The 57,671-nt window shown below is 70.6% G+C and carries 52 protein-coding genes and 3 tRNA genes (1 of these 55 running past the window's edge); 34 read left to right on the top strand and 21 right to left on the bottom strand.

The window, feature by feature from the left end; all coding sequences use genetic code 11:
* The coding region (locus AB1K56_RS09455; protein WP_371205445.1) for a hypothetical protein at positions 1-198 on the bottom strand (198 nt) is incomplete at its 3' end.
* 43 nt (positions 199-241) lie between these two features.
* On the opposite strand from AB1K56_RS09455, the gene AB1K56_RS09460 reads away from it, so the two are divergent.
* Together AB1K56_RS09460 and AB1K56_RS09465 are read left to right on the top strand one after the other, a co-directional pair.
* Positions 242-2,344 carry an acyl-CoA dehydrogenase gene (locus AB1K56_RS09460; protein WP_136586087.1) on the top strand — a complete coding sequence of 701 codons (2,103 nt, stop codon included), beginning with the start codon at positions 242-244 and terminating at the stop codon, positions 2,342-2,344.
* A gap of 144 nt (positions 2,345-2,488) precedes the next feature.
* Positions 2,489-3,061 carry a DNA-3-methyladenine glycosylase I gene (locus AB1K56_RS09465; RefSeq protein WP_371205446.1) on the top strand — a complete coding sequence of 191 codons (573 nt, stop codon included), beginning with the start codon at positions 2,489-2,491 and terminating at the stop codon, positions 3,059-3,061.
* A 19-nt stretch (positions 3,062-3,080) separates the two neighbouring features.
* On the opposite strand, the gene AB1K56_RS09470 is transcribed toward AB1K56_RS09465, so the two are convergent.
* The gene (locus AB1K56_RS09470) at positions 3,081-3,203 is read right to left on the bottom strand and encodes a hypothetical protein (protein WP_371205447.1); all 123 of its coding nucleotides are present in this window, start codon (positions 3,201-3,203) and stop codon (positions 3,081-3,083) included.
* Positions 3,204-3,446: 243 nt separating this feature from the next.
* On the opposite strand from AB1K56_RS09470, the gene AB1K56_RS09475 reads away from it, so the two are divergent.
* A complete protein-coding gene (locus tag AB1K56_RS09475) occupies positions 3,447-4,994 on the top strand; it encodes a DEAD/DEAH box helicase (protein ID WP_371205448.1) in 1,548 nt (515 codons plus the stop codon).
* 171 nt (positions 4,995-5,165) lie between these two features.
* On the opposite strand, the gene AB1K56_RS09480 is transcribed toward AB1K56_RS09475, so the two are convergent.
* The 8 genes from AB1K56_RS09480 to AB1K56_RS09515 form a co-directional block, all read right to left on the bottom strand.
* Positions 5,166-5,642, bottom strand: coding sequence for a dehydrogenase (locus AB1K56_RS09480; protein WP_371205449.1), 477 nt, complete (start codon positions 5,640-5,642; stop codon positions 5,166-5,168).
* A gap of 254 nt (positions 5,643-5,896) precedes the next feature.
* Positions 5,897-6,649, bottom strand: coding sequence for an SDR family NAD(P)-dependent oxidoreductase (locus AB1K56_RS09485; RefSeq protein ID WP_371205450.1), 753 nt, complete (start codon positions 6,647-6,649; stop codon positions 5,897-5,899).
* Between the two features lie 94 nt (positions 6,650-6,743).
* Complete coding sequence (locus AB1K56_RS09490) at positions 6,744-8,492, bottom strand: cation:proton antiporter (RefSeq protein ID WP_371205451.1); 1,749 nt, start codon at positions 8,490-8,492, stop codon at positions 6,744-6,746.
* Positions 8,493-8,538: 46 nt separating this feature from the next.
* A complete protein-coding gene (locus AB1K56_RS09495) occupies positions 8,539-9,792 on the bottom strand; it encodes a kynureninase (RefSeq protein ID WP_371205782.1) in 1,254 nt (417 codons plus the stop codon).
* Between the two features lie 22 nt (positions 9,793-9,814).
* Positions 9,815-10,747: a hypothetical protein gene (locus AB1K56_RS09500; protein ID WP_371205452.1), complete on the bottom strand. Its 933-nt coding sequence runs from the start codon at positions 10,745-10,747 to the stop codon at positions 9,815-9,817.
* Positions 10,748-10,752: 5 nt separating this feature from the next.
* Positions 10,753-11,010, bottom strand: a complete 258-nt coding sequence (locus tag AB1K56_RS09505) for a glutaredoxin domain-containing protein (protein ID WP_136586082.1) — start codon at positions 11,008-11,010, stop codon at positions 10,753-10,755.
* 56 nt (positions 11,011-11,066) lie between these two features.
* Positions 11,067-12,194 (bottom strand): glycosyltransferase, encoded by a 1,128-nt coding sequence (locus AB1K56_RS09510; RefSeq protein WP_371205453.1) that lies wholly within the window; start codon positions 12,192-12,194, stop codon positions 11,067-11,069.
* A gap of 158 nt (positions 12,195-12,352) precedes the next feature.
* The gene (locus AB1K56_RS09515; protein WP_371205454.1) at positions 12,353-13,513 is read right to left on the bottom strand and encodes a xylanase; all 1,161 of its coding nucleotides are present in this window, start codon (positions 13,511-13,513) and stop codon (positions 12,353-12,355) included.
* 110 nt (positions 13,514-13,623) lie between these two features.
* On the opposite strand from AB1K56_RS09515, the gene AB1K56_RS09520 reads away from it, so the two are divergent.
* From AB1K56_RS09520 to AB1K56_RS09530, 3 genes are all read left to right on the top strand, one after another.
* Positions 13,624-14,580, top strand: a complete 957-nt coding sequence (locus tag AB1K56_RS09520; RefSeq protein WP_371205455.1) for a Gfo/Idh/MocA family protein — start codon at positions 13,624-13,626, stop codon at positions 14,578-14,580.
* A gap of 54 nt (positions 14,581-14,634) precedes the next feature.
* Complete coding sequence (chrA, locus tag AB1K56_RS09525; protein ID WP_371205456.1) at positions 14,635-15,828, top strand: chromate efflux transporter; 1,194 nt, start codon at positions 14,635-14,637, stop codon at positions 15,826-15,828.
* A gap of 103 nt (positions 15,829-15,931) precedes the next feature.
* Positions 15,932-17,515: an AMP-binding protein gene (locus AB1K56_RS09530; RefSeq protein ID WP_371205457.1), complete on the top strand. Its 1,584-nt coding sequence runs from the start codon at positions 15,932-15,934 to the stop codon at positions 17,513-17,515.
* A gap of 248 nt (positions 17,516-17,763) precedes the next feature.
* On the opposite strand, the gene AB1K56_RS09535 is transcribed toward AB1K56_RS09530, so the two are convergent.
* From AB1K56_RS09535 to AB1K56_RS09550, 4 genes are all read right to left on the bottom strand, one after another.
* Positions 17,764-19,827, bottom strand: coding sequence for an MDR family MFS transporter (locus AB1K56_RS09535; RefSeq protein WP_371205458.1), 2,064 nt, complete (start codon positions 19,825-19,827; stop codon positions 17,764-17,766).
* Between the two features lie 460 nt (positions 19,828-20,287).
* Positions 20,288-20,360: transfer RNA gene (locus AB1K56_RS09540), tRNA-Phe, on the bottom strand.
* 64 nt (positions 20,361-20,424) lie between these two features.
* Positions 20,425-20,498, bottom strand: a tRNA-Asp gene (locus AB1K56_RS09545).
* 30 nt (positions 20,499-20,528) lie between these two features.
* Positions 20,529-20,601 (bottom strand) — tRNA-Glu (locus AB1K56_RS09550).
* Between the two features lie 213 nt (positions 20,602-20,814).
* On the opposite strand from AB1K56_RS09550, the gene AB1K56_RS09555 reads away from it, so the two are divergent.
* Positions 20,815-22,254 (top strand): M23 family metallopeptidase, encoded by a 1,440-nt coding sequence (locus tag AB1K56_RS09555; RefSeq protein WP_371205459.1) that lies wholly within the window; start codon positions 20,815-20,817, stop codon positions 22,252-22,254.
* A 73-nt stretch (positions 22,255-22,327) separates the two neighbouring features.
* On the opposite strand, the gene AB1K56_RS09560 is transcribed toward AB1K56_RS09555, so the two are convergent.
* Positions 22,328-22,861: an inorganic diphosphatase gene (locus tag AB1K56_RS09560; RefSeq protein ID WP_136586076.1), complete on the bottom strand. Its 534-nt coding sequence runs from the start codon at positions 22,859-22,861 to the stop codon at positions 22,328-22,330.
* Between the two features lie 236 nt (positions 22,862-23,097).
* Here AB1K56_RS09560 and tilS point away from each other — a divergent pair, with 236 nt between their 5' ends.
* The 16 genes from tilS to pepD all read left to right on the top strand — a co-directional run bounded on the left by tilS (position 23,098) and on the right by pepD (position 40,711).
* Positions 23,098-24,096, top strand: a complete 999-nt coding sequence (gene tilS, locus AB1K56_RS09565) for a tRNA lysidine(34) synthetase TilS (protein WP_371205460.1) — start codon at positions 23,098-23,100, stop codon at positions 24,094-24,096.
* A gap of 246 nt (positions 24,097-24,342) precedes the next feature.
* Positions 24,343-25,791: an iron-containing alcohol dehydrogenase gene (locus AB1K56_RS09570; RefSeq protein WP_371205461.1), complete on the top strand. Its 1,449-nt coding sequence runs from the start codon at positions 24,343-24,345 to the stop codon at positions 25,789-25,791.
* Positions 25,788-27,287, top strand: coding sequence for an FGGY-family carbohydrate kinase (locus AB1K56_RS09575; protein WP_371205462.1), 1,500 nt, complete (start codon positions 25,788-25,790; stop codon positions 27,285-27,287). Before AB1K56_RS09570 ends, AB1K56_RS09575 begins: the two co-directional genes overlap by 4 nt.
* Positions 27,280-28,119, top strand: coding sequence for an HAD-IIA family hydrolase (locus AB1K56_RS09580; RefSeq protein ID WP_371205463.1), 840 nt, complete (start codon positions 27,280-27,282; stop codon positions 28,117-28,119). Before AB1K56_RS09575 ends, AB1K56_RS09580 begins: the two co-directional genes overlap by 8 nt.
* Before the next feature lie 53 nt (positions 28,120-28,172).
* Complete coding sequence (locus tag AB1K56_RS09585) at positions 28,173-29,150, top strand: thiamine pyrophosphate-dependent dehydrogenase E1 component subunit alpha (RefSeq protein ID WP_371205464.1); 978 nt, start codon at positions 28,173-28,175, stop codon at positions 29,148-29,150.
* A 5-nt stretch (positions 29,151-29,155) separates the two neighbouring features.
* Entirely contained in the window at positions 29,156-30,178 is a 1,023-nt protein-coding gene (locus AB1K56_RS09590; protein WP_371205465.1) for an alpha-ketoacid dehydrogenase subunit beta, read from the top strand.
* 22 nt (positions 30,179-30,200) lie between these two features.
* Positions 30,201-30,443 carry a biotin/lipoyl-containing protein gene (locus AB1K56_RS09595; RefSeq protein ID WP_371205466.1) on the top strand — a complete coding sequence of 81 codons (243 nt, stop codon included), beginning with the start codon at positions 30,201-30,203 and terminating at the stop codon, positions 30,441-30,443.
* A gap of 49 nt (positions 30,444-30,492) precedes the next feature.
* Positions 30,493-31,371, top strand: coding sequence for a ketose-bisphosphate aldolase (locus tag AB1K56_RS09600; RefSeq protein WP_371205467.1), 879 nt, complete (start codon positions 30,493-30,495; stop codon positions 31,369-31,371).
* Positions 31,368-32,039 (top strand): 2-oxo acid dehydrogenase subunit E2, encoded by a 672-nt coding sequence (locus AB1K56_RS09605; protein WP_371205468.1) that lies wholly within the window; start codon positions 31,368-31,370, stop codon positions 32,037-32,039. Before AB1K56_RS09600 ends, AB1K56_RS09605 begins: the two co-directional genes overlap by 4 nt.
* Positions 32,036-32,950 (top strand): lipoate--protein ligase family protein, encoded by a 915-nt coding sequence (locus AB1K56_RS09610; protein WP_371205469.1) that lies wholly within the window; start codon positions 32,036-32,038, stop codon positions 32,948-32,950. Before AB1K56_RS09605 ends, AB1K56_RS09610 begins: the two co-directional genes overlap by 4 nt.
* Before the next feature lie 66 nt (positions 32,951-33,016).
* A complete protein-coding gene (locus AB1K56_RS09615; RefSeq protein ID WP_371205470.1) occupies positions 33,017-34,261 on the top strand; it encodes an epoxide hydrolase family protein in 1,245 nt (414 codons plus the stop codon).
* Positions 34,262-34,360: 99 nt separating this feature from the next.
* Positions 34,361-35,512, top strand: coding sequence for a sugar ABC transporter substrate-binding protein (locus AB1K56_RS09620; RefSeq protein WP_371205471.1), 1,152 nt, complete (start codon positions 34,361-34,363; stop codon positions 35,510-35,512).
* 69 nt (positions 35,513-35,581) lie between these two features.
* Positions 35,582-36,622, top strand: a complete 1,041-nt coding sequence (locus tag AB1K56_RS09625; protein WP_371205472.1) for an ABC transporter permease — start codon at positions 35,582-35,584, stop codon at positions 36,620-36,622.
* Positions 36,619-38,145: a sugar ABC transporter ATP-binding protein gene (locus tag AB1K56_RS09630; protein ID WP_371205473.1), complete on the top strand. Its 1,527-nt coding sequence runs from the start codon at positions 36,619-36,621 to the stop codon at positions 38,143-38,145. Before AB1K56_RS09625 ends, AB1K56_RS09630 begins: the two co-directional genes overlap by 4 nt.
* 2 nt (positions 38,146-38,147) lie before the next feature.
* Entirely contained in the window at positions 38,148-39,167 is a 1,020-nt protein-coding gene (locus AB1K56_RS09635; protein ID WP_371205474.1) for an ABC transporter permease, read from the top strand.
* Between the two features lie 50 nt (positions 39,168-39,217).
* The gene (gene pepD / locus AB1K56_RS09640) at positions 39,218-40,711 is read left to right on the top strand and encodes a beta-Ala-His dipeptidase (protein WP_371205475.1); all 1,494 of its coding nucleotides are present in this window, start codon (positions 39,218-39,220) and stop codon (positions 40,709-40,711) included.
* Between the two features lie 48 nt (positions 40,712-40,759).
* Here pepD and AB1K56_RS09645 read toward each other — a convergent pair whose 3' ends face one another.
* The 6 genes from AB1K56_RS09645 to AB1K56_RS09670 form a co-directional block, all read right to left on the bottom strand.
* Positions 40,760-42,064, bottom strand: coding sequence for an MFS transporter (locus AB1K56_RS09645; RefSeq protein WP_371205476.1), 1,305 nt, complete (start codon positions 42,062-42,064; stop codon positions 40,760-40,762).
* 52 nt (positions 42,065-42,116) lie between these two features.
* Complete coding sequence (locus AB1K56_RS09650; protein WP_371205477.1) at positions 42,117-43,100, bottom strand: sugar-binding transcriptional regulator; 984 nt, start codon at positions 43,098-43,100, stop codon at positions 42,117-42,119.
* 127 nt (positions 43,101-43,227) lie between these two features.
* On the bottom strand, positions 43,228-44,277 hold the full coding sequence (locus AB1K56_RS09655; RefSeq protein ID WP_371205478.1) for an ABC transporter permease: 1,050 nt from the start codon (positions 44,275-44,277) through the stop codon (positions 43,228-43,230).
* Positions 44,278-44,294: 17 nt separating this feature from the next.
* A complete protein-coding gene (locus tag AB1K56_RS09660) occupies positions 44,295-45,812 on the bottom strand; it encodes a sugar ABC transporter ATP-binding protein (protein WP_371205479.1) in 1,518 nt (505 codons plus the stop codon).
* 56 nt (positions 45,813-45,868) lie between these two features.
* Positions 45,869-46,861 carry a substrate-binding domain-containing protein gene (locus tag AB1K56_RS09665; protein WP_371205480.1) on the bottom strand — a complete coding sequence of 331 codons (993 nt, stop codon included), beginning with the start codon at positions 46,859-46,861 and terminating at the stop codon, positions 45,869-45,871.
* A gap of 67 nt (positions 46,862-46,928) precedes the next feature.
* Entirely contained in the window at positions 46,929-47,918 is a 990-nt protein-coding gene (locus AB1K56_RS09670) for a sugar-binding transcriptional regulator (protein ID WP_371205481.1), read from the bottom strand.
* A 208-nt stretch (positions 47,919-48,126) separates the two neighbouring features.
* Between AB1K56_RS09670 and AB1K56_RS09675 the strand changes: the two genes are divergently transcribed.
* From AB1K56_RS09675 to AB1K56_RS09725, 11 genes are all read left to right on the top strand, one after another.
* Entirely contained in the window at positions 48,127-49,770 is a 1,644-nt protein-coding gene (locus AB1K56_RS09675; RefSeq protein ID WP_371205482.1) for an FAD-dependent oxidoreductase, read from the top strand.
* 10 nt (positions 49,771-49,780) lie between these two features.
* A complete protein-coding gene (locus tag AB1K56_RS09680; protein WP_371205483.1) occupies positions 49,781-51,448 on the top strand; it encodes an FGGY family carbohydrate kinase in 1,668 nt (555 codons plus the stop codon).
* 9 nt (positions 51,449-51,457) lie between these two features.
* Positions 51,458-52,009: a hypoxanthine phosphoribosyltransferase gene (hpt, locus tag AB1K56_RS09685; RefSeq protein ID WP_136586073.1), complete on the top strand. Its 552-nt coding sequence runs from the start codon at positions 51,458-51,460 to the stop codon at positions 52,007-52,009.
* A gap of 123 nt (positions 52,010-52,132) precedes the next feature.
* Positions 52,133-54,136, top strand: a complete 2,004-nt coding sequence (gene ftsH / locus AB1K56_RS09690) for an ATP-dependent zinc metalloprotease FtsH (protein ID WP_136586072.1) — start codon at positions 52,133-52,135, stop codon at positions 54,134-54,136.
* Positions 54,137-54,142: 6 nt separating this feature from the next.
* On the top strand, positions 54,143-54,730 hold the full coding sequence (folE, locus tag AB1K56_RS09695; RefSeq protein WP_371205484.1) for a GTP cyclohydrolase I: 588 nt from the start codon (positions 54,143-54,145) through the stop codon (positions 54,728-54,730).
* Positions 54,727-55,518: a dihydropteroate synthase gene (gene folP, locus AB1K56_RS09700; protein ID WP_371205485.1), complete on the top strand. Its 792-nt coding sequence runs from the start codon at positions 54,727-54,729 to the stop codon at positions 55,516-55,518. Before folE ends, folP begins: the two co-directional genes overlap by 4 nt.
* Positions 55,518-55,886 (top strand): dihydroneopterin aldolase, encoded by a 369-nt coding sequence (gene folB, locus AB1K56_RS09705; RefSeq protein WP_371205486.1) that lies wholly within the window; start codon positions 55,518-55,520, stop codon positions 55,884-55,886. The genes folP and folB overlap by 1 nt, the downstream gene beginning before the upstream one ends.
* Positions 55,883-56,410, top strand: a complete 528-nt coding sequence (gene folK / locus AB1K56_RS09710) for a 2-amino-4-hydroxy-6-hydroxymethyldihydropteridine diphosphokinase (protein ID WP_371205487.1) — start codon at positions 55,883-55,885, stop codon at positions 56,408-56,410. The genes folB and folK overlap by 4 nt, the downstream gene beginning before the upstream one ends.
* Positions 56,407-56,892, top strand: a complete 486-nt coding sequence (locus AB1K56_RS09715) for a DUF3180 domain-containing protein (protein ID WP_136586067.1) — start codon at positions 56,407-56,409, stop codon at positions 56,890-56,892. Before folK ends, AB1K56_RS09715 begins: the two co-directional genes overlap by 4 nt.
* Before the next feature lie 148 nt (positions 56,893-57,040).
* Positions 57,041-57,541 carry a PH domain-containing protein gene (locus tag AB1K56_RS09720; protein ID WP_371205783.1) on the top strand — a complete coding sequence of 167 codons (501 nt, stop codon included), beginning with the start codon at positions 57,041-57,043 and terminating at the stop codon, positions 57,539-57,541.
* Positions 57,538-57,671, top strand: the 5' portion of a protein-coding gene (locus tag AB1K56_RS09725) for a PH domain-containing protein (protein ID WP_371205488.1). Its footprint extends 1,585 nt past the window's final position; the window shows 134 of its 1,719 coding nt (coding positions 1-134); its start codon is at positions 57,538-57,540; its stop codon lies off the right edge, out of view. The genes AB1K56_RS09720 and AB1K56_RS09725 overlap by 4 nt, the downstream gene beginning before the upstream one ends.

Raw genomic sequence — 57,671 nt, forward strand, 5'->3', positions numbered from 1 at the left:
CCGCGCCCGCCGCGCGCCCGCCCGCCGCACGCCCGGCGCCGCGCCCGCCGCGCGTCCGCCCCCCCGGGCGCGCCACCGCCACCGCCGCCCATTCAGCCCCCACTCGGGAATGTTGACCACCCACAACGAATCGGCCCGGGCGAGCGCGGGCCTGTTGTGCGCATCGCACAGGATGTTTGAGCGGTCGTTGTGGGACACCTACCGTGGAGGCATCCCTTTGCAACGTCGAAAGGTGCCGAGAATGACCGACGCCGCCGTCCGTCCCACCACGCCCGCCACGAGCACGCGCACGCCCGTGGGAGGCGCGCCCACCGCCGCCCACAGCGCGGCCGAGGCCGCCGAAGCCCGCATCGACACCGAGCGGGTCACCGACCTGCTGCTCGGTACGTGGGCCGAGACCCGCCGCGAGGCGCGCGAGATGATCAAGGACCCCGCGCTGTGGCGCGACGACAGCCTGGGCATGGATGCGCACCGCGAGCGCACCCTCAGCCAGCTCCACCTCCTCGTGCAGAACAAGGCGGTCCACCGGGCGTTCCCGAAGCGCCTCGGCGGCGAGGAGAACAACGGCGCCAACATCGCCGGGTTCGAAGAACTCGTCGCCGCCGACCCGAGCCTGCAGATCAAGTCGGGAGTGCAGTGGGGTCTGTTCGGTTCTGCCGTGCTGCAGCTGGGCACCCGCGAGCACCACGACAAGTGGCTCCCCGGCATCATGAGCCTCGAGATCCCGGGGGCGTTCGCGATGACCGAGACCGGGCACGGCTCCGACGTGTCGGCCATCGGCACCACCGCGACCTACGACCCCGATACCGAGGAGTTCGTCATCCACACCCCGTTCCGTGGGGCGTGGAAGGACTACCTCGGCAACGCCGCCCTGCACGGCAAGGCGGCGACGGTCTTCGCGCAGCTCATCACGAAGGGTGTCAACCACGGCGTGCACTGCTTCTACGTGCCGCTGCGCGACGACGCGGGGAACTTCCTCCCCGGCATCGGCGGCGAGGACGACGGCCTGAAGGGCGGTCTGAACGGCATCGACAACGGGCGCCTGCACTTCGACCAGGTGCGCGTCCCCCGCACGAACCTCCTCAACCGGTACGGCGACGTCGCCGCCGACGGCACCTACTCCAGCGACATCGCCAGCCCGGGCCGTCGCTTCTTCACGATGCTCGGAACCCTGGTCCAGGGGCGCGTCTCCCTCGACGGCGCCGCGGCGTGGGCATCGGCGATCGGCCTCACCATCGCGATCACCTACGGCAACCAGCGCCGCCAGTTCGACTCGGGCAGCGGGACCCCCGAGGTGACCCTGCTCGACTATGGAAAGCACCAGCGCCGTCTTCTGCCGCGCCTGGCCACGACGTACGCGGAGATCTTCGCGCACGACGAGTTCCTGCAGAAGTTCGACGGCGTCTTCAGCGGCGCGCTCGACACCGACGCCGATCGCGAAGACCTCGAGACCCTTGCCGCGGCCCTCAAGCCGCTGTCGACCTGGCACGCGCTCGACACGCTGCAGGAGTCGCGCGAGGCGTGCGGCGGGCAGGGCTTCCTGTTCGAGAACCGACTCGTGGGGCTGCGCGCCGACCTCGACATCTACGTCACCTTCGAGGGTGACAACAACATCCTCCTGCAGCTGGTCGGCAAGCGTCTGCTCGCCGACTACGCGAAGCAGTTCAAGGGCAAGGATGCCAAGCAGCTCGCCGCCTTCGCCGTCGGCCAGACGGCCGGCAAGCTCTTCCACGGTGCGGGGATGCGTCAGCTGGGCCAGGCGGTCAGCGACTTCGGTTCGACCGCCCGGTCGGTCGAGAAGGGCCTGCGCGCCGAGCAGCAGCACGAGCTGCTGGCCGGTCGGGTGCAGCAGATGATCGCCGACATCGCGGGGCGCCTGCGCCCGGCATCCAAGCTCTCCCGCGAGGAGGCGGCGGCGCTGTTCAACGAGAACCAGGCCGAGCTCATCGAGGCCGCTCGCGCGCACGGCGAACTGCTGCAGTGGGAGGCCTTCACCGACGCCATCAACCGCATCGGCGACCGCGACACCCTTCGGGTGCTCACCTGGCTGCGCGACCTGTTCGGCCTGCAGCTCATCGAGAAGCACCTGGCCTGGTACCTCATCAACGGCCGGCTCTCGACGCAGCGTGCCGCGGCGGTGTCGAGCTACATCGACCGCCTGTGCGCGCGTCTCCGTCCGCACGCGCAGGACCTCGTCGACGCCTTCGGCTACGGCCCGGAGCACATCCGCGCCTCGATCGCCTCGGGCGTCGAGGACGACCGCCAGAACGAGGCCGCGGCGTACTACGCCGAGCTGAAGGCCTCGGGCAACGCCCCGGTTCCGGAGAAGAAGCCCGCCCGGTGACGGCATCCGTCCCGGTCCTCGACGAGGACGGGGGATGACGCGAGAACAGGCCGATCCGTCGAGGGTCGGCCTGTTCTCGTGCCACCGGCCCGTCGCCGTGACGCGTCGCGGCGCGATGTCGGAGACCCCGCCTAGCCTGGACGCATGAGCGATCTCGTCACCGGGTCCGACGGCGTCGCCCGCTGCGCATGGGCGGGCACCGACGCCGAGTACCAGCGGTACCACGACGAAGAGTGGGGCACCGAGCTGCGCGGCGACCGTCCGCTGTTCGAGAAGATGAGCCTCGAGGGCTTCCAGGCGGGCCTCGCGTGGATCACGATCCTGCGCAAGCGTCCGCGCTTCCGCGAGGTGTTCGACGGTTTCGAGCCGTCGATCGTGGCGAGATTCGGCCCCGACGACGTCGAGCGTCTCCTCCAGGATGCCGGCATCATCCGCCACCGCGGAAAAATCGAGGCCGTGATCGGCAACGCCACGATCGTCGCGAAGATGACTCCGGGCGAGTTCGACGCCCTGATGTGGTCGTTCGCCCCCGCCGCGCACACACCCCCGGCGACCTTCGCCGAGGTGCCGGCCGTGACCCCCGAGTCGACCGCGATGAGCAAAGAACTGCGTCGTCGCGGATTCCGCTTCGTCGGACCGACCACGATGTACGCCCTCATGCAGTCCTCGGGCATGGTCGACGACCACGTGGCAGGGTGTTGGCGCGCCGCCGGGTGACTCTTCGCTGGTCGCGCGCTCAGTCCACGGCGGTGTCGTGAGCGTCGATTTCTCGCAATCGCCGCAGCTTCGCCCACGGCCAGAACCCGATCCAGGCGATCGACGCGATCGAGGCGCCCATGATCATCGAGGCGATATCCATGCCATCGACGGTACGAATGCTCGCGCCTCGGCGGATCCCCCGAGCGACGGAGATGACCGTCCCACCCGGTAGACTGATCACTGAAGCTTTCGCTTCACGCGTCGTCGAACGCACCGGCCCCCTCTTCTCGGGCCTTTGACCTTCACGGCGAACGGATGCGCCACCCGGCGCCTTCGCCCCTGCAGCCGCAGCATCGCGGCATCCCGAACCGCCGTGCGCGCGTGCGCCGCGGCAGGAGTATTCATGACGTCCCAGACTTTCGCCGACCTCGGCGTGCCCGCCCCCCTCATCGACGTTCTCGCCGCTCAGGGCAAGAACGAGCCGTTCCCGATCCAGGCCGACACCCTGCCCGACACCCTCGCCGGCCGCGACGTGCTCGGCCGCGGCAAGACCGGCTCGGGCAAGACCCTCGCCTTCTCGCTGCCGCTGGTCGCCCGCCTCGCCGCCAAGGCCGACCGCCGCCGCGGCCGCAAGCCCCGCGCGCTCGTGCTGGCTCCCACCCGCGAGCTGGCCAACCAGATCGACGAGGTCATCAAGCCCCTCGCCGCGGCCTACGACCTCGTGACCACGACGGTCTACGGCGGCGTGAACCAGAAGCGCCAGGTCGACGCGCTGAACGCCGGCGTCGACATCCTCGTCGCGTGCCCCGGTCGCCTCGAAGACCTGATCGGTCAGGGCTTCGCGAACCTCGGCGACGTCGAGATCACCGTTCTCGACGAGGCCGACCACATGGCCGACCTCGGCTTCCTGCCCGGTGTCACGCGCCTGCTCTCGCGCACCCCCGCCGACGGACAGCGCCTGCTCTTCTCGGCGACGCTGGACAACGGCGTGGACAAGCTCGTCAAGCGCTTCCTGCGCAACGAGGTGCTGCACTCGGTCGACGAGGCCCACTCGCACGTCGCCGCGATGACCCACCACGTCTTCGCCCCGGTCGACGCGGATGCCAAAAAGGACCTCGTCCAGACCCTCGCCTCCGGTACCGCCCGCCGCATCCTCTTCATGCGCACCAAGCACCAGGCGAAGAAGCTCGCGAAGCAGCTGACGGCCTCGGGCATCCCCGCCGTCGACCTGCACGGCAACCTCTCGCAGCCCGCCCGCGACCGCAACCTCGCCGCCTTCGGCGACGGTCGCGCCAAGGTGCTCGTGGCCACCGACGTCGCCGCGCGCGGTGTGCACGTCGATGGCGTGGAGCTGGTCGTGCACGTCGACCCGCCCGTCGAGCACAAGGCGTACCTGCACCGCTCCGGCCGCACCGCGCGCGCCGGCACCGCCGGTGACGTGGTGACGATCATGCTCCCCGAGCAGCGTCGCGACACCCTCGACATCCTGCGCAAGGCCAAGATCTCGGCCACCCCGCAGCAGGTCATCTCCACCTCTCCCGAGGTCGTCGCCCTGGTCGGCGAGGTGGCCCCCTACGTCAAGCCCGAGCCGGTCGTCGCGCAGCCCCAGGGCGGCGGACGTTCGCAGGGCGCCAACGCCCAGCGCAAGCGCGCGGCCCGCGGTGAGGGCCAGCAGTCCTCGGCCCGCGGCGGCGCACAGGGCGGCGGCGGTCGTCGTCGCGGCGCGGGCGCCCCGGCATCCGACGCTCCGGCCGGAGGTCGCGCTCCGCAGGGCGGTCGCGGCGGCCAGCGCTCCGGCGCGGGTCGCGGCCAGGGCGGAGCGGGTGCGCAGCGCACCGGCGCCCCCGCCGCCCGTTCGCAGGGCGCCGGGCGTTCGGCATCCGGAACCCCCACCACCGGCATGGTCGTCGGCGCCCGCAACCCGCGTATCAACCGTCGCGCCCAGGGCTGAGTCGCTTCTCCCGGTGCCCCCGCAGATCCGTCTGCGGGGGCACCTTCGTCTGCGGGCGGCTGCCGCCGTCTGATGACGCCGCGGCCGTCGTGCGGACTCGGGGGTACTCCGGATGCCGCGGGGCCGCGGTTCGGGGTCGGACTCCGCGGGACGGCTCCTGGGACGCCCCTGTCAGCTCCGGGACGGAAGCGAGGCGTCGTGCAGGTGCCGGTCGCCGTGCGAGAGCACCTTCACCATCACGCCGCGTCGGCGCAGGTCGGCGACCGCACGGTTGGCATCCTCTCGGGTCGCTCCGAGAGCGTGGATGCTCGCGACCACGAGCACGTCGCCGCTCGTCAGCGTGCCGAAGAACCGGTCGAGGCGGTTCGCCCACCCCTCGAGCGTCTCCGGGGCGGGGTGGCGGAAGCCCTCGATGGGCACGCCGAAGCGGGTGAGATCGTCGCGCTGCTGCACGACGGTGGGCATGTCGGGCCGCGACACCACCAGTCCGACGAGACGGGATCCGGCGGGACGAGCGCGCCACCAGTCGCGATCGCTCTGCAACTCGGTGAAGCACTTCGGGCACTCGGCCGCGGTGTGCATCACGTGGACCGGGCTGGTCCCGGCGGCATCCGCGGATGACGGCATCGTCGGGATCGGATCGCTCATGGAAACCTCCGCGACCATTGTGCCCCACGCCCCTGCGAAACCGCCCTCCGGGCCGGGGTCGGCGCCCCCTCGTCCCACCTATGGCGGTGCTCGTCCCGAAAAGTGCCGGTCGAGGGCGTCCGCACCGACCATGAGTGGGACATGGTCGCCCTTACGGGCGTGACCCTCGCCCCGGCACCGGACCCCCGGGGCGCCAACACCCCACACAAAGAAGACCCGCCGCACCTCACGCGCGGCGGGCCCGGGGCGGTGGCTCAGTGCGCGGAGTATCCGCCGTCGACGAGGTGGTAGCTGCCCGAGATGAAGGACGCGGCGTCACTCAGCAGGAAGAGCGTGAGCGCGGCGACCTCGGAGTCGGTGCCGAGACGACCGGTGGCGTGCTCGTTCTCGAGGTGCGTCAGCGCCTCGGGGCTCAGGCTCGAGCGGACGAGGGGCGTGTCGATGAAGCCGGGACCGACGGCGTTGGTGCGCACGCCCTTCGCGGTGTACTCCAGCGCCGCGACCTTCGTCAGGCCGACCAGCGCGTGCTTGCTGGCGACGTAGGCGGCGTTCTGCGCGATGCCGACCGATCCCAGCACGGATGCCATGTTGACGATCGCCCCGCCGCCGGAGGCGACGATGGCCGGCAGCTCGAACTTCAGGCCGTAGAAGACGCCGTCCAGGTCGACCGCGCGCACGCGGTCCCACGCCTCGACGTCGTAGTCGCCGATGTTCTGCGGCGGGGCGCCGATGCCGGCGTTGTTGACGGCGAGGTGGAGACCGCCGAAGGTGTCTTGCGCGAAGGCGACGGCCGCCTGAGAGTCCTGCCACTTCGCGGTGTTCTGCACGAAGCCCGCGGCGGTTCCGCCCGCGTCGGTGATCTGCTGCACGACGCGCTCGGCGGCATCCTGGTTGATGTCGGTGACGACGACCGACGCCCCTTCCGCGGCCAGCTCCCGCGCGATCGCGGCTCCGATTCCGCTACCGCCACCGGTGACGAGGGCGACCTTCTGGGCGAACCTGCTCATGGATGCACTTCTCTCCCGCCGTCGAGTCACCGCGGATCTCGTGGCGACCGCATGCGCCTGAATAAAAACAGGGATGCCGCCGACGGTATTCCCCTCAGTCGTCCTCGCCGTCGTCGATGCGCAGCTCGAGACTCAGCTGGTCGGCGTCGAGTTCGGCGAGGGCGTGGCGCAGGGCGGCGGTGCTGTAGCGCCCGTCGCGGCCGACGTCGTGCAGGCGATGACGCATCGCCTCGATGGAGGCGAGCCGCAGCTCCAGGAAGTCACGCACGCGCGTCGAGGCCTCCTCGTCGGGAGGCTGCACGAGGCGGGCGCCGGCCCGCTCGATCATCTCCGCGGGGAAGGCCTCGCCGTCACGCCGCACGAGCGTTCCCGACTGCACGGCCGCGATCGCGGCATCCCGCAGCTCCGCGTCGAGGGCGCGTTGCTCGTCGCGGGAGGGCCCCTCGCCCCCGTCGCCCGCGAGTCCGATCCGGCGGACGACGGTCGGGAGGGTCAGTCCCTGCAGCACCAGGCTGAAGAGGGCGACCAGGAACGCGACGAAGATCAGGAGGGGGCGTTGCGAGGTGTTCTCGGGGAGCGTCTGCGCGGCCGCGAGGGTCACGACGCCGCGCATCCCGGCCCAGACGATCACGCTCCCGTGACGCGCGTCGAGCGGGGTGTCGCGGTAGTAGTCGAGATCGGCCATCGTGCGGGCGATGCGCGTGCGCATCCAGCCGATGCGCCGCTCGGCGCGAGCGGGGTTTTCGAGACGCGCGCCGAACTGCTCGGGGGCGGTGCGGTAGGCCTCTTCGAAGCGGTCGAGGCGCCGCTGCGCGTCGTCGACCCTCTCGAGATGCCGGGGGGCGCGGTGGCTGCGTCGTCCCTGGATCCAGATGATCCACGACACGTACAGCGCACGCGCGGCGAGCGTGATGCCGAGCGCCGAGAGGGCCAGCCAGGTTCCGTGCCAGAGGCCCTCGTGTTCGCGCAGGTTCGCCGTGACGATGTCTTTCAGCTCCAGCCCGAACACGAGGAAGACCCCGCCCTCGAGGATCAGCTCGATCGTGCGCCAGTTGAGCCGGTCGCTGATGCGCTGCTCCGGCGTGAACCGCCGGGCGGCGCCCTGTCCGGTGACGATGCCGGCGACGACCGCCGCGACCAGGCCCGAGCCGCCCAGGTGCTCGGTCGGCAGGTAGGCGATGAAGGGCACGGTGAAGCTCAACGCGGTGTTCGCCGCGGAGTTCGACACGCGCTCCCGCACGCGCAGGTTGACCCACCCGACCACGGCGCCCAACGCCAGGGCGAGCACGACGGCCCACGCGAAGGATGCGACGGCGTCGCCGAAGGCGAATCCGGATGCCACCGCCGCGGTCGCCGTGCGCAGCAGCACCAGGGCCGTGGCGTCGTTGAGAAGGCTCTCCCCCTCGAGCATCGTCACCACGCGCGGCGAGATGCCCAGGCGCTTCGCGATCGAGGTGGCCACCGCGTCGGTGGGGCTGAGGATGGCCCCGAGCGCGATCGACAGGGCGAGTCCGAGGCCGGGGATGACCGCCCAGAAGAACAGTCCGAGCACGAGCGAGCTGAAGACGACCAGCAGCACCGACAGGCCGGCGATGGGGGCGAAGTCGCGGCGGAACTCGATCGCGGGCAGTTGCACCGCCGCGGAGTACAGCAAGGGCGGGAGCACCCCGATGAGGATGACCTCGGGGTTCACGGCGAACGCCGGCACGAAGGGCAGCAGGCTGACCCCCGCGCCCACCGCGAGCAGAACGAGGGGACCGGCGATGTTGAAGCGCGGCCCGATGACCGTGGCGAGGGCGACGACCACCACGCCGGCGACGACGATGATGAGCGGATCGATCACCTCTCGAGGCTAGCCCCCCGCCTCGTGCGGCCTCGACCGCGGCGTGTCAGGCTTCGGCGCGGAGCGCGTCGGCCACGGCCCGCATGCCCGCGAGCGTCTCGATGAAGCTCGTCGACAGGGGGGACAGTCCGATGCGCAGCCCGTGCGGATCGCGGTAGTCGGGGATGACGTCGCCGCGCCACAGCCGCGCGGTGACCGCGCGCATCGCGGGGTGCGACAGGGTGATGTGCCCTCCGCGCTCGGCGGAATCGCGCGGCGAGGCGAGGCTCACGCCGAGGGGACCCAGGATGCCGTCCGCCACCCGCACCGCGAAGTCGGTCAGGGCGATCGACTTTCGACGGATCGCGTCGATCCCGGCCTCGTCGAGGAGGTCGAGGGTGTCCTGCATCGCGAGCATGCCGAGCACCGGCGGCGTCCCCGACAGGAAACGGCGCATGCCGTCGGCGGGGCGGTACTGCGGGCCCATCGAGAACACGTCGGCCGCCCCCATCCACCCCTGCACCGGCTGCGTGAGGCGGTGCTGGTGCCGTGCGGCGACGTACGCGAAGGCGGGGGAGCCCGGGCCGCCGTTGAGGTACTTGTAGGTGCAGCCGACGGCGAGGTCCACGCCCCATGCGTCGAGGTCCATCGGCACGGATCCGGCGGAGTGGCACAGATCCCACAGCACGAGAGCGCCCGCTTCGTGGGCGATCCGGGTGAGGGCGGGCCCGTCGGCGAGGTACCCGGAGCGGTACGAGACGTGGCTGAGCAGCACCACCGCGGTGCGCGGACCGACCGCGGCGCGCAGCAGGTCGGCATCCACGCCGCGGGAGGTGTCGACCTCCACCCAGACGACGCGGGCGCCCCGCTCGGCGGCGATGCCCTCGACGAGGTAGCGATCGGTGGGGAAGTCGTCGCGGCCCACGACGATCTCGACCCGCTCGGGGTCCGTGGCGCTCTGGGCGTCGAGGGCGGCGCGCAGCAGCTTGTAGAGCAGCACGGTCGTGGAGTCGCCGATCACGGTCTGCCCGGATGCCGCGCCCAGGGCGAGGGCGCCGATCCGGTCGCCGATCGCGAAGGGCAGGTCCATCCACGCCTCGTCCCACCCGCGGATGAGCCGTCCGCCCCACTCGTCGGTGACGAAGCGCGCGAGGCGCTCGGCGGTGGCGCGGGGAGGGCGTCCGAGGGAGTTGCCGTCGAAGTAGATGAGCGACGTCTCCGCGCCGACGAAGGCGGCGCGGTGCGCCGCGAGCGGGTCGTCGGCGTCGAGGGCGGCCGCCTCGACCTCCAGCGAGGCGTGCGGCACCTCCAGGCGGTCCACGGATCCGAAGTCGGGGGAGGGGTCAGTCGACACGCGTCAGCTCCTCGGTCGGGACGACGGTGGCCCGGCTCAGCCAGGTGGGAACGTCGTCGGCGGGTGCGGCACCGGCGGGAGCGGGACCGGCGATGAAGGTCGAGACGCCGAGGGTCCGCTCCGCGCGGGGCCAGGGGTCCGTCAGCGCGGCGATGAGGGCGTCGTCGCGCACGCCGGCCTCGTGCAGGGCCAGCAGCTCCCGCCTGTTCACGCCGACGGGGAGGGGGCCGTTGCCGAGGTCGGTGCCGTAGAGCACCCGGCCGCCGCGCGCCGCGAACGCGCGCACGTTCGCGATCGCGACGTCGCGCACCGCTCCGCGGTGGATGTCGAGGGTGGAGATCCACGCCTGACCGGCGGCCACGGCCTTCGCGAGCAGCCGTCGCGAGACGGGGGCGTCGAAGGGGGCGTGGGCGAGGACCGACACCCCCGCCTCGATCGCACGTTCCACCTGTCCCGCGCCCTGCGCGTGCGCGACCACGGGCAGCCCGCGCTCGCGGGCCGCCGCGACGATCGCGGCGAGGGTGTCGTCGTCGGGAACCGGGCCCGCGTCGACGTTCAACGCCACTTTGACGATCGAGGCCCCGGCATCCGCCTGCGCGTCGACCGCCGTGCGCGCACCGCCGGAGACTCCCGGATGCCGCGAACTCGCGGTCACCACGCGCACGATGTCGGCGGGGGCCCAGGAACGACCGAGGGGATAGCCGCCGGGGACGGTCAGGAACGCCCCCGCGTAGGACACGCGGGGGAGGCCGTCGACGCGACGGGCGAGGGCGACGGGATCACCGCCGAGATCGACGACGGCGGCGATCCCGCGCCGCGGGAGTCCGGCTGCGTCGATGAGGTGCAGGTGCACGTGGTGATCGACGAAGGCCGGCAGCATCGTGCCGGCCTCGCCGGTCAGCGCCCGCCGGACCGGCTGCACGGTGCTCAGATGAGCGAGAGTTCGCGGAGCTTCGCCTCGACGTCGGCGTTGGAGGGCTCGACGTGGTGGCTGGAGTCGGGGTAGACGACGACGGGGATGCTCGTGCGGCCCGAGATCTCCTTGGCGACATCGGCTGCGGCGGGGTCGGCCACGAGGTCGATGTACTCGTAGTCGATGCCGAGCTCGTCGAGCTGCTTCTTGGTGCGGATGCAATCGCGGCACCAGTCGGCGCCGAACATACGGATGGATGCGTCGGAGGACATGTCTCCAGCGTACGCCGCCGCCGCTGTGCGGGCGCGGAGTCCCGCGGGACCGGGGCTCAGGCGGTCACTTCGTCTTCGAGCGGCTCGACGGCTCGCACGGCCTTGCCGACGCGGCTCTTCTTGGGCGCGTAGACCACGAGGGCGTGGAAGACGAAGCGCACCACGAACGCCGCGATGAGGGTGAGGGCGGCCGCGACGACGCTCTGGATGTGCGCCTGGCTCACGAGCACCCAGATGACCGGGATGCGCACGATGGCCTCGATGCCGTTGAACGTGAACGACTTCACGAAGCGGTGGCGCATGAGCCCGGATTCGGCGCGCATGTCGGCGAAGACGAGGTACTCGAGGGCGAGGAAGTTCGCGATGATCGTCACGATGCTCGCGATCACGGCGGCGACGATGTACTGCACGCCCACGGCCTGCAGGGCTCCCATGATGAGGAGGTTGGCGACGGCGCCGAGGCCGCCGACCAGCGCGAACGCCGACATGCGACCGAAGCGCAGCATCGTCAGCTGGGTCAGGAAGCGCATGCCCTGGCTGAACGAAGCCTTCGACTCTCCGGCGAAGCGGGGAGCGAACGAGAACGGCACCTCGGCGACGCGCATCTGCTTGCGCGCGAGGATCTCGAGGAGGATCTTGAAGCCCCGCGGCTGCAGGGTCTCGACCTCGAGTGAGCGACGGTCGACGAGGAAGAACCCGGTCATCGGGTCGGAGCAGTTGTGCAGCTTCTTCGGGAACATCGCCTTGGTCAGCAGCGTCGACGCGCGCGAGACGGTCGTGCGCACGGCGTTGGCGAGGCCGTCGGACGTGCCGCCCGCGATGTAGCGGGAGGCGACGACGACGTCGGCGTCTCCCTCTTCGGCCCGCGCGAGCAGCTCGGCGATGACCTCGGGCGGGTGCTGCAGGTCGCCGTCCATGACGACGCAGTAGTCGGATGCCGCGGCCTTGATGCCCTCGACCACGGCACCGCCCAGACCGCCGACGGGCTCGTCGCGGTGGATGAGGCGCACCGGGACCGTGGCGGTCGCGGCGACTGCCCGGATGATGTCGGGGGTGTCGTCGCGGGAGTCGTCGACGAAGATGATCTCCACGTCTCGACCGAGCAGGGCGTCCGTCGTGCGACGGACCAGCTCGGCGACGTTCGGACCCTCGTTGAAGGTCGGAACGATGACGGAAATATCCATGTGTGCTCGCGTTTTCTCGGTAAGCCAGAAGTACACAGCGTAGACCGGCCGACGCGTGCCCAAATTGGGATTGTGGAGGAGTTACCTGGGAGCTAGCGGGTGTTCACCCCAGCGTCCGGCCAGAAACAGCTCTCCATCGGCACGATCCTTCGTCGTGCTCAGCCGATCTTCGCCTTGAGGTCGTCGACGGTCATTCCGTAGTTGACCCTGACGACGGGCAGGGCCAGCTTATCGGTGCCGATGCGCACGTACCCGGGCTCGATGGTGCGGCCGAGGGCGAAACCGGCGCGACGCACGCCCTCTTTCGTCGTCTCGTCGTAATGCCCGAAGGGATAGGCGACCACTTCTTTGGCCCCGAGGATCCGGGCGGACTCCTCCAGGTCGGCGGCGATCGTGTCGGCGTCGTCGTTGACCATCCGCCCCTTGCCGTTGGGGCCGGCGCGGTGCATGTCGTGCGTGTGCGATCGCTGCAGCACGAACCTGTTCGGGGTCGGCTCGGTGCGGGACGAGGTGATGACGAACGACGTGGTCAGCAGGTTCTTGCCGTCGACGATCGGGGCGGCCAGCTCGAGCCAACTGGAGTCGGCGTCGTCGTCGGTGATGATCACGGAGTGCTTCGGCAGGAAGAGTCGGCCGTCGATGAAGGCGCTCAGCTCGTCCCAGGTCGGCAGGTAGAAGTCCGCGTCCTTGATGTAAGCCATCTGCGCGTCGAAGTCGCCGACGTAGGCGTAGTTGCCGCGGAGCCAGCCGTCCTCGCCCTCCGGCTTCCGCGTGAACTGGTGGTACATAAGGATCGGGATGCCGGCGTCTTCGGCCGTGTTCGCCGCGGGCGTGGTCCATCCGGCGTGCAGCACCCGCTCCCGGGCGGTGCAGGCGACCAGGTCGGCGCCGTTCACGCGAGCGGAGGCCGTCAGCGCCGCGGCATCGGCGGTGGTGGGATACCAGCCGGCGAACACGCGGCCCTCGGCCTGCGGGATGGGCAGGGCCTCGTAGCGGTAGCCCTGGGTCTGCACCTGAGGGTCGAGGGCGATGCCGTCGCCGACGAACGACACCGCGCAGGCGTTCGGGTCGGTGGTGGTCGACAGGAGCCGCTCGGCCGGGGTGAGGGGAGTCGGGGTCGGGGTGGGCGTCGGCGTGGGGGTGATCGAGGCGACCGTGGTGGCCGCGTCGGTCGTGTCGGGGGAGCCCCCTCCGCGCGTGACGGCGAAGACGGCGACGCCGCCCGCGATGGCCGCGACGGCGACGACGGAGACGAGGGCGCGCCGCGCGCGTACGCGGCGGCTGGCGCGCCGGCGGCGGGCGGCTCGGGTGATCGTCATGAACGGTGCCTCGGGATCGGGTGGGGCGGCTCGCCGCGATCCTAGCGGGACGATCCGCGCCGTCCGGGGGACCGGCGCGCCGCGATGCGCGGGCGCGAGAGGATGGGGAGATGATCCGCATCGGCATCGTCGGCACCAGCAGCATCTCGGAACGCTTCGTCGAGGCCGTCGACGCGGTCGACGGCGTCGTCGTGTCGCGCGTGGCCTCGCGCGACGCCGACCGGGCGCGTTCCTTCGCCGACGCCGTCGGCGCGCCGGGCACCGCGGTCGGTCTCGACCATCTGCTCGCCGCCGACGACGTCGACGCCGTCTACCTCGCCAGCCCCAACTCCGTGCACGCGGAGCAGATCGCCGCGGCGGTGGATGCCGGCATCCCGACGCTCGTCGAGAAGCCCGCGGTGCTGTCGGCCGACGACTGGAACGCCGCGGTGCGCGATGCCCGCGCGAGGGGCGTCGTGCTGCTCGAGGCCATGCGCTCCGCGTACGACCCCGGTCTCGCGGCGGTGCGCGAACTGCTGCCCCGACTCGGAACCGTGCGGCGGGTCTCGCTGCGCTACGAGAAGAGGTCGGCGCGCTACGACCACGTGCTGGCGGGCGAGCAGACGAACATCTTCGACCCGGCGCTGGGGGGAAGCTCCCTCCGGGACCTCGGCGTGTACCCCCTTCACGCGCTCGTTCGCCTCTTCGGTCGGCCCCGGGAGGTGCACGGCGTGCGGGTGGGCATCGCGTCCGGCACCGACGGCCTGGGCAGTGCGCTGGCCGTCTACGACGGCTTCGTCGCCGACGTCGCGTGGTCCAAGATTACCGACACCGCCCTGCCGAGCGAGATCCAGGGAGAGGAGGGCTCGCTCACGATCGACGCGATCGATGCGCCGCGCCGGCTCACCCTCACGCCGCGGGGGCGGACTCCCCAGGTCATCGAGGTCGACGCTCCGCCGTCGCCGATGGCGGGTGAGGTCGAGCGCTTCCGCGACGCGATCGAAGGAGCCGACGTCGCCGAGGATCAGGACCTCACGGCGCTGACCCTGCGCCTCGTCGACGGGGTGCTCGCGGTCCCGCTCTCCTAGCGGCGACCCCCGAGAGTTCACCTGCCGTTTCCCCCGCGGCGAGAGGATCCGGGGATGCGGAGGACCGGCACGGTGGGAGAGGTCTTCCTCGCCTTCCTGCGCCTCGGCGTCACCTCCTTCGGCGGGCCCGTCGCCCACCTCGGGTACTTCCGCGACGATCTCGTCGTGCGCCGCCGGTGGATGGACGACCGGGCGTATGCCGACCTCGTCGCCCTGTGCCAGTTCCTCCCCGGCCCCGCCTCCAGCCAGGTGGGGTTCGCGATCGGTCTGCAACGCGCGGGCCTGGGCGGTGCGCTGGCGGCCTTTGCCGCGTTCACCCTTCCCTCGGCGCTGCTGCTGGTCGCCTTCGCCGCCGGTGCCGCCGCGCTCGGCGGGCCCGTGGGAGGCGGGGTTCTCGGCGGTCTCAAGATCGTCGCCGTGGCGATCGTCGCCCACGCGGTGTGGGGAATGGCGCGCACCCTCACCCCCGACGCCCGCCGCGCGGCCATCGCCGTCGTGGCCCTCGCCCTCACCCTGCTGCTCCCAGCGGCGCCGGGGCAGCTCGGTGCGCTCGCCGTCGGCATCGCCGCGGGGCTCGTCCTGCTGCGCGGCGGAGACTCCCCGCCCGAGACCGAGCTCCCGCCGTTCGGCGTCCCCCGCGCGGTCGCCGTCGGGTGCCTTCTCGTCTTCGTGCTCGGGCTGGTCGTCCTGCCGCTGCTGACCGCGGCGACGGGCTCGGGAGCGGTGGCCCTCGCCGACGCGTTCTTCCGGTCGGGGGCCCTGGTCTTCGGCGGCGGTCACGTCGTGCTGCCCCTCCTGCAGTCCGGGGTCGTGCAGACGGGGTGGGTCTCGCCCGAGACGTTCCTCTCGGGCTACGCCGCGGCCCAGGCCGTCCCCGGCCCGCTCTTCACGTTCGCCGCCTTCCTCGGCGCCGTCTCCGACGTGGGACCGGGCGGTCTCTCGGGGGCGGGGATCGCGCTCGCCGCGATCTTCCTCCCCGGCTTCCTCGTGCTGCTGGGCGTGCTTCCGTTCTGGGACGCCGTGCGCCGTCGGCCGCGGGTGCGCGCGGCGATGGGCGGGGCGAACGCCGCGGTCGTCGGCATCCTGGGCGCGGCGCTGTACTCCCCGGTGTTCACCACGGCGATCACCGGACCGGGGCCCCTCGTGCTCGCGGCGATCGGGTTCGTGCTGCTGACGGCCTTCAAGGCGCCCGCCTGGGCGGTCGTGCTCGTGGGGGCCGCGGGCGGCGTCGTCCTCTCGTTCACCTGAGCGGCGGCCGAGAGCCGGTCCCGTGCGGGGTGACACCGCGTCCCACCGATGCCAGGATGAGCGCACGGCCCCGTCGCCGCGACTGCTTTCGAGGGAGAGAACCGTGTTCCAGAGCCCGTACCCGAGCATCGACGTCCCCGATCAGAGCATCTACGACTATCTGTTCGCCTCGCTCGCGGAGGACGATCTCGATCGCGTGGCCCTGGTCGACCCGTCCTCGGGAGCCGAAACCACCTATCGGGCTCTCCGCGCGCAGGTCGACGCGTTCGCCGGGGCGCTCGCGGCGCGCGGCGTCGACACCGAGACGGTCGTGGCGATGCTGTGCCCGAACGTTCCCGCGTTCGCGACGGTCTTCCACGGCATCCTGCGCGTGGGCGCCGCGATCACGACGATCAACTCGCTCTACACGGCGCGTGAGATCGAGTCCCAGCTGCGCGACGCCTCGGCGACGTGGCTCGTGACGGTGTCGCCCCTGCTGCTGCAGGCGGCCGCGGCGGCCGAGGCCGCGGGCATCGCCGACGACCACGTGATCGTGCTCGACGGCGCGGAGGGGCACCCCGACCTGCGGTCGCTGCTGAGCGAGGGCCGCACGCCGCTCGCGGTCTCGTTCGACCCCGCCACCCACGTCGCGGTGCTGCCCTACTCCTCGGGGACGACCGGCGTGCCGAAGGGCGTGATGCTCTCGCACCGCAACCTCGTCGCCAACGTGCACCAGTGCCGGCCGATCATCGAGATCACCCCCGACGACCGGGTGCTCGCGGTGCTGCCCTTCTTCCACATCTACGGGATGACGGTGCTGCTGAACCTCGCGCTGCGTCAGCGGGCGACGCTCGTGACCATGCCCCGCTTCGACCTCATGGAGTTCCTGCGGGTCGTTCAGGATCACCGCTGCACGTTCCTCTTCATCGCGCCGCCGATCGCGGTCGCCCTCGCGAAGCACCCCGCGGTCGACGACTTCGACCTCTCGAGCGTGCACAGCGTGTTCTCCGGAGCGGCCCCGCTCGACGGCGAGACGGCCGAGACGGCGGGGCGGCGCATCGGCGCCCGGTTCTTCCAGGGATACGGCATGAGCGAGCTGAGTCCCGTCTCGCACGCGATCCCCGCCGACGCCGACTTCCCGGTCAGCTCGGTGGGTGTGCTCATCCCCGGATGCGACGCCAAGCTCGTCGATCCCGAAACCGGGGCGGAGCTCGAGGAGCACGGCGACGACGGCCTGACCGCGGCGGGGGAGATCTGGGTGCGCGGTCCCAACGTCATGCTCGGGTACCTCAATCGCCCCGATGCCACGGCCGAGACCCTCGACGCCGACGGCTTCCTGCACACCGGCGACATCGGCGTGCACCACGTCGACGGCTACTTCACGATCGTCGACCGGCTCAAGGAACTGATCAAGTACCACGGGTACCAGATCGCCCCCGCCGAGCTGGAGGCCCTGCTGCTGTCGCATCCGGCGATCCAGGATGCCGCGGTCATCGGCGTGCGCGGAGACGACGGCGAGGAGATCCCCAAGGCGTTCGTGGTGACGGCCCCGGATGCCGGCCTGACGGCGGAGGACGTCATGGCGTTCGTCGCGAAGCACGTCGCGCCCCACAAGAAGGTGCGGCGCGTGGAGTTCATCGACGTCGTGCCGAAGTCGACGTCGGGCAAGATCCTGCGGAAGGACCTGAGGGCGCGCGAGGCCGTCTGACCCCGGCCCGCCCCGCCGTGGGGCGGCGTCGCGCGCCTCTCGCCGTCGGCATCCCCCTCGTCCCACTTATGGCGGTGCGTGTCCCACTTGCGGGGGGTGCGAGGCGCGCTGACGCACCATGAGTGGGACATGGATGCCGCGAGGCCGATCTCGCGCCGCGGCGCGAGCCCACGCGAGGGGCGGTGACCGCTGCCTCAGGTATGACGAAGGGCGGGGCGTCTCGCGACGGCCCCGCCCTTCCTGCGCGCTCAAGGGGTGAGCAGGGCGCCGGTCTGCGCGGCGGCCTCGTCGGCCCGCTTCTCCTCGTCGTCCTTGCCGCGGCGCTCGTCGGCGGCCTCCTGGAGGGCCGACTTGGCGCGCAGCGGCGGGGTGCGGAAGAACAGTGCGAGCACGAACGCGAGCAGCACCACGCCCATCGCCGTCCAGTACACCGTCGTGGCGGAGGAGTTGAAGCCCACCAGGAACGGCTTGGTCAGTCGCGCGTCGGCGCCCACCAGGAACGACGTGTCGTCGAGCGTGGACCCGCCGATCGAGGTGTTCTCGTCTCCCGAGGTGAAACGGTCCTCGAGGGTGGTGGCCACCTGGTCGACGAAGGCCGCGCGGTCCGCGTCGTTCGAGAAGTCCAGGCTCACCGATCCGTCGCTTCCGACGCGGGCGACCGGAACCTGCTGCTGGATCTGCGTCGCGGCGGCCGACGTCGCCTGGGCGATCGCGGCCTGCGTGGCCTGCGCCTGGGCGGCCGCCGGGATCTGCCCCGCGGCGACCTGGGCGGCGACCGCCTGGGTCGCGGCATCCTGTGCCTGCTGCACACCCTGCTGCACCTGCTGGGTCACGGCATCCGTCGTCTGAGTGACGATCGGACCGTAGATGCCCGACATGATCTTCTCGTTGGCCGGGGCCGAGGCCACCGTCGGGTCGAAGGCGGCGTCGAGGGCGTCGGTGAGCGTCTGGCGGTCGGAGAACGAGCCGATGATGTTCGACGGCATGAGCGTGAACAGCAGTGAGAGCAGCACCGCGGTGCCGAGCGTTCCGCCGATCTGACGGAAGAAGGTCGAGCCGCTGGTGGCCACGCCCATGTCGCGCAGGCCGACGGAGTTCTGGCTCGCGATCGTCAGGGTCTGCATGAGCTGACCGAGACCCAGGCCGATGACCAGCATCGCGATCGCGACGTGCCAGTAGGGGCTGTCGTACTTCAGGAACGTCAGCAGGAAGAAGCCGAGCGACATCAGCGCCGTGCCCAGGATCGGGAACATGCGGTAGCGACCGGTGCGCGCGATGATCTGGCCGCTCGCGATCGAGGCGATCATGAGGCCGAGGATCATCGGCAGCATCTCGAAGCCGCTCTCGGTGGGCGTCGAGCCGAGCACGAGCTGCAGGTACAGGGGCAGCGTCAGCATCGCGCCGAACATGCCGAAGCCGACGAGCACGCCGATGATCGTCGCCATCGAGAAGGTGGGGGAGCGGAAGAGCTTCAGCGGGATGAGCGCGTCGTCCTTCATCTTCGTCTCGGCGATGACGAACGCCAGGATGCCGAGAGCCCCGACCACGTAGCAGGCGAGGGCGATCGGCGAGCCCCAGCCCCACTCGCGTCCTTGCTCGGCGACGAGCAGCAGCGGCACGAGGGCGACGATCACGGTCGTGGCGCCCCACCAGTCGATGCGCACCGAGTGGCGCGGCTGCTTGGGGATGTGCAGGAACCGCCACACGATCGCGAGGGCCGCGATGCCGATCGGCACGTTGATGAGGAACACCCAGCGCCAGCCGGTGATGAAGAGGATCTGGTCGGCGCCGGCGAAGAGGCCGCCCACGAGCGGACCGATGACGCTGGAGATGCCGAAGACGGCGAGGAAGTAGCCCTGGTACTTGGCGCGCTCGCGCGGGGCGAGGATGTCGCCCATGATCGCGAGCGGCATCGACATCAGTCCGCCGGCGCCCAGGCCCTGGATCGCGCGGAAGGCGGCGAGCTCGGCCATCGAGGTCGAGAAGCTCGCGAGCACGGAGCCGACGATGAAGATGAGGATCGCCAGGAGGAACAGCGGACGGCGGCCGAAGATGTCGGAGAGCTTGCCGTAGATGGGCGTCGAGATCGTCGACACGATCAGGTAGGCCGTCGTGACCCAGGCCTGCAGGCTGAGGCCCTGGAGGTCGTCGCCGATCGTGCGGATGGAGGTTCCGACGATCGTCTGGTCGAGGGCGGACAGGAACATGCCGGCCATGAGGCCGAAGATCACGAACATGATCATGCGGTGGGTCATGACCGTGTCGGTGGCAGCCGTGTGGGCGCGGCTGCGTCGCGTGGTGATGTCTGACATCTGTCCTCATCGAGAAGGGGTGGCGGGCGGCTCGATCGGGAGGCCGGGCGCCAGGTGTTTGCTAAAAGTCAACAAATAGTAGCGCTGTCCGGCGGGGTCGCGGAACCGTCCGCGGGTACGCCCGGGTTCGGGCGCGGAGAAATACCCCCGTGGGGGGAGTCCGGCCTCGGGCCGGTGGTCGAGGCGCGGGTTGCGCCGGGCCCGCGTGGGAACCGGGCCCGCGTGGGAACAGGTGATCGTCCGAGGACAGGATGGAGCCGGCCGAGGCCGTCCTGTTTTCGAACGAACGCCTGTCCGCATGCGTGCTGGGGGGCGTTTCGTCACGCTGCGCCCGCTCGACGACCGAGGGGTCGGAGCCGGGCGCGTCGGAGACGACGTCGCACCTCGCCGGGGAAAGCAAAACCCCCGCCATGTAGAAGCTAGGCGAGGGTTTCTGGGACCGTTGTAATGACGATCCGTGTGGCTCCGACGGGCGTCGATCCCGTGACCTCACGATTTTCAGTCGTGCGCTCTACCAACTGAGCTACAGAGCCGAGCGGCATGTCTGCCGCTTCCTAGACGAAAGGCCTCCTCGAAAGAAGGCCCGTCGCTGTGGAGCGACCCTGACGGGACTTGAACCCGCGACCTCCGCCGTGACAGGGCGGCACGCTAACCAACTGCGCTACAGGGCCATGCGTTTTAAATTGTACTTCACCGGAAAGTGACCCCAACGGGATTCGAACCCGTGCTACCGCCGTGAAAGGGCGGCGTCCTAGGCCGCTAAACGATGGGGCCGGATGAGGCGGAAACCTTGCGATTTCCAACTCGCTTGCCGACGACCGAGCCTACTTCACATCCCGCGAGATTGCCAATTCGGGGCGTGGCGTACGCCGCTCGCGCGTGTCGCACGCGCAGGATGGGTGCTGACGACGGGAACTCGCCCTGTTGTGCGTGTGACTCGTGTTGCTACTGTGAGTCGAGTTGCGACCGGTGAGAAGAGGTATTCCCGTGACGCTCGAGCGCCCCGACGAATCAGACGATTGCGGCTGCGCGCCCACGGCGCAGGAGCAGCGGCGTCTCTGGCCGACCTTCGATCGCCGCAGCGCCCTCAAGTTCGGTGCCCTCGGCGCCGTCGCCGTCGGAGCGTTCGGCGCGGCGGCATCCGGATTCTCCTCTCCCGCGGTCGCCGCCGACTACCCCTCGTGGGCCGACGTCGAAGCGGCGCGGGCGAACGAGGCGGCGAAGGCCGGGGAGATCGCCCGCATCCAGGGGCTGATCCAGGGGCTGCAGTCCGAGGTCGCGCGCACCCAGGCCGAGGTCGTCGCCCGCTCCGACGAGTACTACACGGCCCAGCAGGCCTACCTCGACGCCGACTACCGCGCGCAGCAGATCCAGGCGCAGGCCGACGCCGAGGCGGCCAAGGCCACCGACGCCGCCGCGAAGGCCGGCAAGGTCGCCGCGCAGCTGTACCGCTCCGGTGGAGACGACACCTCGCTCGACCTGTTCTTCTCGGGCTCCGCGGCCAGCGCCGACGATCTGCTGGCCAAGCTCGGCACGATGGACAAGCTCATCGAGCGCAATCGTTCGGTGTACGCCGCGGCCGTCACTGCCCGCGACTCCGCGACCCAGCTGAGCAACCAGGCGAACGACGCGCGCACCGAGCGCGACCGTCTGCAGAAGATCGCCGAAGAGAAGATGGTCGCCGCGCAGCAGGCCGCGCAGGCCGCCCAGGAGGCGCTGGCCGCTCAGCAGGCGAACCAGGTGGTCCTCGAGGCCCAGCTGGCCGCGCTGCAGGACACCACGGCCAAGACCGTCGCCGACTACCAGGCCGGGGTCGAGGCCGAGCGCAAGGCGCGCGAAGAGCGCGAGCGCAAAGCCCGCGAAGAAGCCGAGGCGCGTGACCGCGCCCGTCGCGAGCAGGAAGAGCGAGACCGCCAGAACAACAACAACAACGGCGGCGGCGGTGGCGGCGGAAGCAGCAGCGGCGGTGGAGGCGGCGGCGGTGGAGGCGGCGGCGATGTCGCGGGCTCCGGCTGGGCGCGGCCCTCGTCGGCCGGTACGACCTCGGGCTACGGTCCGCGCTCGAGCCAGTGCAACGGCAGCTACTGCGCGAGCTCGTGGCACCTCGGTCTCGACTTCGGCGCCGGTTGCTACTCGCCGATCTACGCGGCGTCCGCCGGTCGGGTGACCTACGCCGGCTACAACGGCGGCTACGGCAACTACATCCGCATCCAGCACGACGACGGTTCGGCCACCGGCTACGCGCACATCGTCAACGGCGGCATCTACGTCTCCTACGGGCAGCGCGTCGGGGCGGGCGAGCAGATCGCCGCGACCGGCCAGACCGGCAACTCCTTCGGCTGCCACCTGCACTTCGAGGTCTACCCGCCGTGGGGCGGCACGACCGATCCGGCCCCCTGGCTGCGCGATCGCGGCGTCTGGGTCTGATCCCGACACGAGAAAACCCCCGGTCGATCGACCGGGGGTTTCTTCGTGCCGCGGCAGCGGAGCCGCCGCCGGCTCAGAGCGTGTTGGGAGCCTCGCCCGCACCCTGCGTCTTGGTCTGCGCGTCGTGCTCGTCGAAACGCGTGAACGCCTCGGCCACGAGACGCTCGGCCTCGGCCGCATTCGCCCACTCGTCGACCTTGACCCACTTGTTGGGCTCGAGGTCCTTGTAGTGCTCGAAGAAGTGCGAGATCTCCTTCTTGGTCCACTCGTCGATGTCGTCGACGTCCTGGATGTGATCCCAGCGCGGGTCCTTCGCCAGCACGGCGACGACCTTGTCGTCTCCGCCGGCCTCGTCGCTCATCTTCAGCACGCCGACGGGACGCACCTTGGCCAGGATGCCGGGGTGCAGATCGCGGTCGAGCAGCACGAGCACGTCGAGCGGGTCGCCGTCTTCGCCGAGGGTGTTCTCGAAGAAGCCGTAGTTGGCCGGGTAGCCGAACACCGTGTAGAGGATGCGGTCGAGGTAAACGCGGCCGGTGCCGTGGTCGACCTCGTACTTCACGCGGCTGCCGCGGGGGATCTCGATGACGGCGTCGAATGCGCCCATACTCGTGCTCCTTAGATCTGTGGATTTCCGCGGCCCAGCCTAGTCGGGCCGCGGTTCCGCGCGTGGTCTGCACGCGAGGGGTGGGCGGCGACGGCGGTCGCGGTGCGCCGAGCGGTCGGGCCACGACGCAGGATAACCCGCGGCGGGCGCGGTGCCACCCGGCCGGATGCCGCCCCGGCCGCGACCGCGAAGGGCGAAACTCCTGCGTTGCGTCAGCCGGCCAATACCGTAGGGGGATGGATCGCCGCCCTGGACTCTCCCCCGCCGTCGCCGAGGTGCGCAGGGCCGTGCGCACAGCGCTCGAGGGCCGCACCGGTGGCGTCGTGGTGGCGCTGTCGGGCGGGGCGGACTCGCTCGCGCTCGCGGCGGCGACGTCGTTCGAGGCCGAGCGCCTCGGCATCCGGGTCGAGGCCGTCGTGATCGACCACGGCCTGCAGGAGGGCTCGGACGCCGTCGCGGCGCGCGTGGCGCACGACGCGCGGGAGCGGGGCATCGCCGCGCGCGTGATCGCCGTCGAGGTGGTGCCGAAGGACGGCCCCGAGGCCGACGCCCGCGCCGCGCGCTACGCCGCCCTCGCGGGGGCGGCCGCTGAGGCGGGCGCCGAGGCCGTGCTGCTCGGGCACACCCTCGACGATCAGGCCGAGACGGTGCTGCTGGGCCTCGCCCGCGGCTCCGGCGCGGCGAGTCTGTCGGGCATGGCGGCGGAACGACGGGATGCCGCGGGCCCCACCTGGCTGCGCCCGTTGCTCGGCGTGCGCCGGCGGACGACCGTCGCCGCGTGCGCCGCGGAGGGCCTGGAGCCCTGGGCGGATCCGCAGAACGCCGACCCCGCGTTCCGGCGGGTGCGCGTGCGGGATCGGGTGCTGCCCGTGCTCGAGGACGAGCTCGGACCGGGGGTCGCCGAGGCGCTCGCGCGCACGGCCGAGCAGCTGCGGGAGGATGCCGCGGCCTTCCAGGACATGATCGACGAGACCATCGAAGACATCGTCGAGCACGCCGAGGCGGGCATCTCGATCTCGGTCGCCGCCCTCACGGCCAATCCCGCGGCGCTGCGCAACCGGATCGTCCGGTACGTGGTCGAGAGCGAGTTCGGCGTCTCGCTGACCCGCGCGCAGACGCTCGAGGTCGCCCGTCTCGCCGTCGACTGGCGGGGGCAGGGTCCGATCGATCTGCCGTCGTGCGTGGCGCGGCGCGTGGGCAACCGGATCGAGATCGTCGCACGCGCACGCGACTGACCCCGGGATTCGCGCGGGGCGCCGGGGGTGCCGACACGCGGGGAGGGCGCCCCGCCCTCACCGACGGTCGCCGTGCCTGTGCTGCGTCCGGGCTCGTGATCGCCTGAGCGGGCCCGGAGGGCTGTCCGCGACGGCGCGCGCGTGTCCTTGACGCTCGTCTGCGCCGCTCCTAGACTCCATGAATCGCAATATTCAAATAACGAATGAATATGCAGACCAGCCGATTCAGAGTCGAAGGCAGGACACATGGGCGCGTTCTCCGCCATCTCAGACCCCACCGATCTCGACGCCGTCCGTGCGGCGATCTCCGATGCCGAACGACCCGAGGCTCTCGTGGCCCTGGGGCTGCACACCCTCGTCATCGAGGCGGGTGCGGCGGCTCGCGCTCCCGAGCACGTCAAGGAGCTTGTGGGGGCGGAACCCGGCCGTGCGAGGGTCGCCCTGATCGTCGACCGCACCGAGATCCGCTCCGGTGACATCGACCTGAAGGTCGACGTGCACGCGCGTCTCGCTCACGACTTCGACGTCGTGGAGACGGTCCTCGGCGAGCCCGGGCACCTGCACGTCGACGATGAGGCCCTGGACGCCGCGACCGCGGCGGTGAGGGGCGTCGACGCGGTGGTGTCGGTGGGCTCGGGCACGATCTCCGACATCGCGAAGGTCGCCTCGGCCCGCGCGGGCGACGTGCCCCTCGTGATCGTGCAGACGGCGGCATCCGTCGACGGTTTCACCGACAACGTCTCCGTCGTCCTCCGCGCGGGCGCGAAGAGGACGATCGACTCCCGCTGGCCCGATGTGGTCCTGGCCGACACGACGGTGATCGCGACCGCCCCCACCGTGCTGAACGCCTCGGGATTCGGCGAACTGCAGTCGCTGTTCACCGCCCCCGCCGACTGGTGGCTGGCGTCGCGCGTCGGCACCGACGCCACCTTCCACACCACGCCGCGCGACCTGCTGCTCGAATTCGCCGGCGACCCCTCCGAGTGGGGCGTCGGCCTCGGGCGGGGCGAGGCCCGCCCCGTCGAGCAGCTCACGCGCGTGCTCGCGATCCGCGGCATCGGCACCGGGATCTCCGGCTCCACGGCCTGCCTCTCGGGCGTTGAGCACCTGGTCAGCCACATGCTCGACATGTACGCCGTCGCCCGGGGACACGAGGTCGGGCTGCACGGCGCGCAGGTGGGGGTGGCATCCGTCATCGCCGCCTCCGCGTGGGACCACCTCTTCGCGCAGGCTCGCAGCGGGCGGGCGATCGAGCCGTCGCACGGCGACGACGAGGCGCGCGTGCGTGATGCCTTCGCCGCGTGCGACCCCTCGGGGGCCCTGGGCGACGAATGCGGGCGCGACTACTCCGCCAAGCGCCGCGCGTGGGAGGCGAGCGGCGATCCCCTCGAGCTGCTGGCCGATCCCGACACCCTCGAAGCGGGCCTGGGCGCGATGCGCCCCGATGGCGGACGCATCGCCCGTGCGCTCGCCGTCGCCGGCGCCCCCCTCACCCGCGATGACCTCGGCTCCTGGATCACGGCCGATATCTGGCGCTGGGCCGTGGCCAACTGCCTGTTCATGCGCAACCGCGTCACCGTGATCGACCTTCTCCACGCCGCCGGATGGTGGACGGATGCCGACGTGGACGCGGTCCTGGACCGTGCCGACGCCGCGGTGAGCGCCGCGCGCGCGGCGGCGGGAGTCACGGCGTGAGCGCGCTGGTCCTCGGTATCGACTGCTCCACGACCGGTGCGAAGTGCATCGCGTGGGACCTCCAGGGCCGTGCCGTCGCACAGGGGCGGAGCGATGTCGCGCTGTCGATCCCGCAGCCCGGGTGGGGTGAACAAGACCCCGAGCACTGGTGGGCCGCGGTCGTACACGCGGTGCGGGACTGCCTGCGCACCGTCGACCCGTCGAGCGTCGCCGCGCTGTCGATCACTCACCAGCGCGAGAGCTTCGCTCTGCTCGACGCACACGACGTGCCCGTGCGCCCGGCGATGCTCTGGCTGGACTCGCGCGCGGGCGACCAGGTCGACCGCGTGGGGACCGCGCGCATCCACGAGCTCACCGGCAAGCCGCCGAACCCCACCCCCGCGCTGTACAAACTGCACTGGCTCGCCGAGCACGAGCCGGAGTCGCTCGCTCTCACCGCGCACATCGTCGACGTGCATGCCTACCTCGTGCATCGGATGACAGGGGAGTGGGCCACCTCGATCGCGAGCGCCGACCCCCTCGGCGTTCTGGATCTGGCGGCATCCGATTACTCCGACGAGATCCTCGCGGGCATCGGGCTCGACAGGTCGGTGCTGCCGCGACTCGTCGAGCCGGGCACGCCCATCGCATCGCTGAGCGCTGCGGCGGCGGAGGAGCTGACGCTCCCCGCCGCGGTGCTCGTGGTCGCCGGTGCCGGCGACGGGCAGTCGGCCGGGCTCGGTGCGGGGGTGTGCGACGAAGGCGACGCCTACCTCAACCTCGGGACCGGCCTGGTGTCGGGGTGCTTCGGGTCGCGCTTCCGCCCGCACCCCACCTATCGGGCGATGTCGGGCGCGATCCCGGGGACCGTCAGCAACGAGCTGTTCGTGGGGGCGGGCACCTTCATGGTGACCTGGTTCCTGCACGAGATCGCCGCGGGCGAGCCGGCCGGGGTGGTGCGCGAGGACTGGTGGGAGGAGCAGGCGTCCACCGTGCCGGAAGGGGCTGAGGGGCTGTTCGTCGTGCCGTACTGGAACGGCCAGCTCACTCCGTTCTGGGACCACCGCGCGCGCGGGGCCATGGTCGGTTTCGGAGGTGTGCACACCCGCGCCCACATCTACCGGGCGGTGCTGGAGGGCATCGCATTCGAGCTGCGCTGGTGCCTGGAGCAGGCCGAGGCGAACTTCCCCGCTCCGGTCTCCGACTTCGTCGCGATGGGCGGCGGGGCGCGCAGCGACCTGTGGTGCCACATCTTCGCCGATGTGCTGCAGCGCCCTGTCGTGCTCGCGGGTCACGACGAGGCGACCGCGCTGGGGGTCGGCATCCTGGCCGCCGTCGGAGCGGGGCTGTACCCGGGCATCCCTGACGCCGTCGCCGCCATGACCCGGCGCGGGCGCCGGTACGAGCCCGACCCGGCGCGGTCCGCGCGCTACGCCGAGCTTTTCGGCGCCTATCGCGAGATCTACCCCGCGCTTCGCCCCGTCTACCCGACCATCGCGGAGGTGGCCCATGTCTGACGCGTCCCCCGACACCTGGTTCGACGCCTATCTGTTCGACCTCGACGGCACGGTGTACCTCGGCGACGAGCTGCTGCCCGGCGCGCGCGAGATGCTCGCGGACCTGCGTGCGCGCGGTGCCCGCACCGTGTTCTTGTCGAACAATCCCACGCGCGACCCGGACATGTACGTCGCCAAGCTCGAGCGCCTCGGCATCCCCGTAGACCGCAGCGAGATCGTGAACACCGTCGTGAGCACGGTGGCCTGGCTGCGGGCGGAGCATCCCGGGGCGACGGTCTTCCCGATCGCGGAGCCGCCCCTCGTGCGGGCTCTCGAGGAGGCAGGGGTGCGGATCAGCGACGTTCCGGCCGAAATCGACATCGTGATCGCGAGCTACGACCGCGGTTTCGACTACCGCAAGCTTCAGATCGCCTTCGATGCGCTGTGGCAGCACGGTCGGGCCATCCTGGTGACGACGAATCCGGACCGGTACTGCCCGTTCCCGGGGGGCCGGGGAGAACCGGATGCCGCGGGCATCGTCGCGGCGCTCGAGGCGACGACGGGCGTGCGCTGCGCGGCCAACATGGGCAAACCCGACCGCATCATGATCGACGCCGTCCGGTCTCTGCTCGGCCCCGACGTGCGCAGTGCCGTGATGGTGGGTGATCGCCTCGAGACGGATGTGCGCATGGCCGTCAACGCCGGCATCTCGTCGGCCCTCGTGCTCACGGGCGATGCGTCCCTGGCCGACGTCATGCGGTGCGAGCCGCACCTGCGTCCCGACTACGTGCTCGCCGGCATCGGCGATCTTCGCCCGCGGCGCACGCTTGCGCCGCCCGCGGCGGCTGTTTAGAATAGTCACGCACAAGCCGAATACATATTCCACACGAGACAGAGAGGTCATCGATGGACGAGGAATTCCTCCTGGAGATGCAGCGTCGGATGCTGCGCATCCGCGCCTTCGACGAGCGGGCATCGAAGATGGTCAAGCGCGGTCACATCCCCGGAACCGTGCACACCTCGATCGGCCAGGAAGCGCAGGTCGTGGGGGCCACCATGGCGCTCCGCGACGGCGACTTCATGACCGGCAACCACCGCAGCCACGGCCACCCCATCGGCAAGGGCTCGCCCCTCGGTCCGCTGATGGCCGAGCTGCAGGGCAAGGCCGACGGCGTCTGTAAGGGCAAGGGCGGGTCGCTCCACCTCGCCGACTTCGCCGTCGGCAGTCTCGGCGAATCCGGCATCGTCGGCTCCTCCATCCCGATCGCCATGGGCGCGGCGCTGTCGTCGCAGGTCCTCGGTCGCGACAGCGTCGCCCTCGCCTTCTTCGGCGACGGCGCCGCGAACCAGGGCGTGCTCTACGAGTCGATGAACATGTCCGGCGTCTGGAACCTGCCGGTCGTCTTCCTCTGCGAGAACAACCAGTACGCGCTCTCGACGCCCGCCCACACCGTCACGAGCGGTGTCATCGCCGAACGCGCCGCCGGATTCGGCATCCCGGGCGTCCGTGTCGAAGAGGGACAAGACGTCCTCGCCGTCTACGACGCCGTGAGCACCGCCGTCTCCCGCGCCCGTGCCGGCGACGGGCCGACCCTCGTCGAGGTCGTCACGTACCGCTACAACGAGCACTCCGAGGGCCTGCGCCTGGGCACCGACTACCGCCCCACCGACGAGCGCGAAGCGTGGTTGAAGAAGGACCCGATCCAGCTCTTCCGCGAGCGCCTCATTGCCGAGCGCGGTCTCACCGCCGAGCGCATGGACGCTCTCGAGCAGGAGATCGTCGACGAGGTCGACGCCGCCGTCGCCTTCGCCGAGAACAGCCCCTTCCCCGACCCCTCGGTCGCCTTCGACGACCTCTACACCGACTCGGAGTACGCAGCATGAGCGTCATGAGCTTCCTCGGCGCGATCGGCGCCGCCCAGCGCGAGGCGATGGACGCCGACGAGCGCGTCATCATCATCGGCGAAGACGTCGAGGCCAACGTGTACGGCACCACCGGCGGTGGGAAGACCCGCGCGCAGACCGGTGACTTCGTGCAGATGTACGGACGCAATCGCATCCGCAACACCCCCATCTCCGAGGAGGGGATCGTGGGTGCCGCCGCGGGGGCGGCGATGACGGGACTCCGCCCGCTCGTGGATCTGTCGTACTCGAGCTTCCTCTACATGGCGATGGACCAGCTGGTGAACCAGGTGGCGAAGAACCGCTACATGTTCGGCGGGCAGGCCTCGATGCCGGTGGTGTTCCGCTCGGCCATGTTCTACGGCCTCAACACCGGTGCGCACCACTCCGACCGTCCGTACCCGATGTTCATGAACGTCCCCGGGCTGAAGATCATGGTCCCCTCGAGCCCCGCGGATGCCAAGGGACTCCTGCGCACCGCGATCGACATGGACGACCCGGTGCTCACCTTCGAGGCCTGCCTGCTGTGGGGCTCCAAGGGCGAAGTGCCCGATGAGCCCTTCTGGGTGCCGTTCGGCGTCGCCCGCACCGTCCGCGAGGGCACCGACGTCACGATCGTCGCCGTGTCGAGCTCGGTGCCCGAAGCCGTCGCGGCGGCCGAGGAGCTCGCTGCCGAGGGCGTGTCGGTCGAGATCATCGACCCGCGCACCCTGGTGCCGCTCGACCGCGACGCGATCTTCCGCTCGGTCGCCAAGACGGGCCGGCTCGTGATCGCCGAACCCGCGCACCGCACGTGCGGCGCGGCGGCCGAGATCAGCGCGCTGGTGAGCGAGGAGGTCTTCGACGCCCTCAAGGCCCCGATCGTGCGCCTCACTGCGCCCGACATGCAGATCCCCTTCAGTCCCGCGCTGGAGAAGCAGATGTACCCCCACAAGGACGGCATCGTCGCCGCGGTGCGACGAGTGACCGGACTGACCGCCCCGACGCTGGCGTCGGTCGGCGCCGAGTGATCGACCAGAGAAGGAGAACGACATGGCACGCGTAGAGGTTCTGCTCCCGCAGTGGGGCATGGGCATGAGCGAGGGCTCGATCGTCCAGTGGCACAAGAAGGTCGGCGACCAGGTCGCCGAGGACGAGCCCCTGGCCGATGTCGAGGCCGAGAAGGTCGAGGAGACCCTCGAATCCCCCGCGACGGGAACCCTCGTCGAACTGCTCGTCGAGGAGGGTGACGCCGTCGAGGTGCGCACCGTCGTCGCTGTCATCGAGACGGACTAGCCGCCGCATCCCGTTCGGGCAAAGGAGCCCGGAAGAAAGAGAGTACGAAATGACCGGAGTCGACCCCCTGGGTCTCGTCACTGCCGCGCGGGCGGGCGGCTACGCCGTCGGCGCGTTCAACATGCACAACCCCGAGACCACGCAGGCGCTCATCCGTGCGGCGCAGCGCGCCGACGCGCCCGTCTTCCTGCAGGTCGGTCGCGCCATCGTCCCGCACATGGGACTGCGCGCCGCCTACGAGATGACGCGTCGCGAGCTCGACGAGTCGGGGCTCGTCGCGCCGATCCACCTCGATCACGGCACCTACGACGAGGTGTTCGAGGCCATCAAGCTGGGCTTCGACTCGATCATGTTCGACGGCGCGCACCTCGATTTCGCGGAGAACATCCGCGTCACCGCCGAGGTGGTCAGGGTCGCGCACGCCTTCGGCATCCCCGTCGAGGCGGAGCTGGGCCGGATTCCGGATGCCTCCGACGACATCCCGTGGGACGAGTACTACACCAAGGTCGACGAGGCTGAGCGCTTCGTCGCCGAGACGGGGGTGGACCTGCTGGCGATCTCGGCCGGTGTGATGCACGGTGTGACCGGCATCGAGCCCCAGCCGCTCGACATCGAGCGCATCCGGCAGATCCGGGATGCCGTGGGTATTCCGCTCGTGCTGCACGGAGCGTCGGGTGTGCCGACCGATCAGCTGCACGTGGCGATCGAGGCGGGTGTGCACAAGCTCAACGCCGACACCGACCTGCGTCACGCGTTCCGCCGGGGCATCGAGGACGTCTGGTCGCGCGGCGACCGGCAGTTCGAGGAGGCCATGGCCGAGGGGCGTGAGCGCATGATCGAGGCGACCGTGCAGAAGATGCGCGAGTACGGCTGTGCGGGGCGCGCCGAACGCGCGGCCCCGGCGCCCGGTGAGGCGGTGCTCGTATGAGCACCCCCACCGTCGAGGACGGCGTCGTCGAGCAGATCACCGGGCTGCGGCGTACTGCGGCGCGTCGGATGGTGCAGGCGTGGGCCGCACCCGTGTTCCACGTCACCGTCGAGGTCGATATGACCGCGGCGTTGCAGACGAAACGGATCGAGCCGACAGCGACGGTGACGGATGCGATCCTGCGGGCGAGCGCCCGCGCGCTGGTCGAGGTGCCCCAGGTCAACGTGCACGTCGGCGACGACAGCGTCACGCGGTTCGAGAGGGCGAACGTCGGCGTCGCGGTGGACAGCCCGAAGGGGCTGGTCGTGCCCGTAGTGCACGACATCGGCGCAGCCGATCTCGCTGAGATCTCTCGTATCCGCGCGGACGTCGTCGCCCGCGCGAGAGAGGGAGCGCTGACCCGCGACGACATCACCGGCGGCACCTTCACGGTCTCCAATCTCGGCATGATGGGGATCACGCGCTTCGACGCCATCCTCAACGTCCCCCAGGCTGCCATCCTCGCCGTCGGCGCGACCGTCCAGCGGTTCGTGCACCGGGAGGATGCCGGGCTGTGGGCGCCGATCGCGGAGTTCACTCTCACGGCGGATCACCGCGCCCTCGACGGCGCCACCGCCGCGCGGTTCCTCGCCGTGGTGCGACGCGAGCTCGAGAGCCCCTCCCCGTGAGCGACGACGCCCGCGCGGCCCGCTCGGACGGGGGCCGCGCGGGCGTCGTGCTGCCCGCGGGCATCCCGATCCCGTCGGCATCCGAATCCCCCGTGGCGCGCGTCCGCACCGACGGCGGTCCCACACTCGTCGACACCGAGCGGGTGCCGGGTGCGCCGCGCAGGGCCACCGACGAGGTGCTGTCCAGTCTGATCCTGCTGCAGGCGGTGGCGGCGGGCAGCGCCCCCGAGTGCGTTCGCGTGTTCTCGCCCGCGCCCACGGTGGCCTTCAGTCGGCGCGAGAGCCTACATCCGCACTTCGCCCGCGCCGCCGACGCGGCCCGGGCGGCCGGGTATCTGCCGATCGTGCGTCCGGCCGGCGGCCGTGCGGTCGTGCTCGACGAGGACTGGCTCGTCGTCGACCTCCTGTCGGTGGAGTCCGAGCGCCGCGACGACGGCGAAGTCTTCCGCGCGCGCGGTCGGGAGTTCGCGGATCTCGCCCGCTCCTGGGGTGTCGACGCCCGAGTGGGTGCAGTGGCGGGCGAGTACTGCCCGGGGGAGTGGTCGGTCAATGCGCGGGGCGCGGTGAAGCTCGTGGGCACGGCCCAGCGCGTCGTGCGCGGGGGGCGTCTGTTCACCGCCAGCATTCCCCTGCGCCTCGGCGAGCGCGCATACCGGCTGCTCGTCGAGGTCAACGCCATCCTGGGTCTCGTCTGGGATCCGTCGACCGTCGGCAGCCTGGCCGAAGAGACCGTCGTCGACGACGAGGCCGTCCGCGCGGCGGTGGCGGCGCACTTCGCGGGGGTGGACGCTCCGCGTCGGGGGCTGCGCGAGATCGTCGGCGGGCTCGACGCGGCGGTCGCGCGGCTGGCGGGAGACCGCGTTGTGAGCGGGCCTGAATCCACCGTTGACACGGGGGCGGAGCGGGCTTAGCGTATAGCCAATCGCACGATGAATAGTTACCACCACCGGCTCAAACCGAGAACGAGGAGGTTCACGGTGGCACACGACCACGACGTCCGGCCCTTCCGGATCGAGATCCCGCAGGCCGATCTCGACGACATGATGGACCGCCTGAAGCGCACGCGCTTCGCCGACGATTTCGCCAACGACGACTGGCGCTACGGCTACAACACCGCATACCACCGCACGCTCGTCGACTACTGGATCAACGAGTACGACTGGCGTGACGTCGAGCGGCGCATGAACGAACTCCCCCACTACAAGGTCGACCTCATGGGGGTGCCGCTGCACTTCATCCACGTCAAGGGCAAGGGCGACAACCCCATGCCGCTGCTGCTGCACCACGGTTGGCCCTGGACGTTCTGGGACGTGCGCAAGGTCATCGAGCCCCTCACCGATCCCGCGAAGTTCGGCGGCGACCCCGCCGACAGCTTCGACGTCGTGCTGATCTCGCTTCCCGGCTACGGCTTCTCGTCGCCGCTGCGCGAGACGGGCTGGAACTTCTGGCGCACCGCCGGCCTCGAGAACACCCTCATGAAGGACGTCCTCGGCTACGAGCGCTACGCCACCGCCGGCGGAGACTGGGGCGCGCTGATCGCGCAACAGCACGGCCACAAGTACGAAGACGACGTCATCGGCGTCTACACCCACTTCCCCGCGCAGCTGTCGCACTACCTCCCCGACCACCCCGACCAGCCCGCGCACGTCGCCTACGACTCCGCGCTGGGACTCCCCGCCGAGAGCGAGTACGCCGAGGGCGAGGAGGGCTGGTTCGAGCGCGGCAAGCTCTTCGTCGAGCGGGAGAGCGGATACGGCGAGATTCAGCTGACCAAGCCGCAGACCCTCGCCGCCCTCGTCGTGGACTCCCCGGCGGCCCAGCTCGCCTGGATCACCGAGAAGCGCTACTTCTGGGGCCTCGCCGAGCGCGGCGAAGGCACCGATGCCTTCGAGCGCGTGTGGCCGAAGGAAGACCTCGTCACCACCGCCGCGGTGTACTTCCTCACCGGTACCGGCGGCACCTCGTCGCGCTACTACTGGGAGTGCCGCGGCAACCCCTGGACCCCCTCCCACGACCGCACGCCCGTCGTGGGGGTCCCCACCGCCGTGTCCATCTTCCCGGGCGAGATCTACAAGCCCCCGCGCACCTGGACCGACGCCTACTTCAACCTCCAGCAGTACCGCGTCCACGACGACGGCGGTCACTTCGCGCCCCTCGAGGTCCCCGACGTGTACGTCGACGACGTCCGCACGTTCTTCCGGGCGCTGCGTTCCGCGGGCTGATCCCCGTACGACGCGGCACGCCTCGCGGCATCCCTCCCCGGGATGCCACCCCCTCCCTTACCCGACCGCCCCGGCGGTCCGTTCGACGAAGGAGTCGACATGTCATCCACCCCCACCCGTACGCGCATCGTCCGCGGCTTCGCGCTCGCCGCGGTGGCCGCGCTCGCCCTCTCCGGATGCACCAGCACCGCCGGTGCGGCCGGCGGCTCCGCCGAACCCATCGCGAAGGAGGACCTCGTTCTGGTCGCCTCGGTGATCAACACGACCAACCCCTACATGGCCTCCAACATCGCCGGCGCCGAGGCCCTGTCGAAGAAGCTCGACATCCCGCTCGAGATCGTCGACTCCAACGGGTCGTCGCAGACCGAGATCTCCAAGATCCAGGCGATCCTCGCCAAGGGCAAGAAGGTCGTCCTCTTCGTCAACACCGTCGCCAGCTCCGACGCCCCCACCATCGTCAACGCGGTCAAGCAGGCCGGCGGCTTCGTCACGATCTGGTGGAACAAGCCCGACAACCTCGACCCGGCCCAGGTCGGCGACAACTTCGTTGCCTTCCAGAAGATCCCGGGCGTCGAATCCGGAAGGTGCAACGCCGACGCGCTCGGGAAGTCGCTGAACGGGACGGGCAACGTCGTGATGCTGCCGGGCGTGCAGGACAGCACGACCAGCCAGACGCGTGTGGCCGGCTTCAAAGCCGAGATGGCGGAGAAGTACCCCGACATCAAGATCCTCGAGGAGCGCCCCTCCAACTGGGACCCGCAGCTCGGCTACAAGAACTCGCAGGATCTGATCGCCAAGTACGGCGACACGATCGACGGCGTCTGGAGCGCGGACGATGCGATGCAGACCGGGTCGATGAAGGCGTTCAAGGACGCCGGGCTCCTCGACACCACGAAGTTCGCCTCGGACGGCCTCTACCCCGACACCATCGCGTCGATGCAGTCGGGTGAGGGCAACAACGCCATCGTCGGCGAGACCTTCCACCGCGGCTACATGGCGTCGGCGGTCGGACTCTACACGGCCTACCTCGCGGCGACCGGCGAGATCAAGCCGTCCGAACTGCCGCAGGAGAAGCGCGACAGCCTGTTCGAACTCAGCTGCGTCACGCCCGACACGCTCGCCGACTTCAGTGGCTACGACGCCGCCGACGGTCCCGAGAAGTTCGTCGACTCCCTCATCGAGAACGGCCCCTGGGACACCGCGCCGATGAAGCTCGTCGGTGGCGGCCCCGAAGTGCTCCCGAGCAACTGATCCCCCCGCCCCTCCCGGCCGGCACGGCCGGGAGGGGTCCCTCCTCCCGCACCGACGACGGAGTCGAAAATGACCGACACCTCTCTCCGGCCCCCCGCGGCCGACACCACCACGGTCCGCACCCGAGAACAGCAGATCGCGCGACGCACGCGCTTCGCCGGATGGGGCGAGCCCGTCGCCCTCGTGACGGCCATGGTCGTGCTGATCGTGGTGTTCTCGCTGCTGAACCCCCGGTTCGCCACCTTCGGCAACCTGCAGAACATCCTCGATCAGGCCACGGTGCCGCTCATCGTCGGCGTCGGCGCGACCCTCGTCATCCTGCTCGGCTCGATCGACCTCTCGGTCGAGGGGATCATGGGAGCGTCGGGAATGGCGTGGATCCTCCTCTCGGCGAATTCGCGCGGCGGCCTCGACCTGGGCCCGTGGGCGTGGGTCGTCGCCCTCGTCGTCGGCGCCCTGCTCGGCGCGGTGAGCGGACTCATCTTCACGCGGCTGAAGGTGCCCTCCTTCATCGTCACCCTCGGCATCTGGTACGTCGGGCTCGGCGTGGCCACGATCCTCTTCGGAACGGATGCCATCCCCACCCTCACCGACGACTCCCTCTCGACCTGGGCGTCGCAGAGCGCCCTCGGTCTTCCCAACGGATTCCTGCTCGCCGTCGTCGTCGTGGTGGTCGGCGTGCTGCTGCTGAGGTACACCCGTTTCGGTCGCCTGACGCTCGCGATCGGCGACAACGAGGCCATCGCCCGCTCGGCGGGCATGCCGGTGGCCCGCATCAAGACCGCGGTCTTCATCGTGGCGGGGGTGCTCAGCGGACTGGCCGGCATCATCGCGACGATGAAGCTCGGAGCGGGTTCCGCGACGGTCGGCACCGGGACGCTGTTCCTCGTCATCCCCGCGGTCGTGATCGGCGGCACCTCTCTCGGCGGGGGGCGTGGTGGCATCCTCCGCACCGTTCTCGGCGTGTTCCTGCTGACCGTGCTGAGCAACGGCCTCATCCTCTCGGGCGTGAGCCCGAGCTTCCAGTCCGCCGTGTCGGGGGCCATCCTCGTCGCGGCGATCGTCGCCGCTGCCTGGTCGCAGCGCAACCGTCTGAGGATCGCGAAATGAGCGCACAGACCCCCGTCATCGCCCTGAAGGACATCCGCATCTCGTTCGGCGCCGTGCAGGCCGTCAAGGGTGTCTCGCTCGAGATCGGACCCGGTCAGGTCGTCGGCCTGATCGGCGAGAACGGGGCCGGCAAGTCCACGCTGTTGAAGATCGTCACCGGCATCCACCAACCGGATGCCGGGAGCATCGAGGTCAACGGAACGCCCGTACGCTTCAAAGGTCCGCGCGATGCGATCGCCGCCGGCGTCGGCGTCGTGCACCAGGAGCAGTCGCTGTTCACCAACCTCTCTGTCGCCGAGAACGTCGAGATGAACACCAAGCCCGGCAAGGGCGGAGTGGGACGCTCCGGCTTCTATCGCTGGGGACGACTGAACAGGGATGCCGCCGAGACCCTCGCCAAGATCGGTTCGAAGCTCGATCCGCGCACGAAGGTGGGAGACCTGTCGTTCGTCGACCGTCAGATGGTCGAGATCGCCCGGGCCATCCGCGTGCAGACCCGCCAGGGAGGGCAGCCCCTCGTGATTCTCGACGAGCCCACCTCGGTGCTCGAACGCACCGAGACGGCGATCCTCGAGCGCGAGATCGGCAAGCTCCGTGACGTCGGATCGGTGATCTTCGTCTCGCACCGCCTCGACGAGGTGATGCGCATCTGCGATCGCGTCCTCGTCATGCGCGACGGCGAGCTCATCGCCGATCGTGCGGTGGAGGACGTCACCGAGGCGGAGCTGTTCCGTCTGATGGTCGGCCGCGAGGCCCGTGCCGAATCGCGCGAGCGGCGCGCTCCCGCCGCCGATGAGCGTCCCGTCCTGGAGGTCCGTGGACTCGGCCGCAAGGGCGAGTACGACGACGTCTCGTTCCGCGTCTTCGCGGGCCGGCTCACCGCGGTGGTCGGCACGAGCGGATCGGGCCGTGAGTCGCTGTCGCGGGCGCTGTTCGGCGCGGAGCCCTTCGATCGTGGCGAGATCCTGCTCGACGGCGCTCCCGTGAGGGACTGGACGATCCCCAAGGCCGTGGCGGCGGGGGTCGGGTACGTCCCGGCCGAGCGACGCGTCGAAGGGATGGTGGGCGGCCTCACCGCGGCCGAGAACCTCACCCTCACGCATCCGGGGTCGTCGTCGACGGGCGGTGTGCTGCGTCACGGGCGACGGGACAAGACCGCGCAGGAGTGGTTCGACGCCCTCCAGGTGCGGCCCGACGACATCTCGCTCGAACTCGAACGCTTCTCCGGCGGCAACCAGCAGAAGGTCGTCCTGGCCAAGTGGCTCACCTCCGACGACCTCCGCCTGCTCGTGCTCGACCACCCCCTGCGCGGTCTCGATCCGGGGGCCTCGCAGATCGTCAACGCGCAGATCCGCCGCGCGTGCGAGAGCGGCACCGCCGTGGTGCTCCTGGCGGACACCCTCGAAGAGGCCCTGGAGATGGGCGATGACATCGTCGTCATGCGCGACGGCGAGACCGCGGCGCACTACGACCTCGTCACCGAGAACCCCTCCACGCTCGACCTGCTGGAAAGGATGCTGTGATCGTGAACGCCTTCGCCGTGACCTCTGAGCCCCCCGCCACCGCCGACGAACCCGGTCGCGTCAAGAAGCGCTCGCGTCCGCGCGCGCAGCGCGTGTGGCAGACCGTCGGACCGCTCGTCATCTTCCTGGCGATGCTCGCTGTGGTCGCTGCGCTGACCCCCGCGTTCCTCGGGGGAGGAGGGCTGACCATCATCGCCGCGTCGGCGGCGCCGATCCTGCTCGTCGCGCTCGGACAGGCCCTCGTGCTGCACATCGGTTCGATCGACCTCTCCAACGCCGCGATCGCTCTTCTCGGTGCCATCCTGCTCGCGATCACGCTGTCGTCGATCGGCCCGGTCGCCCCGCTCCTCGTCCTGGTGATCGTCACGGTCTGCGGGGCGCTGAACGGGCTCCTGGTGGCCTACGCGCAGGTGCCCTCGTTCGCCCTCACCCTCGGCACCCTCGGGATCTACTCGGCGGCCGCCCTCGTAGCCAGCGGGGCGACGACCGTTTACGTCGCCTCGGGGGGCGAGGCGATCGCCGCTCTCTACGCGACCGGGATCGTCGGCATCCCCCTCACGTTCTGGCTGGGCGTCGTGGTCGCGGTCCTGCTGTGGGCGATGCTGCGCTTCACCCGTCTGGGGCTCGGCATGACCGCCGTGGGGCGCAACGAGTCCGGCGCGATCTTCTCGGCCGTGCGCACGCGTGTCATCAAGGTGATCGTGTTCAGCCTCTCGGGCTTCACCGCGGGACTCGCGGCGATCACGATCATCGCGCAGGCCGGATCGGCGTCTCCCACGGGTCTCGGCAGCGATCTGCTGCTGCCCGCGATCGCGGCCGCCATCGTCGGCGGTACGTCGATCTCGGGGGGAGCGACCAACCCCGTCAACGTCGTCTTCGGGGCTCTGACGGTCGCGCTCGTGCCGATCGCCACCGCCGCCCTCGGCATCGACGCCCAGGCGCAGAGCCTCGTCTACGGCGTCGTCATCATCGCGGTCGTCGCCCTCACGATGACCCGTTCCCGCGGCGCTATCGTCAAGTGATTCCGCGGGTCGCTCCCGACATCCACCCGCTGTTCTCAGAGAGGAGAACCATGTCCGACACTCTTTCCGCCCCGTCCACTCAGGGTGTGCTCGACGACCTCCAGCCTCGCGAGGTGCTGCAGTGGTTCGAGGCCCTCGCCGGCATCCCGCGCGGTTCCGGCAACGAATCCGCCGTGGCCGACTGGGTCGTGGAGTTCGCCCGCTCGCGCGGCCTCGACGCCGTCAAGGACGAGCTCAGCTGCGTGCTCGTGCGCAAGCCCGGTCAGGGCGGCCTCGAGGATGCCGCACCGCTCATCCTGCACGGACACCTCGACATGGTGTGCGAGAAGGAGGAGGGCGTCGAGTTCGACTTCGCCACGGAGCCGATCCGTCTCCTCGTCGACGGCGACTTCATCACCGCCGACGGCACCTCGCTCGGCGCCGACAACGGCATCGGGGTGTCGTACATCCTCGCCCTGCTCGACGATGAGGAGCTCCCGCACCCGCCGCTCGAAGCCGTGCTCACGGCCATGGAGGAGAAGGGCAAGGTCGGAGCCGGCCAGTTCGACACGAGCCGGCTCCAGGGCCGGCGCATGATCGACTTCAACTGGATCACCGACCGCGAGATCCTCGCCGGTTGCAGCGGCGACGTCACCTTCACCGTCGACATCCCCGGTGAGTTCGAGGCAGTGCCCGAGACGCACTCCGAAGCCCTGAAGCTGCAGGTGCGGGGTCTGCGGGGCGGCCACTGCGAATTCGACATCCAACTCGAGCGCGCCAACGCGCTGCAGATCCTCGCCCGCGCCCTGCAGGTCGTCACCGACGGCCGCGACGTGCGCGTGTCGTCACCGTTCGGCGGCGCGCAGAACAACGCCATCCCCGCCGACGCCGAGGCGGTGCTGAGCCTGCGTCCCGCCGACGTCGCCGCCGTCCGCGAGGCGATCGCCGCCCTGCAGGCCGAGCTCTCGGAGGAGTACGACCTCGCCGATCCGGACGTGCGCGTGGAGCTGGTGGATGCCGAGAGTCCCGAGCGTGTGTTCTCGACCGCCGCCGCACGGCGTCTGGCCGCGATCACGCTGCTCATCCCGCACGGAGTCGTGCGCTGGAACCTCCACGTGCCCGACCGCGTCGAGACCTCCAACAATCTCGGCACGATCCGTTCCACCGACGACGGCGTGCGTCTGATGTCGACGATCACCTCGGCGCTGACCTCGCGCAAGCACGAGCTCTACGACCGGGTGGCGGCTCTCGTCGCGCTCGCCGAGGGAGGGGCGACGATCGAGATGTACGGCCTGGATGCGCCCGAATTCCCCTATCGGCCCGATTCCGAACTGCTCGCGGTCGCCTCGCAGGCGTTCCGGGAACTGCGCGGGGAGGAGCCGCAGGTCGAGGTGTCGCAGTGCTCGCTCGAACTCGGCATGTTCAGCAGCCGCGTCCCGGTCGCCGACATCATCTCCATCGGCACGGAGCTGCACGCGCTGCACTCGCCGGCCGAGAAGGTCAACCACCGGTCGGTCGAACGGACCTGGCCGCTGGTGAAGAGCGTCGTGTCGCGGCTCGGCTGACACGGCCCCAGAACGGATGCCGCGGCCTCGGGGTCGCGGCATCCGGTTTCAGGCGGGATGGGTCGTCGATGGACGCCCTCTCTCGACCACCGCCATCGCCGTGATCGACATCAGCGCGACGGCCGCCAGTCCGATCGTCAGCAGCGCCAGGCCGTCGAACAGGAGCCATTCGGCGAAGACCCCGCCGAGGACGTTCCCGAGCAGATACCCGGCGCCGACGACGACGGAGTACGCGCCCATGATCAGGCCGCGGTCGTTGCGGAACTCCGCCGAGATGTCGCTCAGGTGGGTCAGCGCGGCCGGGGTGAATCCGGCCTCGAGGAAGACCCCCACCAGGACCAGGGGAAGGGCGACGAAGAGCGGAGCGCCGCGATTGGCCAGCATCAGGCCGACTGAGGCGACCAGCGCGCCCGACACGGTGACGAAGAGCACCGGGACGGTGGGGAGGCGTCCGATGAAGAACGCCCACGCGACGATGCACAGGCTGAAGAACAGCACGTAGACCCCGAGCACGATCGACAGGCCCGCCTCGTCGCCGCGGAACGCGCCGGGGAACAGCTGGCCCTCCGCCCGCACGTCGCCGGCCAGGACGAACGTGATCTGCGACGTCACCCACGTGCCCAGGATCGCGTTGACCGCGATCCACGCGGGGAGGAACGCCAACAGCCGCGGCTGCACCAGGACGCGTATGCGCTCACCGAGCGAGGCGCGCGCGGGAGGGATCGTGGATGCCGTCGCCGGCCGCAGGAACGCCAGCACCAGGAGCGAGGCGATGACATAGGCCGCGGCGAGGGCGGCGAACGTCCAGAGCCCGAGTGCGCCGTAGAGGAGCGGTCCCGCGACGGCGCCCAGGGCGATCCCGCCCGATGACGACAGCTCGTACAGACTCGTCACCCGCCCGCGGCGTCGGGGGTCGCCGTCGCTCGCATCGGCCAGCAGGCCGAGCGTGGTCGGCGCCGCGATCGCCGCCCCGGCTCCGTCGAGCAGTCGCGACGTCCCGACGATGACGACGACCAGGACGATGGACGGTGCGGCGGCGAAGAGGGAGGCTCCGGGCGTCAGCAGGATGCCGGCCGCGGCGAGCAGCGGCGCCGCGACGAGGAAGACACGGCGTCCCCGCCGATCGCTCGCCGACCCCGCGATGGGGGCGAGCACCAGCTCGGCGAGGAAGCTGACCCCCGACAGGATGCCGAGCAGCAGTGGCCCCACCGGCGCCCCCTGCCGGGACAGGTCGACGAAGTACGATCCGAGAGCGAGGGCGCCCGCGGCCGACGCGGTCCGCAGCAGCAGCTGGGCCACGATGACGGCGCCGGTCCCGCGCGTGCGGGCGGTCGTCGTGTCGGGGTGGGGCATCGTCTGTCCTCCGCGGGCCCCTCAGGAGCGCGCTCCGTCGGGCGGTTCGTCGTCAGCGGGACGCTGGACCGTGCTGCAGCAGGTACTGCGCGGACTCTTCGTCGGTGACGAGCACGTTGATCCACCCGCCGCGCACAGCCGCCAGGAGTGCGTCGTGCTTGTCGGCGCCGCCCGAGACGCCGATGCGTCGTTCCGCCCGGCGCAGCTGATCGAGGCTGACGCCGATCACCAGGTCGTCGAGCTCGCTGGGAACGGGCTTGCCGTCGGCATCCATGAAGTTGAGGTTGATCTCGCCCACGGCGCCCTTCGCCCGGACGGCGTCGAACTGCTCCTGCGTGAAGAAGTTCTCGCCGCCCACCAGCGGGGGGACGATGGTGGCGTTGCCGATGCCGACCAGGGCGATGTCGAGGTCGTTCATGGCCTCGAGGGCGCGGCGCGCGTGCGGATCGTTCGAGAGGATCGCCTCGCGCACCTCGGGCGTCGACACGACACCAGGCACGCGCAGGAACAGCGGCTCCGCGTCGGTGAGCGAGGCCAGCCTCTCGGTGGCGTTGGTGGCCTGGTGCTGGATCGCGGGCTGGCCGACGCCGCCGAGCAGCTCGATCACCGCACGAGCGGAGGAGTGCGGGAAGCTCGTGAGATTCTCGACGAACCGGCGCATCGATCGACTCCACGAGGTGAAGCCGATCGCCTTGTCGCCCACGGGCAGCACCTGGAAGACGCCGGCCAGGGCGACTCCGAGCGTCTCGGTACGCTGCTCACCGGTCTCGCCCGAGGCGTCGACGACGTGTACCTCGCGCATGCCGAACATCTTCTCGACGCCCTCTTCGAGGTCGGCGTTCAGACCCACCGGTGGCACCACGATCGTGCGGACGATGTTCGCCTCTTCGGCCGCGGCCAGCAGGCGCGACACCCGCGCCTGCGAGATGCCCAGCGTGCGGGCGATCTCCGTCTGCACGATCCCTCGCGTGTGGTAGAGGTGCGAGACCTTCGTCATCATGCGCAGGTGCTCGAGCTCTTTGGGGTCGCGCGCCATCGTCTGCCTCCCGTAGCCGGACGGATCCTGAACGTCTACTCTGCCAGGCCGCCGGTGGGGTGCGGAGACACGAGAGCGGGGCGGCATCGTCGCCGCCCCGCTCGTGATCGTCGTCATGACGGCCCGATCAGCGTTCGCCCGATTGCGCTTTGCGGGCCTGACGGTCGGTGAGCACGGCCGCGACGATCACCGCGCCGAGCACGACAGGCTGCAGGTTGGGGGAGACTCCGAGCAGCGAGAGACCGTTGTTCAGCACGCCGATGATGAGCAGGCCCACGAACGTGCCGAGCAGCGATCCGGTACCGCCGGCGAGGCTGGCACCTCCGATGACGACGACGGCGATGACGTTGAGAAGATCGGCCGCTCCGGCGGTGGGTTGCGCCGAGTCCAGCCGTGAGGTCACCAGCAGGCCGCCGAGTGCGGCCAGGAGTCCCGCGATCGTGTACACGACGAGCTTGGTCCGGCGGACCGGGATGCCCGACAGACGCGCGACCTCCTCGTTGCCGCCGATCGCGTACAGCGCGCGCCCACCCGGACGGAAACGCAGCCAGAACGCCGCCAGCAGGAAGACCGCCAGCAGGATGAGTCCCTGCACCGGCACGCCCGCGATGCTCAGCCGCGTGAGGGACACGAACCACTCGGGGAAGCCGTTCACCGTGTTGCCGCCGGTGATGAAGACCGCCAGGCCCGTCGCCGCCGACATCGTCGCGAGAGTCGCGATGAACGGCTGGAGTCTTCCGACGGTGACCAGGATGCCGTTGAGCAGGCCGATCAGCGCGCCGACGGCCATGCCGAGCACGAGGGCCAGCTCGAACGGCATCCCGGCGTAGGAGAAGAGGTACCCCATCGCCATCGAGCTGAGCGCGAGGGTCGCCCCCACCGACAGGTCGATGCCGCCGATGACGATGACCATGAGCGCCCCGACCGACATGATGCCCACGGCCGAGATCTGGGTGACGATGTTGAGCAGATTGCGCGGTGTCAGGAAGTACGGCGACAGGATCGATAGCAGCACGAAGATCACGACGAGCCCGACGAGGGGGCCGGGGACGCGCCCCGCCCACTTCTTGAGGGTGCCGGGTTCGCGGGGACCGGCCGGCACGGTGCGCGCGGCGATGGTGGCGGGGCTCGCGGAGGCGTTCCCTGCGGCGGTGGTGGACGGGTCGGAAACGGTCATCGTCTCTGCTCCTCGGGTCAGATGTGCGTGGCTTCCGCGTGCTGCGGAAGGGCGAGGCGCATGACGGCCTCGGGGGTCGCGTCGGCGCGGTCGAGGATGCCCTGCGGGCGCCCCTCGGCCATGACCAGGACGCGGTGGGAGAGTCCGAGCACTTCTTCGAGCTCGGAGGAGACGACGATGACGGCCACGCCCTCTTCGGCCAGGCGCCGGATGGCGGCATAGATCGTCATCTTGGCGCCGACGTCGACACCACGGGTGGGTTCGTCGAGGATGAGCACCTTCGGTCTGTCGACGAGCCACTTGGCGAGGAGGACCTTCTGCTGGTTGCCGCCGGAGAGGTGAGCGACGGCGACGTCGGCCTGCCCGCGGATGTCGAGCTCCTCACGGAAGCGGCGGTAGGTCGCCGCGAGCGCCGAGCGGGTGACGATGCCCCGGCGTGACAGGTGACGCTGCCAGGGGAGGGTCATGTTGTCCATGCTGTCGCGGCCCAGCAGCAGACCCTGCGACTTGCGGTCCTCGGGGACCATCGCGATGCCCGCGCGGATGGCATCCTGCGGGGAGCGGATGACGGTGTCCTGGCCGTCGACGACGATGCGGCCCTCGGTCGCCCGGTCGGCCCCCGCGAGCGTGCGCACGACCTCGGTGCGGCCGGCGCCGACGAGACCGGCGATCCCGAGGATCTCGCCCCCTCGGACCGCGAAGTCGATGCCCTCGAAGGCGCCGCTGCGCCCGAGTCCGGAAACCTCGATCACGGTGCGCTCGCTCGCCTCGGGGGGCACGTCGTGACCGTAGGTGAAGTCACGGCCGACCATGGCACGCACGATTGCCTCGCGTGAGACGTCGCCGGTGTCCCAGCGGGCGGCGAGGTGGCCGTCGCGCAGGCACACGATGGCATCGGCGAGTCGGGTGATCTCCTCGATGCGGTGCGAGATGTAGATGATCCCCGCACCGCCGGCCTTCAGCGCCTCGATCTGGTCGAAAACGCGGGCGGTCTCGCTCTTGCCGAGAGACGCGGAGGGCTCGTCGAAGATGACGAAGCGGGGGGCACGGCTGAGAGCCCGGGCGATCTCGATCTCCTGCTGGGCGGCGATCGACAGCTCGTCGATGCGCTGGCGGGGATCGACGCGCGAGCCGAGGCGGCCGAGGACGTCGGCGGCCTCTTCGTTCATCCGCGTGCGGTCCACCCGCCCGCCGCGCATCGGAAGTCTGCCGATGAAGATGTTCTCGGCCACCGTGAGCTCACGCACCATGCGGATCTCCTGGTGGATGAGCACCACGCCCGCCTTGAGCGCATCGCCGGGGGAGCGGGGTTCGTACGCCTCACCGTCGATCGTCATCGACCCGCGGTCGGGCTGGACGAGGCCGGCGATCATCCCGGACGTCGTGGACTTGCCGGCGCCGTTCTCGCCGACGAGACCGACGACGCGGCCCGGGACGAGGGCGATGTCGATGTCGCTGACGACGGTGACACCGCCGTACTGCTTGGTCAGACCGGTGCAGACGAGGCCTGCGCCGGCGTGGGGTGATGCGGCCATGATGCTCCCTCCGGGCGCCGGTGGCGCGGCCGAGGCCGCCCACCGGCGCGACGTGGTCAGTTGCGGGCGGCGTTGGGGCCGTAGAACTTCGTGGGGTCGTTCGAGGCGACGTTGTCGCCGGTCACGAGCACGGCATCCTGGTACTGGTCCTGGGGAAGGTCGGTCTTGCCCTCGAGCAGTTCGATGGCGTTCTCGACGGCCAGCTTGCCCATCATGTAGGGCTGCTGGGCCATGGTTGCCTGCGTCAGGCCGTCGCCGATCGCGGTGAACATCGTGGGGAAGCCGTCGATCCCGGCGAACACCATCCCGGTGCGTCCGGCCTGCTGGGCTGCCTTCGCGGCGCCGAGGGCCATCGCGTCGCTCTCGCCGAAGACGGCCTTGAGCTCGGGGTGGGCGGTGAGGATGTTCTGCGTGGTGTCGAAGGCCTGCGTCTCGTCCCAGCCGGCGCTCTCCCACTGGACGGCGTTGATGCCGGGGTTCTCGGCGAGGGCTTTCTTGCACCCCTCGGTGCGCTGCAGCTCCGCGGTCGCCCCGAGAGGGCCCTGCAGGACCGCGATGTCGCCCTGGCCGCCCAGCTGCTCGAACATCCAGCTGCACACGTCGTAGGCGGCTTTGACGCTATCGGTGGCGATGAAGGTGGAGATCTCGACGTCGTCGGTCTCGGGCTTCTGGTCGAGGGCGACGACGGGGACGCCCGCGTCGTTGGCCAGGCGCACGCCGGCGCCGGCGGCGGTGGCGTCCTGCGGGGTGTAGATCAGCACACCGACCTGCTGGGTCAGCAGGTTCTGCACCTGATTGACCTGGCGGGTGGCGTCGTTGTCGGCGGACTCGAGGACGAGGGTGTACCCCTTCTCTTCCGCCGCGGCCTTCATGCCGTCGGCGGCGGCGATGTAGAAGAGCGACTTCTGGTCGGCGATCGAGACGCCGATGGTCTTCGAGCCGGACGGGGCTCCACCGGCGTCGGTGGTGCTGCAGCCGGCGAGGCCGAGGGCCGCGACGGCGCCCGCGAGGAGCAGGACGGAGGTGCGGCGAAGACGAGAGCTGTGCATGTTGTTTCCCCTTTGAAACAGGTGCAAATGGTTATTCTGTTATTGAATGGTGATGCGCAGTGCGATGTTAAGAAGCGATGCTGCCGGTGTCAACCCCGGACGCCACGAGGTGGCGCGCGGTCGTCTCGTCTGTCACGAGGACGTCGATCCAGTGGCCGCGCACCGCCGCGAGCACGGCCGCGTGCTTGCGGCGCCCGCCCGCCACGGCGATCCGTCTGCCGGCGGTGCGGAGCTGATCGAGCTCCATTCCCAGGACCAGTTCGCCCAGATCGGATGCCACGGGCTCGCCGTACGCGTCGAGGAAGCGGAGTCCGATCTCGCCGACGGCGCCCTGCGCGCGCGCGCCCGCGAACTGCGCGTCGGTGAAGAAGTTCTCGCCCGGGCTCAGGGGGGCGGCCGCGCGGACCTCGCCGATGCCCACGAGCGCCAGGTCGAGGTGGTCCATGGCCGCCAGGGCCCGTCGGGCGTGGGGGTCCCCGTCCAGAAGGGCGGCGCGCATCGCGGCGGTCGACACCACGCCGGGGGCGCGGAGGAACACCGGATCGCCGCCGGTCGCCCGCGCGAAGCGCTCGGTGGTGAGGGCCGCTCGATGCTGCAGTGAGGGGCGACCGACATCGCCGAGCAGCTCGACGATGTGCCCGGCGTTGGCGCGGGGGAGGTCGGGGAGCACGTCGACCGCGGCCTGCAGGGCGCGCGACCATGAGGTCAGCCCGATCGTGCGGCCGTCGATGGGGGCCAGTTGCAGCACCGGGACGAGAGCGCGCGCGAGTGCGGGGACCACGTCGTCGCCGGCGGTCGTCTCCACGATGTGCACCTCGCGCAGTCCGAAGGTCTCTTCGACCGCCTGCTCGAGGTCGTTGTGGAATCCGGAGGGCGGGATGACGATCGTGCGAGCGATCCCGTGCTCCCCCGCCGCCGTCAGCAGACGGGAGACCCCCGCCTGGGACAGTCCCATCTCTTCGGCGATCTCGGTCTGCACCAGGCCGCGCCGGTAGTACAGATGGGCGACCTTCGTCATGGCCCGGGTCGAGCTCGAATCCTTCGCGAGGGGTGCCATCGCGCCCGTCCTTCCTGTCGCTCTCGGTGCCGTGGATGCGCGTCGTGCGTGCCCGTTCCGGAGCCGTCCGCCATCTGTCAGACTCGGCGTTCACGGGTCCCGAAGCCCGGTTGACGCTTCCCGTCGTGACGGCTGCGCGCTACGATAGTGGAAACACATTCAATGTGCGACTGAATATTCAGGCACACCACGGTCAAGGGAGACACACGTGGAGAACGTCGATCACCCCACCTTCGACATCGTCGTCATCGGCGCCGGCATCAACGGTCTCGGCATCGCCCGCGACGCCGCCGAGCGTGGACTCTCCGTCGCGCTGGTCGAGCAGGAGGACGTCTGCGCGGGGGTGTCCGCCTGGTCGGGACGGCTCGTGCACGGAGGGCTGCGCTACCTCGAGCGCGGCGACGTGCGGTTGGTGCGCGAGTCGCTGCGCGAGCGCGAACTCCTTTTCAAAGTGGCGCCCCACCTCGTGAAGCCGGTGCGGTTGATCATGCCGTTCTACGCGCGCAACACCCGCCCGTCGTGGATGATCCGCCTCGGCATGCTCGCCTACGACGTGCTCTCGGTCGACAAGTCGGTGTCGTGGCACCGGATCCTGTCGACCACGGCCGTGCGCCGTCGCTTCACCGGCATGTCGCACGAGGGGCTCAGTGGTGCGGCCCTCTTCACCGATGGCCAGGTCGAGTACGCCGAACGTCTGTGCGTCGAGCTCGCCGTCGCCGCGGTGGACGCGGGGGCTCGTCTCTTCCTGCACACGCGCGCGATCGGCGTGCTCGGCACCGGAAGAGAGGTGACGGGCGTGCGCGTGCGCTCCGCCGACGGCGCCGTGCGCGACATCTCGGCGAAGCTGACCATCAATGCCGGAGGCCCCTGGGTCGACGCCGTCCTGCGCGGCGACTCCGCGGCATCCACCCTCCCGTCCGTCCCTTCGCCCCGTCTCATCGGCGGGGCGAAGGGAAGCCACATCATCGTGGACCCGTTCCCCGGAGCCCCCGACGATGTCGTGTACTACGAGTCCCAGACCGACGGCCGGCTCGTCCTGGTGATCCCCTGGATGGGGCGCTACCTCATCGGCTGCACCGACACGAAGTTCGAGCTCGATCCCGACGAGGCGCGCGCCGAGTCGGACGAGATCGACTATCTGCTGACCGAGACCAACGCGCTCGTGCCCGGTGCGAACCTCACCGTCGACGACGTCCTCTACACCTACAGCGGCGTGCGCCCCCTGCCCTACGCCCCCGACATCCCCGAGTGGAAGGTGCCGCGCAGCCACATCGTGCGCGACCACGTCAAGGACGGCCACTCCGGGCTCCTCTCCATCGTCGGGGGGAAGCTCACCACCTACCGGCAGCTGGCGGAGGATGCCGTCGACAAGGCGGTCAAGATCCTCCGCGCCGGGCTGAAGCACCCGGTCAGCAGGCACCAGCCGTTCCCGGGCGCCCGCGCCGCCGACATGGTCGAGTTCGAGGCCGGGGTCCTGTCCACGACCCTTGTGCGCCGCGACACCGCCGAACGCCTCTGGGCGCTGTACGGCACGCGGGCCGAGCGGGTGCTCGATCTCGTTCGCGAACGCCCCGAGCTCGCTGAGCGCTTCGACCCGGAATCGCCCGCGATCGCCGCCGAGCTCGTCTTCGCCGTGCGCCACGAGTTCGCCGAGACCCTCACCGACGTCTTCGCGCGCCGTCTGCTGCTCGCGTTCGAGCCGACCCACGGCATCCGGGGCGTCGATCGCGCCGCCGACATCCTCGCGGCCCTCGAGGGGTGGGACGCCGAGCGGCGGGATGCCGAGATCGCAGGCTACCGGCGCTGGCTCGACCACCTGCGGGTGCCCGCGCGCACCGCGCAGCCCGCGTGAGAAGCCGTCGATGACCTCCCCCGGCTACGTCCTCGCTCTCGACGAGGGTTCGAGCAGTGCCCGCGCCGTCCTGATCGACCCCCAGGGAGCGATCGTCGGCGAAGCCTCGGTCGACATCGCGGCATCGTTCCCGCACGAAGGGTGGGTCGAGCTCGATCCGTTCGACCTCTGGGAGGCGCCGCGTTCGGCGATCGCCGCCGCCCTCGCACGTGCCCGCGTCCACGGCTCCCAGATCGTCGCTGTCGGGGTGACCTCGCACCGCGAGACGATCGTCATGTGGGACCGATCGACCGGTCGGCCGGTCTACAACGCCATCATGTGGATGTCGAAGCAGACCGACGGCATCGTCCAGGAGTGGTCCGAGCGCGGCCTGGACGGGGAGTTCCGCACCCGCACCGGTGTGCGCAACGACTCCTTCTTCTCCGCCGCGAAGGTGGCCTGGCTGCTGCGCAACGTCGACGGGGTCCGCGAACGGGCCGAACGCGGCGAACTCGCCATCGGCACCCCCGAGACCTGGTTGCTGTGGAACCTGACCGGCGGCGCGGTGCACCGCACCGAGCCGGGGGCGGCGTCACGAACGGGGCTGATGTCGCTCGAGCGCGCCGCGTGGGACGAGGAGTTCTGCGCGATCCTCGACATCCCCACGAGCCTGCTTCCCGAGATCGTGCCGTCCGCGGGGTGGTTCGGCGACGTCGCCCCCGGTGTCATCCCGGGCGCCGAGGGGCACACGATCCCGATCCTCGCGGTGCTCGGCGACCAGCAGGCGGGTTTGTTCGGCGAGGCCTGCCTCGACAGCGGCAGCGCGAAGAACACCTTCGGCACGGCGGGGGTCCTCACCGTGAACGTCGGCGGGCAGCCGCGGACGCTCCCCGGCATGTGCAGCAGCGTCGCGTGGCAGTTCGGCGACACCGTCACCTACGAGGCCGAGGGTGTCGTGTTCCACAGCGGCCAGACCATCCAGTGGCTCCGCGACCGTCTCGGTATCCTCCCGGGTGCTGCGGCGAGCGAGCGGTTGGCCGAGAGCGTGCCCGACAGTGGCGGGGTGTACCTCGTGCCCGCTTTCGCGGGACTGTTCGACCCGCACTGGGACCGCAACGCACGCGGGGGCATCGTCGGGCTGACCCTGGAGTCGACCGCCGCGCACGTCATCCGCGCGGGCATTGAGGCGATGGCGTTCCAGACCCGCGACAACGTCGACAATCTGCGCCGTAACGGAGTCTCCATCCCGCTTCTCAAGGTCGACGGCGGAGCGACGCGCAACAACCTGCTGTGCCAGTTCCAGGCCGACATCCTCGGCATCCCGGTCGCGCGTCCGCAGGGGCTGGAGCGCACGGCGCTCGGCATCGGTCACCTCGCCGGATCGGGCGCCGGGCTGTGGCGGCGCGACGAGATCGCCGACCGGTGGCACCTCGAGCGGGTCTTCGAGCCGCAGATGCCGGACGCCGAACGCGAGGATCGCTACCAGGGGTGGATGGATGCCATCGCCTCGGTGCGGAGCCTGCCGCCGCGGCGGAGAGGGTCCGCGCCGTCGTCCAGCGGGGCGGGTGCCACGCCGACCGCGGGTGCACGCCCGGCGGCGAATCTCCCGTCATCCGTCGGGGGAGGGGGGTCGGCGTCAGCGACCTCGGTCCCCGCGGTGCGGCCGTCCCTCGGTGAAGCCGCGTTCTCTCCTGCGTAGACTCGTCAGATGCGCGCGGCCGACATCTCCGACGACATCAGCGAAGTCCTCCTCACCGAGGAGCAGATCCACGGCAAGCTCGCCGAACTGGCGACGCAGGTCGTCGCCGACTACGAGGGGCGCGACGTCGTGCTCGTGGGCGTGCTCAAGGGGGCGGTCATGGTCATGGCCGACTTCGCCCGCCACCTGCCGATGCACGTGTCGATGGACTGGATGGCCGTGTCGTCGTACGGCGCGTCCACCCGGTCGAGCGGCGTGGTGCAGATCCGCAAAGACCTCGACACCGACATCACCGGCAAGCACGTGCTGATCGTCGAGGACATCATCGACTCCGGCCTGACCTTGAGCTGGCTGCTCGAGAACTTCGCCTCGCGCGGGGCGGAGTCGGTCGAGGTGCTCGCGCTGCTGCGCAAGCCCGACGCGATGAAGGTCGAAGTGGACTGCCGCTACGTCGGTTTCGACATTCCGAACGATTTCGTCATCGGCTACGGACTCGACTACGCGGAGAAGTACCGCAACCTGCGCGATGTGGCGGTGCTCGCGCCGCACGTGTATTCCTGAGGCGTTCGGAGCGCCGTCTCCGTACGCCCTCGACGAACGCACAGGCCCGGCATAGTCCGTGGGCGTTAGCCTGATGCGACCGCGTTTCTGCGGAGGATCACGAAAGGGCTGGGCTCGCCCACCATGAATTTCAAGAAGATCACGCGCAATCCGATCGTCTACGTTCTGCTGGTCGGTCTGCTTCTGGTCATCGGTTTCTCCCTCATCTCCAACCTCAGTGGTGCCCGTCAGGTGTCCACCAAGGAGGGTCTGGATCTGCTCAAGGGCGGAACCGTGACGCAGGTCGTCACCAACGATCCCGACCAGCGCGTCGATCTGACGTTGTCGCAGCCCTTCGAGGGCGCGAACGACGTGCAGTTCTACTTCAGCCAGGCCCGCGCGAACGAGGTCGCGAGCGCGATCGACGCGGCGGCCCCCGCCGACGGCTTCAACGACGTCGTGCCCAAGCCCAGCTGGTTCGACGGTCTGCTCGGCCTGATGCTCCCGCTGATCCTGCTCGGTCTGCTCTTCTGGTGGCTGCTGTCCAGCGCCCAGGGCGGCGGCAGCAAGGTGATGCAGTTCGGCAAGTCGCGCGCGAAGCTCGTCACCAAAGAGACGCCCACCGTCACCTTCCAGGATGTCGCGGGCTCCGACGAGGCGATCGAGGAGCTCGACGAGATCAAGGAGTTCCTCAAGGACCCCAAGAAGTTCGAAGAGGTCGGCGCCCGCATCCCCAAGGGCGTGCTGCTGTACGGCCCTCCCGGAACCGGTAAGACCCTCCTCGCGCGCGCCGTCGCGGGAGAGGCCGGCGTGCCGTTCTACTCGATCTCGGGTTCGGACTTCGTCGAGATGTTCGTCGGTGTCGGCGCCAGCCGCGTCCGCGACCTGTTCAACCAGGCCAAGGAGAGCTCCCCGGCCATCATCTTCATCGACGAGATCGACGCCGTCGGTCGCCACCGCGGCGCCGGCATGGGCGGCGGTCACGACGAGCGCGAGCAGACGCTGAACCAGATGCTCGTCGAGATGGACGGCTTCGACCCCAAGGTCAACGTCATCGTGATCGCGGCGACCAACCGCCCCGACATCCTCGACCCGGCCCTGCTGCGCCCCGGCCGCTTCGACCGTCAGATCGGCGTCGACGCCCCCGATCTGAAGGGCCGTCAGCGCATCCTCGAGGTGCACGGCCGCGGCAAGCCGCTGTCGGACTCGGTCGACCTCGAGGTCGTCGCGCGCAAGACGCCCGGCTTCACGGGTGCCGACCTGGCGAACGTCCTCAACGAGGCCGCGCTGCTGACCGCGCGCTCCAACGCCCAGCTCATCGACAACCGCGCCCTCGACGAGGCCATCGACCGCGTCATCGCGGGTCCGCAGCGCCGTACGCGCGTGATGAAGGACAAGGAGAAGCTCATCACGGCCTACCACGAGGGCGGTCACGCTCTCGCCGCGGCGGCGATGAACCACACCGACCCCGTGACGAAGGTCACCATCCTCCCGCGCGGCAAGGCGCTCGGGTACACGATGGTCCTCCCGCTGGACGACAAGTACTCCGTCACGCGCAACGAGCTGCAGGACCAGCTGACCTACGCGATGGGCGGCCGTGTCGCGGAGGAGATCGTGTTCCACGACCCCACCACCGGCGCCTCGAACGATATCGAGAAGGCCACGAGCATCGCGCGCAAGATGGTCACCGAGTACGGCATGACCAACGAGGTCGGCCCCGTGAAGCTCGGCTCGTCGTCGGGCGAGGTGTTCATGGGTCGCGACATGGGTCACGGCCGCGACTTCTCGGAGCGCATCGCGGAGCGCGTCGACGCCCAGGTGCGCGCGCTCATCGAGCAGGCGCACAACGAGGCCTACCAGGTGATCAACGACAACCGCGAGGTGCTCGACCGCCTGGCCCTGGCCCTGCTCGAGAAGGAGACGCTCGACCACATCGAGCTCGCCGAGATCTTCAAGGATGTCAAGCGACTCACGCCGCGCCCCCAGTGGCTGTCGTCGGGCGACCGTCCCGTCTCGGACCAGCCTCCCGTCGAGGTGCCGCGTCGCCAGGCGCCGGCCGGCATCGCGGCGTCCGCCGAGGCGGAGGCGCAGACGACCGCGGCTGCGCACCCCCGTCCGAGCGGACAGACGCGCCCGGCGACCGCCTGAGGCGCCGTGGCCGTCGATCGAGAACGGGTCGCAGCCCTCGTCCGCGAGCTGCTGGAGGCGATCGGGGAGGACCCCGATCGCCCCGGCCTTCGCCAGACTCCCGCACGCGTCGCCGACAGCTACGCCGAGTTCTTCTCGGGAGTGGACCAGGATGCCGGCGCCCCGCTGCAGCACACCATCTCGGTGACGCGCGGGCCCGCGCCCGACACACTGCCGTCCGGTGCCGTGATGGTGCGCGACATCGCGTTCCGCTCGATGTGCGAGCACCACCTCCTGCCCTTCCGGGGGCGCGCTCACGTGGCGTACCTCCCGGGGGAGGAGGTCGTGGGTCTGGGCGCCCTGCCCAAGGTCATCGACGTGCTCGCGGCGCGACCGCAGGTGCAGGAACGGCTCGGCGAGCAGGTGGCCGACGCGATCGCCTCGGCCCTCGACGCGCGCGGAGTGCTCGTCGTGCTGGACGCCACGCACGAGTGCGTGACCATGCGCGGCGGTCGACAGCTCGACGCCTCGACCGTGACGATCGCGGCCCGCGGCGCGTACGCCGAGCCGGGTGCCCGCAGCGAGCTCGTCGCCCTGATCGGCGCTCGCGGATGACGCTCGTGATGGCGATCGTGAACGTCACCCCCGATTCGTTCAGCGACGGCGGTCGTTACCTCGACCCCGACGTCGCGATCGCGCACGCCCGCTCCTTGCGCGCCCAGGGTGCGGACCTGCTCGACGTCGGCGGCGAGTCCACGCGCCCGGGAGCGGAGCGGGTGGCGCCGAGGGTCGAGCAGCAGCGCGTTCTGCCGGTGGTCGCGGCTCTGGCATCCGAGGGGGCGTTCGTCAGCATCGACACGATGAACGCCTCGACCGCGCGAGCCGCCGTCGCGGCGGGCGCCCGCCTGGTGAACGACGTCTCGGGGGGCCTCGCCGACCCGGAGATGTTCGCCGCGATCGCCGAGAGCGGAGCCGAGGTGGCGATCGGCCACTGGCGGGGACCCTCGAGCGAGATGTACGCGCGAGCGGAGTATGTCGACGTCGCGGCCGAGGTCGTCGCCGAGCTCGACGAGCGCGTCGCCGCCGCGGAGGCGGCCGGCATCCCGTCGTCGCGGATCGTCGTCGATCCCGGTATCGGGTTCGGCAAGCGCGGTGATCAGAACTGGCGGACGCTGCGGGCCCTCCCCGCTCTCGTCGCCCGGGGCCACCGCGTGCTCGTCGGCACGAGCCGCAAGAGGTTCCTCGCCGACGCCCTCGGCGACGACGCCGATCTTCCCCGACGCGATCTCGCGACCGCCGTCACGAGCGCTCTCGCCGCCGGCGCGGGCGCCTGGGCGGTCCGCGTGCACGATGTTCCGACCACTCGCGACGCCCTCGCCGTCGCCCGCGCCTGGGAGTCCTGATGGATGCCGCCGACCGCATCACCCTGACGGGCGTGCGCGCCTTCGGATACCACGGGGTCTACCCCGATGAGAAGCGCGACGGGCAGGAGTTCGTCGTCGATGCGACCGTGTTCCTGCCCCTGCGGCGTGCCGCGGAGACGGATGACGTCGTCGACACGGTGCACTACGGCGAGCTGGCCGAGCGCATCGCCGCGATCGTGGCGGGAGACCCGGTCGATCTGCTCGAGAAGCTCGCGGCGCGCATCGCCGACGACGTCCTGCTCGACGAGCGGATCGACGCCGTCACCGTGACCGTGCACAAGCCGGCGGCGCCGATCCCCGTCCCGTTCGCCGACGTGTCGGTGACGATCACGCGGACGCGCTCGTGAGCGTGCGGTTGGCGCACGGGATCGGCGACGCCCCTCGGACCTCGCCCGTCGCGGCGGTCGTCGCCCTGGGCGCGAACCTGGGCGAGCGCGCCGAGACGCTGGCCGCCGCGGTCACCGAGCTGCGGGCCCTTCCCCTCACGGAGGACGTGCGGGTGTCGACTCCGATCGAGACCGTCGCCGTCACGCTGCAGGGCGAGGACGATGACGCTCCCCGGTACCTGAACGCCGTCGCGACGCTGCGCACGCGTCTCGCCCCCACGGCACTGCTCGCGGCGCTGCACCGCATCGAGGCCCGCCACGGGCGCGTCCGCCGCGAGCGGTGGGGCGACCGCACGCTCGATCTCGACCTCATCGCGTACGGTGCGGAGGTCATCGACCGCGACGACCTCGTCGTCCCGCACCCTCGGGCGCACGAGCGCGACTTCGTGCTCGTGCCCTGGCTCGAGGTGGATCCGGATGCCGAGATCCCCGGCCGGGGCCGGGTCGACGACCTGCTGCGAGATCTGCGAGGAGAAGCGACGTGAAGCGCACGGGAGCCGGCATCCTGATCATCGCCGTGATCATCGGCGGCGTGTTCGGCTTCGTGCTCGACACCATGCTCACCGCGATGGGCCGGGCGACCTTCGTACCCGCCGCGAGCCTCCCGACGATTTTGGCGCTGCTGGGGGTCGTGATCGTCGTGCTCGCCGTGCCGGTCTACCGCGCGACGCGCGGGCGCAGCGATCGACGCATCGACCCGTTCCGTGCCCTGCGCATCGCGATGCTCGCGAAGGCTTCGTCTCTCGTCGGGGCGGCGGCGCTCGGCTTCGGCGTGGGACTGCTGGCCTTCTTGTTGAGCCGACCGGCGACCCCGTCGATAGGCTCGATGGGATCGATCATCGCGACGGTCGTGTGCGCAGTCGTCCTCGTCGTCGCGGGTCTCGTGGCCGAGCAGCTCTGCACCCTCCGGAAGGACGACGATGACGACACCCCCGGAGACACCCCTGCCGGGCCCATCGGGATCTGACCCGTCCGGATCCGGCCCGTCGGGATCCGGCCCGTCGGGGTCTGACCCGTCGGGGTCTGACCCGTCGGGATCCGGCCCGTCGGGATCCGCCCCGTCGGGGTCTGACCCGTCGGGCGAGCGCGCGCTCGATGAGGGCACTTTCTCGCGCATCCTCGAGCCGCGTTCGTCGGGCCGTCTGCCCCTCGGCGACGGCACGTGGCACCAGCTGGCGCGCGCCTACGTGTGGGTCCAGCTGATCTCGCAGGGCGCGGTGTTCGTCCTCGTGCTCGCCGTGGCCGTCGCGCTCCAGCTCTTCTTGGGGCTGCCCTGGCCCTGGATTCCCGCGGGGATCGTGCTGGTGATCACGGCGATCGGACTGCTCATCACCCCACGACAGGCGCGCTCCTTCGGGTATCAGCTGCGCCACGACGACCTCGTCTTCCGCCGCGGCATCCTGTGGCAGCGCGTCGTCGCCGTGCCGTACGGGCGCATGCAGCTCGTCGACATCACGCACGGCCCGCTGGACCGCGGCTTCGGGATCGCTCAGCTCAAACTCGTCACGGCGGCGGCGTCGACGGGGGTCACGATCCCCGGCCTCACGCAGGAGGCGGCCGAGCAGTTGCGCGACACGCTCGTCGCCGTGGCGGAGACCCGGCGGACGGGGCTGTGAGCGACCCGGGGCGGGAGCCCGGCGCGGCCGGAGGCGATCCCGAGGAGCGGTCCGGTGCGGCCGGGGGTGGTGCGGGCGAGGGGCCCGGGGCCGTCGGAGATGGCGCAAGGGCCGCGTTTGGCGCGGTCGA

The sequence above is a fragment of the Microbacterium sp. BWR-S6Y genome, from assembly GCF_041379845.1.
GTDB classification, from domain to species: Bacteria; Actinomycetota; Actinomycetes; order Actinomycetales; family Microbacteriaceae; genus Microbacterium; species Microbacterium hydrothermale.

Coding starts and splice junctions, on each gene's coding strand:
- AB1K56_RS09460 (WP_136586087.1), top strand. CDS start 242: ATGACCGACGCCGCCGTCCGTCCCACCACGCCCGCCACGAGCACGCGC.
- AB1K56_RS09465 (WP_371205446.1), top strand. CDS start 2,489: ATGAGCGATCTCGTCACCGGGTCCGACGGCGTCGCCCGCTGCGCATGG.
- AB1K56_RS09470 (WP_371205447.1), bottom strand. CDS start 3,203: ATGGATATCGCCTCGATGATCATGGGCGCCTCGATCGCGTCGATCGCC.
- AB1K56_RS09475 (WP_371205448.1), top strand. CDS start 3,447: ATGACGTCCCAGACTTTCGCCGACCTCGGCGTGCCCGCCCCCCTCATC.
- AB1K56_RS09480 (WP_371205449.1), bottom strand. CDS start 5,642: ATGAGCGATCCGATCCCGACGATGCCGTCATCCGCGGATGCCGCCGGG.
- AB1K56_RS09485 (WP_371205450.1), bottom strand. CDS start 6,649: ATGAGCAGGTTCGCCCAGAAGGTCGCCCTCGTCACCGGTGGCGGTAGC.
- AB1K56_RS09505 (WP_136586082.1), bottom strand. CDS start 11,010: ATGTCCTCCGACGCATCCATCCGTATGTTCGGCGCCGACTGGTGCCGC.
- AB1K56_RS09510 (WP_371205453.1), bottom strand. CDS start 12,194: ATGGATATTTCCGTCATCGTTCCGACCTTCAACGAGGGTCCGAACGTC.
- AB1K56_RS09515 (WP_371205454.1), bottom strand. CDS start 13,513: ATGACGATCACCCGAGCCGCCCGCCGCCGGCGCGCCAGCCGCCGCGTA.
- AB1K56_RS09520 (WP_371205455.1), top strand. CDS start 13,624: ATGATCCGCATCGGCATCGTCGGCACCAGCAGCATCTCGGAACGCTTC.
- chrA (WP_371205456.1), top strand. CDS start 14,635: ATGCGGAGGACCGGCACGGTGGGAGAGGTCTTCCTCGCCTTCCTGCGC.
- AB1K56_RS09535 (WP_371205458.1), bottom strand. CDS start 19,827: ATGTCAGACATCACCACGCGACGCAGCCGCGCCCACACGGCTGCCACC.
- AB1K56_RS09560 (WP_136586076.1), bottom strand. CDS start 22,861: ATGGGCGCATTCGACGCCGTCATCGAGATCCCCCGCGGCAGCCGCGTG.
- tilS (WP_371205460.1), top strand. CDS start 23,098: ATGGATCGCCGCCCTGGACTCTCCCCCGCCGTCGCCGAGGTGCGCAGG.
- AB1K56_RS09570 (WP_371205461.1), top strand. CDS start 24,343: ATGGGCGCGTTCTCCGCCATCTCAGACCCCACCGATCTCGACGCCGTC.
- AB1K56_RS09580 (WP_371205463.1), top strand. CDS start 27,280: ATGTCTGACGCGTCCCCCGACACCTGGTTCGACGCCTATCTGTTCGAC.
- AB1K56_RS09585 (WP_371205464.1), top strand. CDS start 28,173: ATGGACGAGGAATTCCTCCTGGAGATGCAGCGTCGGATGCTGCGCATC.
- AB1K56_RS09590 (WP_371205465.1), top strand. CDS start 29,156: ATGAGCTTCCTCGGCGCGATCGGCGCCGCCCAGCGCGAGGCGATGGAC.
- AB1K56_RS09595 (WP_371205466.1), top strand. CDS start 30,201: ATGGCACGCGTAGAGGTTCTGCTCCCGCAGTGGGGCATGGGCATGAGC.
- AB1K56_RS09600 (WP_371205467.1), top strand. CDS start 30,493: ATGACCGGAGTCGACCCCCTGGGTCTCGTCACTGCCGCGCGGGCGGGC.
- AB1K56_RS09605 (WP_371205468.1), top strand. CDS start 31,368: ATGAGCACCCCCACCGTCGAGGACGGCGTCGTCGAGCAGATCACCGGG.
- AB1K56_RS09620 (WP_371205471.1), top strand. CDS start 34,361: ATGTCATCCACCCCCACCCGTACGCGCATCGTCCGCGGCTTCGCGCTC.
- AB1K56_RS09625 (WP_371205472.1), top strand. CDS start 35,582: ATGACCGACACCTCTCTCCGGCCCCCCGCGGCCGACACCACCACGGTC.
- AB1K56_RS09630 (WP_371205473.1), top strand. CDS start 36,619: ATGAGCGCACAGACCCCCGTCATCGCCCTGAAGGACATCCGCATCTCG.
- pepD (WP_371205475.1), top strand. CDS start 39,218: ATGTCCGACACTCTTTCCGCCCCGTCCACTCAGGGTGTGCTCGACGAC.
- AB1K56_RS09645 (WP_371205476.1), bottom strand. CDS start 42,064: ATGCCCCACCCCGACACGACGACCGCCCGCACGCGCGGGACCGGCGCC.
- AB1K56_RS09650 (WP_371205477.1), bottom strand. CDS start 43,100: ATGGCGCGCGACCCCAAAGAGCTCGAGCACCTGCGCATGATGACGAAG.
- AB1K56_RS09655 (WP_371205478.1), bottom strand. CDS start 44,277: ATGACCGTTTCCGACCCGTCCACCACCGCCGCAGGGAACGCCTCCGCG.
- AB1K56_RS09660 (WP_371205479.1), bottom strand. CDS start 45,812: ATGGCCGCATCACCCCACGCCGGCGCAGGCCTCGTCTGCACCGGTCTG.
- AB1K56_RS09665 (WP_371205480.1), bottom strand. CDS start 46,861: ATGCACAGCTCTCGTCTTCGCCGCACCTCCGTCCTGCTCCTCGCGGGC.
- AB1K56_RS09670 (WP_371205481.1), bottom strand. CDS start 47,918: ATGGCACCCCTCGCGAAGGATTCGAGCTCGACCCGGGCCATGACGAAG.
- AB1K56_RS09680 (WP_371205483.1), top strand. CDS start 49,781: ATGACCTCCCCCGGCTACGTCCTCGCTCTCGACGAGGGTTCGAGCAGT.
- hpt (WP_136586073.1), top strand. CDS start 51,458: ATGCGCGCGGCCGACATCTCCGACGACATCAGCGAAGTCCTCCTCACC.
- ftsH (WP_136586072.1), top strand. CDS start 52,133: ATGAATTTCAAGAAGATCACGCGCAATCCGATCGTCTACGTTCTGCTG.
- folP (WP_371205485.1), top strand. CDS start 54,727: ATGACGCTCGTGATGGCGATCGTGAACGTCACCCCCGATTCGTTCAGC.
- folB (WP_371205486.1), top strand. CDS start 55,518: ATGGATGCCGCCGACCGCATCACCCTGACGGGCGTGCGCGCCTTCGGA.